Below are 43,543 nucleotides of genomic sequence, written 5' to 3' on the forward strand. Positions count from 1 at the left end.
AAGCTTTTTTTTCGTAAAACGAGGTGGAAATGCCTGTGAATATAACATGAATCCGATCGCTATATTGAAGAAAATAATTAAAATAAAAATATTCTTGTCACTTTTTTTGTTGTGTGTTAGGATTGTTCACATGAACAACAACCGAATACAAAATGTTTTCTAGGGTTCCGAACGGTGGCTCACACTGTTGCCTGGTCCGAGAGAAAACGCATGGAAGCAGCTGATCTGGCTCACTTCCATGTACACGGCGGGAAAAAAGCCCGGGAGAATGTACCAAATTCATTTTTGGTATTTCTCCCGGGCTTTTTTATATTTTTTTCTACTACACAGGAGGTACTGATATGACTTCAATTCGCATCCAAGCAGGTGGCAAGTGGTCAAGTTACATTAGTCGGGGCAAGAACATTCGAATGACAGCGCTGGGGGATCGCGCTAACCTGACAACACTTCTGTTTCAGGCTTCCGATCCTTCCGAACGTTACAACATGCCGGATTCACTCAAAGCGCAACACACCGCATACCTGACATCAGGTCATGTGTTGATGAGTGATCAGGGCCGTGTCCTTGCATCCATTATCGATGACACGACGGGTTGGCATGATACGTTGTCGGGATACACAACACGTCGAAGTACGGATCGCAAATATGGAGTTACGACCTATCAGCAGGAGCGAAATGACTGGTACCGCAGCGGATATGAGAATCTGGTGGTAGAGATGTATCGACATCGGCTGACGCCTCGTGATCTCGGTACGCCGGTTAACTTTTTTTCCAAAGTGGTCTGTGAGCTGGATGGCACGATGCGATACGAATCGCAACCGACTGCAGGTACTTCGGTAACGCTCCGCACGGAAATGGAACTTCTTCTCGTCGTATCCAATACACCGAATCCGCTGGACCCGGAAGGGTGTTATCCAGATTCAGTTATTGAGCTGACGTTCAGTGATGCCGAACCTGTGAAGGAAGATGATCGCTGCCTTGTTCATTGTGAGGAGAATCGGAGAGCATTTGAAAATACCTGGCAAGCACAATCGTTACTGAAAGGGGCCTATTAATATGAGCACATCAACATTTGTAGCGACCACTAGCACACGGGAACCCGTCAAAGCGATCTATGACCACATCATCCCGGCAGGGGATGGATGGATCCATGATCTGGCCGCAGGCCAGGTACTCCGCATTGTCGATCTGGAAGGGAATCAGGCGGTGGATACACTCTTTTATGCTACGGAAGATCCGGGGGATCACTATAGCGCTATTCAAACGATTACCGGACAGCAGAACCTGTATCTGACGACCGGATCAGTGCTGGTTGCGGAGTCGGGTCGGGAGCTGCTTCAGATTACCGCGGATACCTGTGGCAGACACGATACGATTGGTGGAGCTTGCTCGGCACAGAGCAATACCGTTCGGTACTCCCATGATACGCTGCCGATGCATAACTGCCGGGATACATTCATGCTGATGCTGTCCAGTCGCCCGGAGTTCTCCAAACGGGATCTGGCTCCCAACGTCAATTTCTTCATGAATGTGCCGGTTACACCCGAAGGCAAGCTCACATTTGCAGATGGGGTATCGGGGCCAGGCCGGTATGTGGAACTGGTGGCTCTCGCTCCTGTCACGGTGTTGATCAGCAACTGCCCACAGCTTAACAATCCATGCAATGCATACAATCCGACACCTGCTCAGGTGCTGATCTGGGAAGCTGAAGGGAGCGATTCTCATGTTTAAAAAAGTACTCATTGCCAATCGCGGAGCGATTGCCGTCAGAATCATTCGTACGTTGCGTCAGATGGGCATTGCTTCTGTGGCCGTCTACACCCAAGCAGATCGCGATAGTCTGCATGTTGAACTGGCAGATGAATCCATCCTGATCGGTGATGGCCCGGCGAAGGAGAGTTATGTGAATGCCGAGCTTATCCTGAACACGGCCTTGGCGGCTGGTGCTGATGCAATTCATCCGGGGTACGGATTTTTAAGTGAGAATGCGACCTTTGCGAGAGCGTGCGGAGAGCAGGGAATTACGTTTATTGGACCAACTGCGGAGCATATTGAACTGTTTGGCCTGAAACATACGGCGCGTTCCATTGCGGAACAGGCGTCTGTACCGTTACTTCCGGGTACAGGGCTGGTACCATCGCTGGATGTGGCGATGGAACAGGCCGCTGCGATTGGTTATCCGGTTATGCTCAAGAGCACCGCAGGTGGCGGCGGGATCGGGATGCGCATCTGCACGGATGAACAAGCGTTGCAAGAGGCATACGATTCGGTAACCCGACTGGCTGTTGCGAATTTTAACGATGGCGGCGTGTTTCTGGAGAAATATATCGCAAGAGCAAGACATGTCGAGGTGCAAGTTTTCGGTAATGCTTTTGGAGAAGCGGTGGCACTGGGTGAACGGGACTGTTCCGTACAACGTCGGAATCAGAAGATTATTGAAGAGACCCCGGCACCGAACCTGCCGGAAGCAACGCGAAGCGCCATGCATGAAAGCTCCAGAAGGCTTGCTGCGACAGCGGGATATCGTAGTGCGGGTACGGTCGAATTCCTGTATGACCCGGAGACAACACAGTTTTATTTCCTGGAGGTCAACACTCGGTTACAGGTGGAGCATGGGGTAACGGAAGAGGTGCTTGGCGTCGATCTGGTTGAATGGATGGTTCGGGAAGCAGCCGGAGAGATGGAAAATCTGGCGGCTCTGGTTCATCAGCCGCAAGGCCACAGCTTGCAGGTGCGACTGTATGCCGAGGATTGTTTGCATGATTTTCGCCCGAGTGATGGCCGGATCGATGCTGTCGTGTGGCCAGAACATGTTCGGGTGGAAACGTGGATTCGCAGCGGTGTACAGGTGACCACCCTGTATGATCCGATGCTGGCCAAAGTAATCGTGCATGCCGAATCCAGACAGGTCGCCATAGAGAGCATGATTGAAGCACTCGCTGCATTGCGAGTATACGGTATAACGACCAACCAGACTTACATTCAGGCGTTTCTGGATACGGAGCCTTTTCGGGAAGGGTTGGTATATACGAACATGCTCGCTGGATTCAGTCCGGCAGAGCATGCCATTGAAGTGCTGGACGGTGGGATTCAGACTACGGTACAGGATTATCCGGGCCGCAAAGGGTATTGGGATATCGGTGTACCGCCTTCGGGTCCGATGGATTCGCTTGCGTTTCGAATCGGCAATCGTCTGCTAGGTAATGATGAAGGTGTGGCGGGGCTGGAAATGACTTTGCGCGGAGGCTCGTACCGCTTCCGTGATGAAATGACATTCTGTCTGACAGGTGCGGATATGTCTGCAACGCTGGATGGAATACCGATTCCGCTCTACACACCCACACTTGCGGCTCAGGGTTCTACTTTAGTTCTGGGTGAAGCTGTGGTCGGCATGCGGGGTTACCTGCTTGTCTCCGGGGGACTGGATATGCCGCTGACGCTGGGCAGTGCGTCAACCTTTACTCTGGGGGAGTTCGGCGGGCATACGGGCAGTGCACTGCGAACGGGTGCGGTATTGCGAGTTCATCCAAAGCGGCAGCAGGAGAAACAGGTAAGTCAGCAGTGGAATCAGGAACAAGAGCAAGTGCAGCAGTCTAAGCAAGAGGGAATGCAGCAACAAGTGCGGCAAGACCAGCAACGGATTTTGCAGCCGCTCTCTCTTCATCAACAACCGGAATTAACCCATAACTGGATGATTGGTGTTATTCCGGGGCCTCACTGCACGCAGGAATATCTTTTACAGGAATATTTGGAGCAGTTGACGGAGACGGAGTGGGAAGTTCATTTTAACAGCTCACGTACAGGCGTGCGATTGATTGGACCTAAGCCGCTGTGGGCAAGAGAAGATGGCGGAGACGCCGGGCTTCATCCATCCAACATTCATGATAATGCCTATGCGGTTGGGGCACTTGATCTGACCGGAGATATGCCAATTCTTTTGGGGCCGGATGGACCGAGTCTGGGAGGATTTGTATGTCCGGTGACAACGGCGTCAGCGGAATTCTGGAAAGTCGGACAGCTGTCTCCGGGCGACAAAATAAAGTTTAAGCTGATCACAGTGGAGGAAGCCGAGCAACTCCGGGATGCACAGCATACCTATCTCGATTCATTGATCGAGGGGGGCGAACGTCTTTCTTTGCCGAAACTGTTGGATATTTCTTCTGGCGCCTATATGCCAATTCTCGCTTATGAGGAGCAGGGACGTCGGTTTAAGATCGGTATTCGTTGCTCTGGTGACGAGAATATTCTGATTGAATATGGAGATCGGGAACTGGATCTTCTGTATCGCTTCCAGGTCTATGTGTTAATGCAAACGGTGCGTGACAGTGGACTGATACCGTTCATCGAGATGACACCGGGCATTCGCTCCTTGCAGATTCATCTGGACAGCACCCGAATGACGGTGAAGGAAGCCGCGGCAATCATTATGGAACTGGATCTGCAATTGCCGTCGCTGGATTCGATTGAAGTGCCATCCCGGATTGTCAAGCTGCCGCTGTCCTGGGATGATCCGGCCACCCAACTGGCGATTGAACGTTACCAGCAGAATGTACGCCCTGATGCGCCTTGGTGCCCCAGTAATCTGGAATTCATTCGCCGCATGAACGGACTCGGCTCGCTGGAAGAAGTCGCTGAGGTGGTATTTAACGCATCCTATCTGGTGATGGGACTGGGTGACGTATATCTCGGAGCACCAGTAGCTGTACCGCTTGATCCGCGTCATCGTCTGGTGACGACCAAATATAATCCTGCACGCACATGGACACCGGAGAATGCGGTTGGCATTGGCGGCGCGTACCTGTGCATTTATGGCATGGAGGGGCCGGGTGGATATCAATTTGTCGGTCGTACGATCCAGATGTGGAACAAATTCAGAGAGACAGCCAACTTCCAGCAGGGCAAACCGTGGTTGCTGCGTTTCTTTGATCAGATTCAGTTCTATCCGGTATCCAAGGAGGAGCTGTTGCAGATGAGAGAGGACTTCCCGCGCGGGCAGATGGTGGTTGACGTGGAAGAGACAACGTTCAATCTGGGTGAATATCTCAGCTGGCTGGAAGAGATTCAGGAGCCTTCCGCACGTTTCCGGGATTCACAGCAGGCTGCATTCCAGCAGGAGCGGGAGTATTGGAAGGAGCTTGGCATCGCAGAACATGTGTCCGAACCGGAAGTTGCGAGTGCGGCGGAGCATGAGGCTTTGCCCGAAGGCAGTCTGGAAGTGAACAGTTCGATGTCCGGCAGTGTATGGAAGGTGCTTGTGGAAGTGGGTCAGAAGGTACTCCAAGGCGAAGACATTATAATAGAAGAAAGTATGAAAATGGAGTTCCCGCAAAAGGCACCGTATGACGGAATTGTCGCTTCCATCTATGTCTCATCGGGGGATCAGGTTCGTGCCGGGGACTGCATTGCAGCTATATATCCTGTAGAAGAGGTGAACGCGTCATGAGCCAATCATCTGTACCAGGGCAATTCACCGTAGCTAACTTGCAAAAAGCTTATCGCCATCGCCACTTCACCCCTCAGGATGTGATCGAGGTTATTATCCAGCGGGCAGAGCATGCCCGGGATCGTAACATCTGGATTCAGCCGCCGACCCTTGAACGGATTCAGCCGTTCCTGGATCGACTTGCGCTGATGAAACCGGAGGATTGCCCGCTTTGGGGCATTCCGTTTGCCATCAAAGACAATATTGAGGTAGCCGCGTGGACGGTTACGGCGGCTTGTCCTGACTACGCTTATGTCCCGGATCGCCATGCGACCGTGGTAGAAAGACTTATTGCTGCAGGTGCCATTCCGGTGGGGAAATGCAATCTGGATCAGTTCGCCACCGGACTTGTGGGCACACGAAGTCCGTATGGCGATACACATAATGCGCTTCGTCCCGAGCTGATCAGCGGAGGCTCCAGTTCGGGATCGGCCATAGCGGTAGCATCTGGTCAGGCGGCGTTTGCTCTCGGAACGGATACCGCCGGATCAGGACGTGTGCCAGCAGCGCTGAATAATCTTGTTGGATATAAGCCGGCGGTGGGTGCATGGCCTTCGGCTGGAGTCATTCCCGCTTGTCGCAGCATCGATTGCGTCACTGTATTCGCTCATGAGCTGGTCGATACACAGCGCGTGGACGAGGTGGTGCGGGGTGTAGATGTGCAAGACCCGTATTCTGTGCATCGCCCGTTGAGTCGAGGGGAGATGCCGCGTACCTTTTTGCTGCCGTCCAATGCACTGGAATTCTATGGTCCTTATGCTATAGCGTATGAAGAGGCATGGTGCCGGAAGAAGGAAGCCATTCTAGCATCCGGCGTAGCTGTGAAAGAGATCGATATTGCCATGCTACAGGAAGCGGCGGCGCTTCTGTACGAAGGTCCTTTGGTTGCGGAGCGCTGGTCTGATCTGGATGAATATGTCGAGGCACATGGGGAAGCGGTCTTTCCGGTTACGAAGACGGTACTGGAGTCTGGGAAAAAAGAAGCCTTTACCGCTTCAACCTTGTTCAAGGCCCAGCATCGCTTGGCAGAGATCCGAAGGCACACCGCAACTTTGCTGGAGAATGCCGTGCTGATTCTGCCGACATGCGGGGGAACCTGGACCCGCGAGCAGGTGATCACGAATCCGATCGAAACAAATAGCAAGATGGGGTTGTACACCAACCATTGCAATCTGCTTGATCTGAGTGCTGTGGCGATTCCCGCAGGCTGGGCAGAGGAAGGGCTTCCTTTTGGCATAACACTGTTTGCCCGTCCGGAAGAAGAAGCAAATATCATCTTGGCATCTGAACTTCTGCTTCAGCAGGAAGATGTCATTACGGTTGCCGTGTGTGGACTTCACCTGCGCGGAATGCCACTGGAACCCCAGATGACTGGACTCGGTGCCGTATTCCGGGAAGAGTCGCTGACGGCGCCTGTGTATGAGATGTATGCACTGTCCACCACGCCAGCCAAGCCTGGTCTTGTGCGCACAGTAACCGGCGGCTCATCCATTGAAGTCGAGCTGTGGGATATGCCGCGCGCTTCGTTTGGAGCCTTCACCGCGTCGATCCCCGCCCCGCTTGGCATCGGTCAAGTCGAGATGATCGATGGCAGAAGTGTGAGCGGATTTGTCTGTGAGGCCTATGCTGCGGAAGGTGCCGAGAACATCAGTGACTCGGGCGGATGGAGAAAGTGGATTGAGGCAGCGGTTAGATCTTGAGTGGGATTAGCAATATAAATAAGGTTGCAAAAACAAGTCTTTCGGATATGAACTGAAAGACTTGTTGCTGTATGTTTAGATGGGGGAACCAAGCGGTAACTGATAGAAAAAGCGGTGCTTTACCTGAAGTTGTACGTTATGATAATAATTCAGTGATGAAAGGAACGTCTGCACGTATACGGATGGGGTTCAAGTGTGCAAGTCCCACAAACGCAATGTGAAGCGATTGAAGTGGAACAGGCTGGACTAAAAGTGAGAATGAAAAATACTGCAGAATATAGCGTTCCAGAGCAACTTCAGCAGCAGTTCGATGAAAAAAGCAATCCAAAACGAAAGTTTCACGAATAGAGAAGTACATGCAGCCGATCCTGGAGGGCAAAGGATTGAATGATTAAGGTTTGTGCTTGATAAAGGTATCTACCATCCAATCAAAGAATCTTTGCTTCTCTTCATAATGTGGGTAGTGAGCCGAGTTCTTATAGGCAATGAATTCCTTTTGATTTCCTTCAATCTGGTCAAAAAACACCTTGGCGGCATGGGATGAAGTCATTAAGTCGTAATCTCCCATGACAAAATAAAAGGGGAGGTCCAGCTTCGTAATCAAGGATGGCAAAGGACGGCTCAGGGCTTCACTTATCAGTATTTCTTGCGAATAAATGATCCCTTTATTAAAACGAATGGCATCCAGCATATTATATTCATGACTGAACGTCATTCCCAGGAAGCTGGTGTCAGGGCTGTCCATCAACCTTGATGTGCCTCCATAACGTTTAACGATATCTCGCGGCATGAATGCCTGTCCTTGTTTGATCGGTTCATAGATCTGCTCCAACTGGTTTATGTCTTCATGATTATCGGCCAGTTGGGCTTGCTCCATAACGTAATTCCATCCGTCCATTTCGCTCTGTTGTGTATCTGCCATCTGCCCAATCCCAATGTAGGCTTCATATTTATCGGGTGCTCGATGCGCAGCAAGAGTTCCTATGTATGTTCCGTACGAATGACCAATTAATATTACCTTTTTCTTCCCCAGACGTTGAGTAATATAATCCGTGACGGCCAGTGCATCCTCAACCAGCACATCAGCTGAGAGATTGGAATAGTCCTCCAAAAAATGATAGGATTTGCCGCTTGCTCTCTGATCATAGTTCACAATCGTAAACTGAGATTCTAATAAATCCTGGTACTTTTTGGCGTACGGAAGTTCAGATGCACCCGGTCCACCGTGTAAATAAAGGATAACTGGGTTGTCCAGATCCTGCCCTCTGATCATGATTTCATGTCCCGTACCATTGATTTTAACTTGTTCCAATACATGAATAGGGTTTGTGCCTTTTATTTTTGGCGTCCATGTTGGAAAGTAAAGAACTGCGAGTGATAGTGTTAGAGTCGTGATGCCGAGCCACAAACCTGTTTTTTTTATTTTGTTCATAGGATATGTCTCCTCTGGTTCAATGTCTTGAAGTAATTATTGTTCATAAACTCATAATTCTATCTTACGTGACTCTTCATTGATTCAAATCGTACGCCAGATTGACTTTGTTCTCCTTCTCAGGTTGGACATAAAAAGACCTCAGTCCTGATGAACAGGACCAAGGCCGCCGCTTAACTATCTTTTTATGTTTATGGAAAGACCTCAGTATGCTAAAGCTATAGCAAAAATATCGGAATAAATAAGGCAGGCAGCAGATTCAATACTTTGATCTTCGTGATCCTCAAGATGTTTAACCCCGTACAAAGCGCCAGGATGCCACCAATCAGAGTAATTTGGTTCATGATGTTTGTCGTCATGAAGATGGATAAGAAATCAGCGGAGAAGAAGACCAGAATTTCGATCACCAAAAGGATGAAAGCTGAAAAGATGATGCCGATCCCAAAGGTGGATGCCAGAATCAATGACGTAATGCCAGAGAAGATCGTATTGATTTGCAAAAAGGTGTTATCCCCCTGTAATGCACTCTGCAGTGGCCCCAGGATCGGGATCGATCCCACGCACAACAATGAGATGGCAACCGTTAACCCTTCATTTAAACCATTGGACGAGAATTTGGTCATAATGTTGGACAAGATATGCTCGAAATTAATCAGTTGCCCAATGATTCCGCCTAAGGTAAGGAAGATGATAAACATAATCTGATATTGACTGGTGGAGATGCTGCTAATGGTTGTACTTATGCCTATAATGAGCGCACTGATCCCAATCACTTGATTGAGTATGGACTTGTAACCGTCATTCATGAACCTTTTGGAGATGGCTCCAGGTACTTCCGCATATAATGGAAAAACAATTGATCAATATACCAAGCATGATTTCACTCCTGATCCTATTCTCAATTCTGAACTCACCAAACTGAGTTTAGAACATCGTCGACTTCTTTGATTCTTGTGACAGATGGTGTTTGAATTAGATTTCCTTTGACCATGACCATAGAGATGTCTGACAAGGCCTCGATATGTTCCAGCGGATTTTGCTCCATGACAATCAGATCAGCATGTTTCCCGATATCCACCGTTCCGGTTACATCGTCAACGCCTAAGATCTTTGCATTGGTTCGAGTCACCATGTCGATGACCTGTTTGTTGTTCAGGTTGGCCTGTCTCATGTAGTGGTCCATCTCTCTCCACATATCGTAGTGAGTCACGTAAGGCATGGCGGCATCAGTACCGATACCAATGATGATGTCGCTTTCGATCGCTTGTTTCACACCTTTGAGCATGGAGTCATAAACGAGTCTGGAGTTCTCTTTTACCGTAGCACTTACCTTTGTTACGTTGGTATCCAGTGAAGCGGATGGATAAGCAGCTTGCAGAGTAGGGATGAGTGCGGTGTAGCCATTCAGGGCATTGGGATTATTTTTGTACAAACGAATGATTTCGTCGTCCATCTCCGAACCATGCTCAATGGTATCGACGCCACCTTGTAACGCAACCCGTACGCCTTCCGTGCTCTCGACATGCGCTGCCACCCGCAAACCAATCTTATGCGCTTCATCGCAGATCGCCGCAACTTCGTCCACCGTCATCTGTAAACGTCCAGCTTCGCCCACCATTTTCGCATCTGTCACGCCACCCGTCACACAGATTTTGATCAGATCCACGCCGTGTTTCACATTAATGCGCACATTCTTTCGTGCTTCCCACGGAGAGTCGCCCACCAGAGCGAGGAATGGAGCACCATGTCCGCCCGTTACACTTAGGAAAAACCCGGAGACAAGCAGATTAGGGCCGACAAAGTCGCCGTTATTAATCTCATCCCGCAGCTGGACGTCCGTGTAAAAGAATTCCCCCACACTACGCATCGTCGTCACACCCGCATGGAGTGCGGTCAGTGCATTGCGTTTCATGCGTTTTTTCAAAACGTTCCGGCCAAACTTCGTGTTCAATATCCGATCATAGGCAAACTGCAACAATCCTTCACTGACCGAGAGACTGAACGGTTTACCATCTGCAAAGAGGTGTACGTGGGCGTTGATCAGTCCTGGCATTACGTATTTCCCTGAGAGGTCGATCGTTGTGTAGTGACCTGGGGTAAGCGGTTCGTTATCTTGACCGATATCCGTAATAAGTCCTTGTTCATTGATGAGAATCGTCATGTTTTTTTGCAGATTGCGGCTTGAGTCACCGTGGATCAGATGGACGTTTTTCAATGCGTAAGCGGTGTTCATGTTGTGTTCCTCCTTAGAATGTGGGTGAGGTGAGTGGTTAGGGGAATGCTAGATACTCTCTCAAAAATGAATAATTAATTCATTTTTAAATCAAAAAAATAGGCTGATCTGTGATGAAGTTTTTTTGCGTGCAAATCAAGTGGAGTTGATATGATCTGCACGCTTTGTCTACCCGGCATTAAGTGATGAGATGGAGCGTTATTCGTTGAGACTCTTCATACCGTACAGTCTGTATACATACAAAGCTTCGAATATTTGCTTCCGGCTGTCTTCACTCATATCCCGCTTCAATAGATCTAAATTCATGTCGATCACATTGTGTGCGAGAATATTCAGCAAGATCAAAGTCTCCTCGGTGCCAATTTCATACCGTTTATATTGGTTCTTGAGATAGGCCTTCTTGGTTTCGATCATCAGCTCAACAAGCTCGTTCTTGGCGTCGGTGTAGATAGTGCCTTTATTCTTTTCGAAGATGATGACAATCTGATTCCGGTATTTCCGTAATACGTCCACCTGTTCCTGCAACAGCGCAGACTTTCGCTCGCTATGCGTTTCCTCGAACAAGGTCTGGTTATCGAAGTGAATCGTCTCAACCAGCACATTTTTCAAATAATCCACCAGATCCGGCGGCACAACGGCGTAGAATAGTTCTTTCTTGTTCTTAAAATAAGTATAGATATTGCCCACGGAAATATTGATCTCATCCGCGATATCGCTCATCTTGGCATCCACATAGCCTTTTTCGAAAAAGACCTTGAGCGCCGCGTATTCAATCTCTTTCCTGACTTCGTCTTTCTTGGCTTGCACCATCGGAAACGTCTCCTTAATAGTGAATGGTTGGTTCGTTATTAGGATGGACTTATTTTGGGGATTTGTCAATGTGAGAGGAGAAATGAGTTAAAGGGAACTTTGAAAGAGTAGTTTTAATAAAAATGGGTATATAGGAGGAAATGTGGATATATTTGGCGAATGTTGTAAAATAGTTATTTGTAAAATAGGACTATTTAATCAAATTCCTACAGAGGCACTGTGGAGGTAAATATATTGCTTAATGAATTTAATCCTTATGTAGACGATAATTTCTTGGACTTGTTTTATCATGAAATTAAAAGTTTTGAGTTGGACGGTTTGAATACCAAGGTGAATCTTCATACTTTGAAAATTGAAAATAATGCTTTTGCTTATTCAGAATTAGTGGACAAATTGTTTGATTGTGTTGTGACATACTGCTTATCTAGAAAGGAACTAGAAGTATACAAGAATAATAAAGGAATATACGTTAAAGCAATTCAAAAATTGCGAAAATGGGAAAATAATGATGGAGAGCTAGGGGAAGTTTTGCTCTACTGTTTCTTGGAGTCCCATTTACGTGCCCCGAAAATATTCACAAAGATGGAACTAAAAACATCTCCTAATGACTATGTAAAAGGATCTGATGGAGTTCATATTCTACAGATAGACCAGAATAACTATCAATTGATATTTGGTGAATCTAAACTTGAGAAATCTCTACAAAAAGCATTGTATAGTGCATTTGTTTCCATAAGTGATTTTCTGAATAGAAATACAAATAATATTCATGATGAAATAAAATTACTAAATACTCATTTAGAAAGAGAGAGCATTTCACCAGCATTATATGAGGCTTTAAAGAAAATTATATTTCCGAGTGCCAGAGAAGAAGAAATATTTAAGGATAACGCTTTTGGCATTTTTGTGGGATTTGAGATTTCTGTTGATGATGAGTCTCGAAAATTAAGTAATTCAGAGTTTAGAAAGTTGATACGCTCAAAAATTAAAACAGAGGTTGAAGGCCAATATGGCTATATACAAAAGAAAATTAAGGAGTATAACCTACATGGGACAACATTTTATGTATATGCGTTCCCATTCGTTGAAATAAGCGATACTAGAAAGAGAATTATAAAAAACTTAATGGAGGCTAACAATGATTTTTGATGATCTCTCAAAAGATGTATTATCAGATGCCTATTTTAATCAACTTTATAAAATTTTACTTAAAAATATTGTATCAATTGAACTATTAATTGATAACCCATCTCCTATTAATGAAAAGCAATTGGTTCACTTATTAAGATTCAGTGATATATTATCTAACTCTACTTCTAATAGTAATAGAAATATCGCATACAGGATAGTTGCACTTTTAAGTCCAAATTATAAGGATAATCCTATTTTTAAAACATACTCGACTGCAATATTAACCAAGTTAGGAAATTTCCCTGCCATAAAAAATTTGCAACACAATGTAGAACTTCCTTTCGTAAGAGAGATAGAAAAGGTTGTGAAAAAAGAGATACAGAAGATTCCAGGCACAGAGGATCAATTCTTTACTGATTCACAATATGATTTGTTTGAAAGATTGAGAGACTCCAATTTCTATAGCTTTTCTGGCCCCACATCAATGGGGAAATCATTCATATTCAAAACCTTCATACGTGAAAAAATAAATGGAGGAGACCTCGGAAATTTCGTAGTAGTGGTACCTACTAGAGCATTAATAAATCAATTTTCGTTTGAAATTAAAGGTGAGCTGAAAAATCTTATAGAAGATTTTGATTACAAAGTGATAACTAACTCTACTGTTAACAATGATGATAAGGAAGAGATTTTAAAAAGATACATTTTTGTAATGACACCAGAAAGACTTTTAAGCTACATATCAAATAAAGATAATCCAGTGATAAATTACTTGTTTGTAGATGAAGCACATAAGTTAGCATCTGAAAAAGATTATAGAAGCATTACGATGTATCTATCAATAGAGAAAAGTTTGAAGAAATATAAAGAATTGAAAATTTACTTCGCTTCGCCAAATGTCTCGAATCCAGGAACGTTCCTAGAATTATTCCAAAAATCCAGTAGAAAAACTTTTAGCACCATTGAATCTCCTGTAACACAAAATCTTTTTTTTGTAGATCTTTTATTAGGAAGTGTTAGTTACTATAACGATGGAACAAAATATAATTTTGAAGATATCTCTGTTGATAAATATTCAACTTCAAACGAAATTATATATGGCATTGGTAATTCAACATCAAATGTCATATATTGCAATTCAGTTGAAAATACAATCAATAAAGCAAAAGATTTTATGGATTACTTAAAAAGAAGTGCCATAGGATCTCAAAAAATGAACTATCAAGTAGATGATTTAATTTTGGAAATCAGAAAAATGATTCATAGCGATTATTATTTAGCTGAGTGCTTAGAATTCGGAGTAGCGTTTCATTTTGGGAATTTGCCGCAAGTTATAAGGAATAAAGTTGAAAAACTTTTTAAAGAAGGTAAAATTAAGTATTTATTTTGCACTTCTACATTGTTAGAGGGAGTAAATTTGCCAGCTAAAAACATATTTATTCTAAGTAATAAAAAGCATAAATCAATTATGTCAAAAATCGATTTTTGGAATTTAGCTGGTAGAGCAGGAAGGTTGAATTATGAATTGTTTGGTAATGTATTTTGCATAAAGGAAGAAAGTAAAGATTGGAAAAACACGAAAGTTTTAGATGGTAAATCGACCACTGATTTGCAAGTCAATGTTACTCATCAATTAGATAAGAATCAAAAGAATATAGAACAATTACTGTCAGAAAAACAAATCGATTCCCCAGAGGCTGAAAAAGAAGTACTTAAATATATTGCCAACATTATAAGTATTGACTCATTTGAACAAAATGACGATTATACAAGCCCTGTTATAAATAAATTGTTTAAAGATGGGAAAATGGACGTGCTAGCTAAAGCTCAGGAGAGTGTCAAAGGTTTATCAGTCCCATTCGAAGTGCTTAACAATAATCAATCAATTATGGTAAGACAACAAAATAACGTCTATGAATTTATAGTTGGATCTCAGTCATATGAAGAAAAAATTCAGCTTCCAAGTGAGATTAATTACAATAATAGTCTTGCTGCCCTAGAACTTCTCCACGATAAATACAATTGGTCTATAAATGAGAGTAATAAAGATATTGCTAACAGAAATTCATTAAAATACTATGCTCTTCTGGTTAATCAATGGATTAATGGTCAAAGTTTAAGTGAAATGATTAATTCAGCATTGCATTTCCATGAGACGAATAATATAAAATTAATGTTTTATCAGAACGGTATTCGAGTTTTCGAGCCTTATAATAAAAGTAAACGTCATATAAATAAAATAATAAATAACCTTATCTCAGATGTTGAGAATGTAGTGAGGTACAAATTGGAGAAATATTTCAACAATTATCATGCACTTCTGGTAGCAGTGCTAGGTGAAAATAAAGCGGGTACCAACTGGAACATTTTCTTGGAGTATGGGACTAGAGATACGGTGGCAATATATTTGCAGAATATGGGGTTTTCTCGCCATGTTTCTTCAACATTACTTAAAAATTTTAAAGATGTATTTAATATTAAGGATGGAAAGTTAATCTCAATAGATAGAAAGAAGCTAATCAACCAAGTAATAAATGGATCTCCAGAATACGACGAAGTGATGATGTTACTTTAACCGTCAAAATATAAAAAGGTGGGGTGTTTTTTGGGAGAAGAAAAAGATGAATTGATAAATTTTGTGAAAGAATGTAAAAATGTATATTTAAGCAAAATGAATAATTCAACTTTCAAGATGAGTACGCTTGTATTTTTTCTTACTGGTTCTTTAATCTGGTTCATAAATACAATTCCGACCTCTAAACCAACATTTGACCAATATTATGTATTACTAATTTCGTGTACAGTTTTTTTAAATATTGTTGTACTAGGATTCGATTTAATCAATCGAGTTTTCAGAAGAGATCTGGTTGAAAAGAATATTTATGGTAATCTGAATAAACTAGAACGACAATATATGAAACCAATTTATATTACAACTTGTATTTTTAATATTCTATGGATCATATTACTTATATTTAGTATCGTAATTATGCTTTTTTTTAGTCACAAACTTTGGTTTCTGGCACTACCAAATATATTGGTAATCAAATTAGCATTTATGACCTTGATAAATTGTCTAATTCCGATTTTCAATAACTATACAAATCACAAGATACCTGTTCCAAATGAACCAAGGAAGAGTATTAACAGATACTCTTTTACCATAGTGTATTATAATTTACTTCCAACATCAGTGTTAATCTATTATTTATTTTGTTTTATGTTAAGTGACTTTTTCTTCGAATACAAGAAGACCGTTTTATTTGCTTTGTATTTAACAGGTGGATTAGTATCTCTATTACTAATTGCAAGAGAATGGTCAAATAAAATAATATATTCGTGGTTAGAGGACCTCTATATTGAAATTTATCTGAAGAATCTTTCCTACTCACAAATAAAAAAAATCCTTAAAGAAAATTTTAGCGCTGGAAGAAATATTGAAACAATGGTTTATACTGAAGACGATACAAGTTGATAATTTTTTAGCTACCTGGTTAACTAGATTTATGAGTAATAATTTTGGCTAGGAATGTATCTAATTGATTAAATTTAAAATTCCTTAATCTCAATAATCTCCCGTATATCATCAATATCCAACGCTTCAGCTATCCGCTCAATATGAGCAAAGTTGATATTCTCTCGTTTTCCTGACTGCAACTCACTTAACGCAGCGTGTCGGATATCAGACAATCTTGCCAGTTCGCGCAGCGAGATATTATGTTTTTCCGTGAGTTTATGAATATTGACGACGACTTTCTTAGCCATGAGTATCACTCCTAAATTTTCCATATGGTCTTGACGTTACGCATGAGCGTACCATATACTTTTTGTATATCTGGTACTCTTATGCGTACCAATTTTAGGAGTGGTGACATGACAAGTACCAACAGCGAAGACCTCGCTTTACAGTACGCACAACTTGTCCAACAGGAAGACGATTACGTTGATCAACTCGTTACATGCAACAAACTCATCCTGGATGCCATGGACATCATCGCGAAGCGAGGCGGGGTGCTGCATATGGACACGGTGAAACAAGCTGCATATCACCTTCATTCCATGGAACAGGATCTAAACCGAAAGTTATTTAAAGTCCGACTGGAGAAGAGCATCTTGGCAAATCAAATGAGCCAGTCTACATAAAACCACCTCAACTAAAGGACAGTGCAGGATCACACAAGATGATCTTGTACTGTCTTTTTGCCTTTCCATCCAAACGATTTTTGCTTCCAATTAAGCATTGACTTTCCTCCCAAATCCCCCTACACTTCAATTATTAAAACACTTTTAAAAACATTCATTGAATGGTTCGAAATGAACGAAAGGAGGCATACAACTAACCATGTTACCCACATCACACAACACCCAACAGGTGAAGCGCATTAACGTTGAGCTGGTGAAGAACACGCTCCGATCAATGGGCGTAGGTACGAAGGCTTCCATTGCAAACCTGACGAAACTCAGCGTAGCGACATGCGGCACAATCTTGAATGAATTACTCCAAACGGGTGAGATTATTGATCTGGGTCCGGATGAATCGAGTGGGGGAAGACCTGCCAGTCGTTATCAATTCAATGCGGACTATGCAAGTGTGCTGTGCCTCATTATTAGAACGGAGGGCGGCATTCACTCGATCACACATACATATGCCAATCTGAACGGAGAGATGGCGGACGAACAGACACTCTTTTTGGATGAGATTAATGTCCCGGTGGTAGAGGATCTAATTGCAAACCTGATCGAACATCGCCACAATGTGCAGGCGATTGGTATCGGGATACCTGGTGTGGCACACAACGGCGTAATTGGGATCTGTGATGTACCGGAGCTGATGTATCAGCCGCTCGGCCCAAGGCTCAAAGAGCAGTATGAAGACGTGGAAGTGGTCATTGGCAACGATATGAACCTGACAGTCTACGGACTGTACAACCAGCAGCAATTTGAGGAAGAGAAGAACTTTGCGGTGGTGACTTTTCCGGAGAATCATTTTCCGGGTGCGGGCTTTATTATTGACGGTCGTCCGCTCACAGGGAACACGCAATTTGGGGGCGAGGTATCTTTTCTGCCATTTGGCGTGTCACGGGAAGAACAGCTGAGAATGTTGAAAACTACTGAAGGGTTGCAGGAACTTGTGGTACAAACGCTGGTATCCATTATCGCGATCATTAACCCGGCTACGATTGTAGTCACAGGTGATACGATGGACCCGGCGATGAGGGATGGCCTGACGCAAGGCTGTCTGGATCGAATGATTCCACTGGAGCATATGCCGGAGTTGATTATTCAGAGAGACACTCGGCGCGAATATGTGACTGGGCTGGTCGCTGTTACACTGGAGAGCCTGACCTACCGCATCCAGGTGATTGAGAAGCAGTGGTAAACGAACAATGAAGTTTAAGATGGTTATTTTTATCCGAGTAGTGAAGTGTAACAATCCTTCTATATTCATTGAACTAATCAATTAAACAGTAACGGAGAGGACAGAAAAAACCTGAAAAAGCGAAGCGGTCGCCTAAAAGCTTTCTGAAAGAAAGCTACATCGGAAGCATACGCTTATCTCCGGATTTTCCCTTTGAGAAAAAGAAATCGAAGAAATCTGGGGATAACAGCGATTGGAAGGTTGTTCTGTCATCGTAGTGTCCGTGTTAATTACCTTTAAGTTCAACTTATATAGACACAATGGAGGAACTTATTTTGAATCAGCAAGCAGATACACAAGGAAACAAGAAAAAGTTCAACAAACTGTATGCCATGCAACTGGCAACGATTTTTCTGGGATTTATCGTGTTTGGCATATCGGAAAATATTAAGGGACCAGCCATCCCGCGCATTCAATTCGACTTCAATCTGGATGAGAAACAGCTCGGGACGTTGTTGTCCCTGAATGCACTGGGTTACCTGATCGCCTGCTCCTTCACGGCTATTCTGGTTCGCAAATGGGGCATCAAGGCGGTTAGCATCATTTCGTTTGCATCGATGATCCTCTCGGGTGTGTTCATTTATGTGTCTCATACATATCCGCTCTTTGCTTCATCATACTTCTTCATGTACATCGGAAACGGCATGCTGGAGATTGCGCTGGCGATTCTGGGTGCGCGGATCTTTGTGAAAAACACAGGTACGATGATGAACCTTTCCCATTTCTTCTATGGGCTGAGTTCAACGGTAGCGCCTTTGCTGGCGACAGGTGTGATGTCGTTGCACGTGTTTGGTCACGAACTAGACTGGCGCGGTATGTATCTGGTGATGTTGTCACTCTGTATGCTGCCGATTATTGCGGCGCTGCGCAGCAAGTTTCCGGGGGATGATCTTCCTCATGAAGATCGGACTTCACTGAAGACGTTAACACGTGATCCAGCCATCTGGCTGATGGTGCTCATTCTTTCTTTTGGCGTGGTATCTGAACTGGCGGTTGGGGGTTGGCTCGTTAACTTTCTGGAGAAAGCCTACACGTGGGACACGGTCAAAGCATCTGGCCTGCTGTCTGCGTTCTTCCTCAGCTTCTCGTTGGGACGCCTGCTGCTAGGGCCGCTTACGGACCGGATCGGATTCGTATTGTCGTTGATTCTATTCTCTGCTTTCTCGGCGGTATGTACGTTCGTGGCCATTGCAGGCGGAGAGGGGCTGGCATTTTTCTTTGCCGTATCCGGAGCGGGTATTGCGATGATCTATCCAACAGTCATGGCATTTATCGCACGCAGATATCCGAACGGCAGTGACACTGCGATTACGTTCACAGTTACCCTGATGGGGATTGGTAGTGTCATTGGTAACTATGTGATTGGTTGGGTGATTGAGGGCGTGAAGAATGCATATGGTCCAACCACTCAGCTTGGGTTGTTGCGCGGACTTCAAGCAGGGTACGGATTCATCGGCCTATGCGCTGTGATCTGTGCGGCATCTGGAATAGTGTTGTACGGGTATCTGAAGCGGAAGCAGGAACTGATTTAGATTATGTAGATATCATTTTATAGTTCAAAACATAAATCGATGTTTGATGTAGTAAGAAAATAAAGTGTTGATTGACGATGTTTCTTTAAGCTAACAGGAAACAATGACTCAATAAAAACAAGGAGGCAGCCGACCAACGTGATCGGCTGCCTTTGTTCAATTAACTCAGGTTAGTTCATAACTGCAAGTGCACTCGCATTTTAGAGATTAATACTTAAATTGGATTGTCAAACGCTCTAACTGCTGTGACATTTCCGACAAGGTTGTGGCTAAGCTCGTAATTTGCTCCATTGAAGCCAGTTGTTCTTCTGAAGATGCAGCTATATTTTGTGAGTTGTCTGCAGCTTGAAGCGCAAGATTGGAGACTTGCTCTTGACCCGCTGTTATTTCCTGGACACTTGCAGTTATCTGCTGTGTAACACTGGCGAGTTCTTCCGTTTGTTGCGCGATAAAGTTTGTGGACCCCACAATTTTGTTGAACTGTTGTTCTGTCTCACTAGCAATCTGTATACCGGAGTCAACGTCCTGTTTAACTCGTTCCAACGTTTTAAGAGATTGCTCTATGTCTGTACGCATATCATGAATCAACGTGGAAATCTGCCCGGATGACTGATTCGATTGTTCAGCAAGTTTTCTCACTTCAGCAGCAACTACGGAGAAACCGCGGCCTTCTTCTCCTGCACGGGCAGCCTCAATCGAAGCATTTAAAGCCAGAAGGTTAGTCTGCTTTGCGATATCCGTAATGGCATGTAGCATCGTACCGATCTGCTGGCTGCGTTCATCAAGCATCCTCATTACTACATCGGTTTCATTAACGGAATGGTTAATCAGGTTCATTTGCTTCGTCGTGTGCTCTATGGCAGTACTACCTATATTGGCTAATTCCATCGCATCAACAGAAGAATCAGCAATAGTTGATGAGCTTTCCGCTATTCGCTGGATACCAATTGATATTTCCTCGATTGAGTTGGTTGTCCTTTGAAGCATCATTTGTTGCTCTTGTGCGCCGACTGCGGATTCTTGGATCGAAATGGTGATATTCTCAGTTGCTTGACTGGTGTGCTCTGCCCCAAGGGTCAATTCTTTGGAGGATGAAGCTACCTGCTTTGTGGAGAGATCGACTTGTCTAATAAGATGTCTCATGTTTTTAATCATTTCATTAAAGTCTTTAGACAGCTCGCCTATTTCATCTTTGGACTTCATTTTGACTTCTTCAACGGTTAGATCACCGTCCGCAACTGACTTCAGTCGTTTGGCGATCTTAAGGATAGGCTTCGTTAGACGCCCTGAGACGATGCTGACGATAACTGATCCGAGAACTACTGCAACTGCCGTAACCATTATTACAAGATAAAGAACTTGCGTTGCACCGCTGTTGAACTCACTTAAATATGCACCTGAACCAATTATCCAGCCCCAATGTGGATCCATTTCAACATATGAAACTTTCGTTTCTATTTCACCTGTATCAGGTAGAGCCCACTTGTAGGTGACAAATCCCCCTCCGGCTGATCCAACCTTAACAAGCTCTTTCCCCAAATACACGCCATCTTCGGTTACGACATCTGTCAAATCCTGACCTTCATTTGAAGGATTCATCACGGAATGAGCAACCTTATCAACTGCCCATGGATATCCTGTTTCCCCTACAGTATATTCACTTTTTACAGGCCGCTTATTATCTGCATTTTTTTCACCGAGCAGTTCGACGCGGAGTTTTTCCTGTGCTTGCTCCAATGTTAAATCTCCGCTCTCTACTTGCTCATTGAGGATGCTAATCATGCCAATAACCATATTCACACTATTTTCAAGTGCTGCCTTGCCTGATTCATTCATTTCATTTTTCGAAACCGTATACGAAGTGAACCCTATCACGATCGTGGGCACAATTAGTATAGCCAAGCATAGAGTGACTAACTTTGTTCTCAAAGATCTCATTTTTAGTATGGATACAATCTTTGTTTTCACTGCATTTCCCCCTCAACACATCAATTTACAGCTCCCATAACTTTAATAGTTAAAATTTAAAATAAAAGTCTGTACATAATATATCGAAAAAATATACTGTAAAATGAAGTCCTTGATCTATGCCTTTCCTCTTATCTAAATCCACTTGACCTACTAATAACATTACGACTAGGATTTCGTGTTGGTTTATTGGTTTTTGTATAGAAATGCTGTTAATGGACTACGCTTAAGGTTAAATGTGATCTTATGAAGGAGGGCATCGATTCTTGAAATTTGAACTAGGACGTTGCTTACTGAATGAACGATTGATGGAATCCGGAAAATCAGCGGAATGGCTGGCAAAAGAATTGCTTTTTAAACCGGAACGAGTTTACGACTTTATTGAAAACAAAAGAGTGATGCCGCTCAAAATTGCCATATCGATCGCTGATTCCATTGGTTGTGATGTTCGTGCCTTGTATGAGTTAATTCCGAATGATTATGAAGTAATGGGAGATTAATGAAATAAGTGGTAGGTTCCATTAAGGCTACACATGTTGATTCATTAAACTAAAGGGAAGAATAGTTGAATTAAACAATGGCATAATATTACTAAAAAATATGGAGGGAATGCCCTTGCTTAAACGAATTGTTTCATTGATTTTTATCTTTACGCTTTCTGTTGGAATCAACAATGACCTACTCATCGCATCAGCTAAACCTACGCAAGCTTTTTCAAATGTAGATTTGGACAAGCTGCAAACTGCTGCGGATTTCAAACTCTTTTCGCCATCTTACTTGGTTGAAAACTATAAATTAGAAATTAAGGAACCATACCCGTCTGATCTTAGCCCATCTGTTTCAAAAGTTAGACTTCATTTTTTTGATGAATCAGGACAGACATATTTGTTTGGAATTGAAGAACATAAAGCTGGTGGATATAAAATAAACCGAGTTATCACTAACATCGATGTTCGTAATCGAACAAGTACAACAAGAACTATAGTCGAGGATTTTAAATTTAATGAACATGGAGAGAAAATTAACATAAATGGAATCCAAGGGCGATTTGAACCATGGGCTAATCATATACCAGGAGGATACCTACGATGGGTACAAAATGATACTTTCATTGAAATGGACAGCGGAGAATTAACTAGAGAGGAAATGATCGCGTTAGCAAAATCAATGAGATGATTCGGTAATTCAAACTAATGGAAAACGAAAGCAATTAAGGCTGCCAGCTTACATGGGAGCCTTTTTAATATTTGACTTTAAGTAGACTATGAAGCGGAATGACTTGTATCCTTGAAATTAAACAACAAATTCGATATAAATCCGTTGTAGTATGAGAGAGGTGATATGATGTGACAAAAATGAATAGTTGGATCTTAATGTTGGTATTAGTGGTATCCATGATATTTGCTGGGTGTTCATCAACAGAAAAAAATGAAGATACTGTGACTCAAAGTGTAGTAGCATCTGATTTTGTTCTCGAAGTAACAACGCCAACTATTATAGTTACTGGTGAAGCAATAAAAGTAAAAGGGACTCTTAAATATACGGGTATTAAATCCATTGAAGTTTCCCATGGAGAACTAATCATTCGTTTTTTCTTTTCGGGTAGCCATTTTGTGAATTACAGATGTAACTTTCATTGATTTGATAGCGTTATAAATAACGAGCAACGTATTATAGGTTTAGAATAACTAATAAAAGAATACGAGGGATAAAGTTGTGAAAAAAAAGGGGCTTTTTTTTGCTGTTTTATTATTATCTTTAACAACAGCGACCGTAACTGCCTGTGATTCAACAAGTTCAACTCAAGAGAATACCTCTACTCCAAAGTCTGGTGTATTATCAAGCAAGTCAACAAGTACAACCCTTACTAATACTTTAAGTGAAGAAGAGGATAAACCCTCGCACTATATTGCTTCTGGGGGCGCAACGGTACAGCAACCCTTTTCAATAAATCCGGAATTTGTACATATAAAACTTCTAATGAAGAACAATAGTAGCCATGAAGTCAATGTTAGTTTAACACACTTAGATACTAGTGAAGTGTATTTCGCTAGAACGATTGCTGCTGGGGAATCTCTGGATTGGATAAATATTAATCAAGGTTTCACGCAAGGCATGCGTACTGGAGGCTACTTGCTTCAATGGAGCGGTGGCGGTTATAACGTTGATGGGGAAGTATGGGGAGCAGCTGGTTCAGACCCGGACGATACTGCTCCTCTATCTTATTGAACTAACGGGCAGATTAGTTTTAATTTGTGGTGTCACTGCGCTAAATCACTAGAACAAGCTGTATGGTAAAATATAGGGGTGTTATTCAAAAAAAATGAGGAGGCAACAAAGATATAATGGTCAATGACCTATACCGAAAAATTGGTCCCTTGTTTTTAAAGAAAAATCTAGTTCAGTTAGCATTTCAGTTTTTTATTTCAGCGTTAATCGGAGTTATATATACATTTATGATCATTGATGAAACAATAGGTGGCTATATTAATAAAGTATTACCCAGTAAGGATGGACCGGATCTTTATCATTATCTGCCCATTGTGATCACTGTGTTAATTTACTCGTGTTTCATTCAAAAAAAAGAAAGAATTTTTCTAGAAAAAATCTCATTCAGTTGTCTTCATATTTTGATTGCAATACTAAGCTGTATTTCTTCTCTTATCGTTATAATGATGGTTCAATTCCGAATGATGTAACTAATAAATTATTACTCCGATGGGAAAGTTTGGTTAAATAAACCAAGAAGACAGCCGACCAACATGATCGGCTGTTTTGTTTAATTAACGTGAGATCAGAAACGTTTGGCAAATTCCTTTGCTTTTGCAATTGCTTTTTCCTTAATAATTGGTGCTTGCTCTAATGATGCCGTTCCCTCCACAAAAATTGCCTCAATAGATTGAATACCATAGAAATGTAATATCTTTTGTAGATAGCTGTATCCCATTTCAATCGGAGCAAGTGGACCTTCCGAATAAACGGATCCGGAAGCTTGAATGTGTAATGCTTTTTTGCCGGACAACAGACCCACAGGTCCATCCTTGGTATATTTGAAAGTCTTACCCGGAACTGAAGTCACATCCGTGTATGCTTTCAGAACCGGTGGGATCGAGAAATTCCACATAGGTGAAACATACACATACTTATCGGCAGCCACGAATTGGTCTATAATCGTCTCATGACGAGCCACTTTTGATTTCTCAGCATCAGTCAGTTGATCGAAAGACGAACCTGATCGCATCTTTCCCCAACCGCGTAAGACATCAGCATCGATTTGCGGAATGTTCTCTTGGTACAGGTCTAAATAAGCAACTTCATCTGTTGGATTTGCCTCACGGTATGCTTCAATAAATTCATTTCCAACTGCGAGGCTATAAGATGACTGAGGATCAAGAGGATGTGCGGTGATGTATAGTAAGGTTGACATGATTTAAAACTTCCCTTCTGTAATTAAATTAAATACACTTTCTGGATTAATCATATCGCATATGTACTATTTGTGAAGTACGCACAATCATGTGGTATAGTATTAAAAAAGGTACTGTAACGGAGGAGAACACATGCAAAAGGACCCTGTCCAATGTCAATTCGTTGTTGCGCTGGATTCAATTGTCGGCAAATGGAAGCCGATGATTCTTTATCATTTGTTTCAAGGTGAACCTTTGAGGTTCAATGAATTAAAAAGATTGCTGCCTGATATCACGCAAAGGATGCTTACGCTCCATCTGCGCGAGTTGGAGGAGGAAGAGATCGTGAAGCGAGTCATTTATCCTCAAGTCCCTCCGAAAGTGGAGTACTCGATCACGGAATACGGCATGAGCCTTTCTCCGATTTTGGAAACTTTACATCAATGGGGGAAGGCCCATATCGAGAGAAAGCAGCTCAAAAAAGCGGAAAATGAAGATACAAAATCGGAATAGCGTTCACTTTGTCATTATTCTTCAATAGACGTTGAAGTCGCTAATTTAGCGGCTTTTATTGTTTTATTGGTACAAGAGCTTGTCTTGAGTCAAGGAAAGGAAAGGAAAGGAAAGAACTTGTACTGTTGCCGAAATGGACAAAAACATAGTTCCATTAACGATTAGTCACTAAGCTAACGGGCAGGATAGTTTAATGATTGGGGCTATAAGGCTGTACTAGATAGAACAATGTATAGTGTACTGTTGAGCTATGGGAGACCATAAGAAAACCACCTTTTCGAAGGTGGTTTTCTTATGGTCAAATACTAGTATTAAAATTATCATAGCCTAGATTTTAAATGTTGCACCCACATCCCGTGCAGCTCTGCTTCCGATACTTGAAATGCGCCTTGAAAATCAGTGGCATCGCGTATGAATTTGTTGAGCGCATCCAAACTGTAAGAATGGTTGAGATATTCTACGATAAGATGTGAGAATGCATATCCCCCTATCTTCTCGAAATGCCAGGTGTCATCCGTTAATGCTTGAAAGCTAGGAACAGCGTTATTTCGAATCGCTTCGGAGGTGCTGTACTGGATATATTCTTGTGACATTTGTCCGGCTTCATGCCCGCCGAGCCCGTGTGTAAGCCATTTCGGTGCCAACGGGTTAATGTCCTTCAATAACCACATCGTAAATAAGCTTATCGTGTTCCGTAGTACCGATTGATACGTATGTTCAGGGCCTGGGTTGAGCGGGGATACGATTTTGATTTTGTTGTCCTCATAGGTTCCCATGAACCAATCGGGCGCATCCGGTTCGTTTATTGCTTGATGAAAAGTGGACAGATCCGGATAGATCTCAATAGCGATTTTCTGAGAAGGTCGATGACGATAGGTTGTAATAATTCGTTCTACATTGCTTTTCAACTCTTCAAATAAGTCATGGTATACCTTGTTCATACCATCATTTTTGGAGGGAGCCTCGCTTTTATCCACAATCGATATCAATTCTTTAATAGACATGATTGTAATGTCACCCCATTCTTTTAATTCTTTTTTCAGTTTGTTTAAGGCACGGTAGAGTCTGTTCTTAACTGCGCTTTCAGGCATCCCGATGATTTTGGATATTTCCAATAACGTGCAGTCGACGAAAAAACGCAATGATATGATCTGCTGATCTAATTCATTTAATCGGGCTAATGCAGCACTAATATCAAGACGGATGTCGACATCTCTTGCAATATCGAGGGATATCGATTGGGACTGAAAATCGATTACTTCGTGCACCGTTTCTTTTTTTCGTGATCTCGTACGATACTCGTTTTTCACAATATTTTGCGCGATTTTGAATAGCCAAGTAAATATACTGGAGTTACACTTAAACAAGTGAAAGTTTTCCATTGCTTTTAAAAAAGCTTGTTGCGTTAAGTCATCGGCAGTTGCCGAATTCGTCTTTACTGCAATATAATTTCGAATTCTATCTCGATATTGATTATAAATGGCTTCGAAATGTTGGATGTGCTCCTGTTCCTCCGGAAGAACAGGGATATTCTTTTTGTCTTGAGCTCGTGACACCAGTAGTACCTCCTCCTGAACTTACAATTCATTAGACACCGAAGGGAGGTAAAAAGCCACATCATTTTAAAATAATTTTACACGACGCCACTCCACTTTTTTTAAACCCCGAAAAAGCAAAGCGTAAAGTGATTACTTATGACAGAAAATAAATTAACGACCAATTGTAAACATTCGAAAAAACAAGGTGGAGCTCGCCCTGGCGCTGGCCGAAAGCCAATAGTCATCACGCGTAAAATCTCGCTAACCTTGCCAGAGGAATGCTGGGATGAAATAGACCGTTGTTGCGGCAAAGGCAATTACTCTGTCTCCGAGGTACTACGATCCATTAATGAAGACAACTTGCATAAGGCAGACTTGCTATAAAGGGAGTGATGTTATTTTCAATCAAGGTTACATAGATGTTCGGGGCGGAGTTCTATTTTATGAAAGCAAAGGTAGTGGAGAGTCGATTGGGTTTATTCATGGCAACTTTAATGATCATCGGATTTGGGAAGAGCAAATGCGGATGTTTTCCGCCCATAATTTCGTTATAGGTTATGATTTGCTAGGCTATGGACATTCTGACACTCCACGGACTTTCTTTTGGTTTGACTCTAATAACAACGCATTGTCATGCTGGTGATTTTCAGTGTGCAAATCTTATGTGGATGATAATAAGTAGTTTAACACGATTTTGATTACGCTAATGGGCAGTTCTTATGCCGCAAATGATGATTATGATGCATATGGCGGAGTAAACGGTTTGCTTTCTGAGGGTAGATTATATGCCCCTCTCCGTAGTATGGCGACGAATGATCTATTCAGATACGATGAACAACTTGATAAATATTTTGATGTAAAAATAACTTGGAATCAGAAGACAAAAACTGCTTCACTAACTAAAGGCGGGAAGACTTTTAATGCTACTGTTGGTAATGGAGTATTGTTGAAAAATGGCTCGGTGTATGTACAATTTAAAGCTTTAAGTAACTTCTTCTATCCGAACGATTATATCAAATGGGATACATCTACTTTGACAGGAAATTCTGAGCACATTACGGTATATGCTCGTCCATTGACAGATAATCAAGCATTGACTCTTGCAACAAATGCGATGTCCAAAAAGAAATACTGGATTCAATTTCATAAAAATAACGTAGAAATAGGTCTTCCTGAGTCAGAGTATATTCAATGGAATAAAAGTCTTACTAAATTTAAAGCAGTCTTTCATTCAGATGGGATTGTTGGCGACTATAACTATAGCTACAGTATTGAAGCTGAGATGACTAAGAAGGTTAATGATTGGACTATTACTTCATTTAATTATTTTGATGGTACAAGGATATATTATCCTTAATCATTACCTGGTCAACTGCTAGCCTGGTCATTAGTGGATAGGCATTAAACTCATTGATGGTGATGTCCTAAAGATAGGCAACTTACTCGATTACGTGATAAGATTTGGTTAAATCGTGAAGCGCGCGTACAAGAGAGCCGTATGGGAAAGCATCCCTACGGCTCTTTTAATTTTTGATGAGCGTTGGAATTATAAAGAAGGTTTTGATGTTGCAAAAGAAAACGATAGAATACTGGTTGTTCGCGGCAGGGCTGATATCGAATCGCCACTAAGCGAAATATTGAATGATGAAATGCCCAACGCAATCTGGCTTACTGTGAAGAAATCTTATTATGACGCAACTACGGTAGGTGACAGAATAAGCATAGTATCGGAATTCGAGGTACTGAAATTATTGAAACGTACTTTCTATTAAAGGAAAAATGAGAAAAAAAAGACTAAGCTAACGGGAAACGTTAGTTGCTAATGAGCAATCTAAAGATTTCTAGACTGCTTATTTTCCGTTGAGTTATCTATTTGTTTGTGAAGATACCAAGATCATACTGAAGTCCATCACATATTGGAAACATAAGTTAACCAAATGGCAAACTTATGGGTTAAGTCGCAGATACATGAGACTTAACCCATAAAGGGATCAGATATTTACCCATATGTATGTCAGAAAATGCTTAAAATTTTGGTGTTTTCGTAATATTTTAAATGTATTTGGAAGCATAAGTTTGCCATAAGTCGAAATTGTAAGCATAAAGTTGCCGTGAGTTCCCATTAGGACGACTTATAATAATTAAATTTAGACAGCCGGCAAGTAATCGGCTGTCTTTTTCCATTAAACTAACGGCAGGTTAGTTTAACAACATCTCGAGGTTCTAATGTGATCTAAAGTGAAAATTTATTGTTATTTATTTTATCCTTTAATATGATTGAATTAAATTAAACAAAGAAAGGTCTAAAGTAATATGTATGATTTTATCGCAAGTAAAAAAAATATTAATGACTATGAAAGCTCGAAGATACTTACCCCAGAGATTGGAGATAGGGAAGAACTTGCTCAATTTAGAGGATCTCTGTTGACTCTGTTTGGAGAACCCGATTATAAAACATCCGATGCAGAGAATGCCTTTCAATACACCATCACAGCAACAGACAATGTTCAAAATTCTTATGAAATTACAGTTTATCAGGGACCTAGCGGACTTGCGATAGAAGGCAATGGAAATGAAGCTTCTGTTCTTAATGCAGCTCAATTTTTTGTTGAATATGTAAAGAAAGCAAGGCCTGCTGACTTCGATGAGAAATTAGTCTATGGAGACACCGGATACATAATAGAATATGGGTGTAAGAATGGTGTTTGCTATTATAAAGAGTCACCTCAAACTACAACTACTTTAAAAAGAAATAAAATTAGGCTCGCTGATTTAACACCAGGCCAATTGAATGAAATAAATGAAATTGATTTCACAAAGATAAAAGACCCTGATGACCCATGGTTCTGGAAAGAGGATCTGTTAAACTTCTCAACAATTGACTTTCCGTTGATTCGTGACTTAATGCGTAAGGACCTAAGTTTGATTTTAGGAAAACCGATAGGTCTTGATGAAGTGATGCAGATGGGGAGCAATGAAGGCTTTGATCCGGAATTCAGTTCAGAAACTCCTGAGATGGCATTAAACGCGTTAGCAGAAATCTGGGCATGGAAAACAACTGTGGGTAAAGCGACACAAAAGAGACGCCTTGATTGTTCTTCATTTGCTTGGACAATTTCACGAGCAGTTTATGGATTTTATGGAGGGAATTTAAATAGAAATCACGCATTAGCTAATGCATTGTATGAGGAGTATGAAGATAGAATCACATCTCAGGAAGATACACTTCGATTCTTCCATGCATTACTCGAGCTCTTCAAATTTAAACGACTAAATGAATAATATGTCATTAAACTAACGGGAAACGTTAGCACAATAAAACCAAAGGAGGCAGCCGGTCAACATGATCGGCTGCCTCTATTCAATTAACGGGCAGGTTCGCGTAAATAGGGCGACTTGAAACAATATATATAATCACAGATAACGTTCCTTTTAAAACAACCTCAAATTCTACAACCCAATTAATGATCTCTCATCATATATATAGTAGCCACCAGCAGTGCTTGTCATTGAATAGGGACAACCTTTGAATTTTTTCTTCTATAATAATTTTACTCTCATTTTGTTCGTTGATGCATTTCAACATGCATTGCTTTGATCTGGTCAGCTAACTCAAGTACAGGACCATCAACTTTCGCGTTGCGAATAATCTCCTGAATGGACAAGTTATAGATAGGCGCCGGGGGGACGTTTAGTTCATTCATCCATTGAACCAGTTGAGCAGAAGAACTCGCATATACAATACGGCCTAATCCAACCCATGCATGAGCAGCTGCACACATCGGACAATGTTCCCCAGAAGTATATACCGTTGCTTTTGCTCGTTCCTCTGGTGTCATATGATTAGCAGCCCATCGTGCTAAAGCAAATTCTGGATGTTGGGTATGATCACCGCCAGAAACATGATTATAGTCTTCTTCCAACACATTACCTTGTTGGTCGACTAGAAGGGAACCAAACGGTTCATCTCCGTTTACTAATGCAACTCGCGCAAGTTCCACACAGCGTTGTAAATGCTTCAAGTCTTGGTCTGAGATCATTATTCATCAGTCTCCTTCATACCTTGTTTAGAAACTAAAGCGATGTATATTCCTTCATTGCAGATTGCTGGCTTGATCCCCCTTGTATTATGTTACTAAATGCGATGCCACATAAAATAATAACAACACCGGTCCACTGAGACCAACCTACTACTTCTTCTAATACAAGTGAAGACATAACAACTGCCATAGGTAGTTCAGATGCAGTCATAATTGTACCCATTCCTGAACCAATATGTGGCATACCTATAGAGTACAAAAGTGGAGGCAATACAACTCCAAAAACGCCTAGAACTAATCCGTATGAACTCAATCCTGTCAGCACATCCAGGTTAAATAAGAAGGTTGGAGGGAACACCACAAAAACAGTAATAACAGCTCCGGTTGAAAGAAGGGCGCTTTTCAATACGGGCGAAGTATCTTTCGCAACAGAACCACTGAGAAAAACAAATAAAGCGAAGGTTGAAGCAGCCAATAGCCCCCAAATTGTTCCTTGCAACGATAACGAGAGATCTCCTTGAGAGAAGACATTCGCCGCCAGTACCGAACCGAAGAGCAGTACTCCAATCGAGATAAGTTTGCCTCGGGTTGGTTTTTTCTTCTGGAGAAGCCATTCGTAGAACGTCCCAATCCAAACGAACTGAAAAAGGAGGACGATAGCTAAGGAAGCATTTATGGTCTGTAGCGATTGATAATAAAACATACCTGTGAGTCCAAAGGGAATTCCGGACAAAAGAAGCTTCGTAATTTGCTTAAGAGTGAGGCTTTTCTTCTTGACGAAAATCACAGACACCCAACTTAAAACCGCCCCAAAGAAATACTGCACACCAGTTACCTCTGGTGTAGAAAAACCTGCACTATATGCCAGTTTCACAAATGTCGAAAGTACGCCGTAACAACAACCTCCCAAGAAAACGATAAGTGCATAATGCCACAGTTTCATAAAAAAACCTCCTTTTTTGAATACAAAAAAGCCACACAAATGCGCAGAGGCATTCGTGTGGCGAAAATAGAGATGACTCTCTAGAAAAATCCACATCCATCGGGTTTTAGTATTTCGTTCATTTCGGTATCAGTATAAAAGCAATGGTTTGTTCTTGTCAATAATCTTTGTCGGAGAGAATGATAATAAAATCTAAGGTAACCAGATCCACAGTAGCAGTGGTTACAAAGAAGATTGTGTTTATAATGCAATCATGCTTCATTTTCCTTGGGCTAATTGAACTAAAATTACTTCATATATGAAATGCTAGAATGTTCAATTGAATTCCTCTCTAAAAGTCAAGTTGCAGTGAAAAAACACTTGCATTTTTAAAAAAAAGTGTTTTATTATTGTCCGCGAAGAGAGCTCGTACATCAACTGGGTTGTGACTGTTAAATCAGGCAATACCATTTCTGGCCAGAAAAGACGTACTTTCTGCTAACTTTTCTCAATATACAAAGCCTGTTGACAAATTGAAAATTACTAAAATAGCCTTGCAGAATTGAGCGTCGTTGTGCAAAAATCTCAGAACGCTGAACGTCAGCATGGAAAAGATGGCTAGAGTCTATTCGCTGGGCAGCCATTCAGTTTTTTTAACGCAAAGTCACAGCCAGAGAGGAAGAACACTCATGAATTATGACCAGTTAGCCAAGGAGATTTTGTCTCGAGTTGGCGGTGTTGAAAACGTTAACAGCGTTGTTCATTGTATAACACGATTGCGCTTTCAATTGAGGGACGAAAGATTGGCACAAACAGAAGAATTAAAGAAACTGTCTGGAGTCATTACGGTTATGCAAAGTGGGGGTCAATACCAAGTTGTGATCGGAAACGAAGTTCCGGATGTGTATAAAGCTATCTCTAAACTAGGAAATTGGCCTTCAGATGATGAAGATACATTAAATTCCAATGAAGAAAAAACAGCCAAAGGAAATATTTTCAATCGCTTTATTGATATGATTTCAGGCGTTTTTCAGCCATTGCTTGGTCTGTTGGCCGCAACAGGAATGATCAAAGGATTCAACGAATTGTTTTTGTCTTTTGGTTGGATTACGGAAACATCTGGGACGTATCAATTATTAAAAGCAACTGGAGACTGCCTGTTTTACTTCTTCCCTGTATTTTTAGGATACACTGCAATGAAAAAATTCGGTGGGTCATCCTTTATAGGAATGGCTATAGGAGCATCTCTCGTATACCCGACGTTGTCTGGTTTAAGTGAAGGAAAGCCTCAATACGTATTGTTTGGAGGGACTATTTTTGAATCTCCAATTCATATCACGTTTCTGGGTCTACCTGTCATTTTAATGACGTATTCCTCCTCGGTCATACCCATCATTTTAGCTTCATTTTCTGCATCAAAATTAGAAAAGCGTCTAAAAAGAGTTATACCACAAGTGGTACGAACGTTCTTGGTCCCTTTTTTTACGATGCTTATAATCGTCCCTGCTACTTTTTTGGTCATAGGGCCGATCTCTACATGGGCAGGAAATTTAATTGGGGCAGGCGCTACTGAAATTTACGGATTCAGCCCTATTTTAACAGGTATAATTATAGGCTCCATGTGGCAGGTTTTGGTTCTTTTTGGACTTCATTGGGGAATCATTCCCATTGCGCTGCTGAACATTGGAACAATAGGATCAGATCCAATTATGGCGCTTTCTTTTGGGGCTTCATTTGCACAAATTGGTGCGGTTCTAGCGGTTCTGATCAAAACCAAAAATCGAAAAACAAAAGCATTGAGTGTACCGGCATTCATTTCTGGGATTTTTGGTGTCACAGAGCCTGCGATATATGGTCTGACCTTACCTTTAAAGAGACCGTTCATAATGAGTTGTATTGCCGGAGGAATCGGGGGAGGTCTTTTAGGATTTGCCGGGTCAAAATTTTACATTCTTGGAGGTCTCGGTGTGTTTGGCTATCCCAACTTTGTAAATAAGGCCGCTGGTATTGATTTTAGTTTTTATATGTCACTCATTGCAACTGCCGTCGCCTTTATTTTTGGGTTTGTCTTGACCTACTTCATTGGTTTTAAAGATCCAACAGAAACGATATCAACCCATATTGCTGAAAAACAAGAATTCATTCCCAATACAAGTCAATTAAATGACCAACCTTTTGAAATCGTTAGCCCGATGACCGGTACTGTTGTTAGACTCCAAGATATCAAGGACGAAACTTTCGCAGGAGAGTATATGGGCAAAGGAATAGCCATCCGCCCTACAAATGGACGTGTTGTATCTCCAGTAAATGGTATTGTACAAACGATTTACCGCACGAAACATGCCATTGGTTTTATCAGTGATGACGGGGTAGAGTTACTTATTCATATTGGACAAGATACCGTTCAGTTAAAAGGCCAGTATTTCAATGCCTTCGTGAAGGATGGGGATCGGGTACAGGTCGGGGATCTCATTGTAGAGTTCGACTTTCAGGCCATCCAGGATGCCGGTTATGAGACAGTAACCCCCATTGTTATTACGAATACATCCACGTACCACGATATTGTAGGAATTACTAATGACATAATAAATGAAAAAGAACCGTTACTCAAAGTATACGCACAAAAATAAGGAGGTAATTGGAAATGTTTAATAAAATCACTAAATTTCCGGATGGTTTTCTGTGGGGTGGCGCTACGGCTGCCAATCAAATTGAGGGGGCATACCTCGCTGATGGCAAGGGACTAACGACCATTGATCTGATGCCGAAGGGGCCTAAGCGTAATGAGGTTTCGATGGGTATTTTAAATTCATTTTTACCCGAGGAAGGCGAGATTTATCCTTCGCACGAAGCTATCGATTTTTATCATCGTTATAAAGAGGATATCGCACTTTTTGCGGAAATGGGTTTCAAATCATTTCGAATGTCGATTTCATGGGCCCGTATTTTTCCCAATGGTGACGATGTAACCCCAAATGAAGCTGGATTGCAATTTTATGATGACGTGCTTGATGAACTTCTGAAGTATAATATTGAGCCCGTTGTTACCATTAGTCATTTTGATTTACCTGTGAACCTAGCAAAAACCTATGGCGGCTGGAAAAACAGAATCATGATTGAGCTATTTGAAAAATACTCCAAAACACTGTTTGAGCGGTATAAAACTAAAGTGAAATACTGGATGACATTCAACGAGATTAATATGTTGTTGCATCTTCCTTATACAGGTGCGGGCATTATTTTTGAAGAAGGTGAGAACAAACAACAAGTTCTGTATCAAGCAGCGCATCATGAACTGGTTGCAAGTGCACTGGCGGTTAAGGCTTGTCATGAAATCATACCTAACGCCATGATCGGGTGTATGTTGGCAGCTGGAAATGTGTATCCATATAGCAGCAATCCTGAAGATTACTGGGAAGTGATGAAAATGGAACGCGAATCTTATTTCTTGATTGATGTCCAGTCCAAAGGAGAATATCCTGGTTATGCAAAACGCTTTTTTATCGAGAATGAAATTCAGATACAGTTTGAGCCTGAAGATTTGGAAATTTTGAAGACTTATACGGTGGATTACATCGGTTTCAGCTATTATTCCAGCCGTTGTACCAGTGCTGATCCTGAAATATTGAAGAATTCCACGGATGGGAATGTGTTTGGTTCCGTAATCAACCCTTATTTGGAAACCTCGGAATGGGGATGGACAATCGATCCAAAAGGTATGCGGATTACTTGTAACCAGTTGCATGAAAGGTACAATAAACCGTTATTTATCGTAGAGAACGGACTTGGAGCGCAAGATACTCTTTTGGACAATGATACCGTTGAAGATGATTACCGTATTAAGTATTTAGATCTTCACTTTGCAGAGATTGCTGAAGCAATAAAAGACGGGGTTGATATTATAGGGTATACAAGTTGGGGACCAATCGATCTTGTGAGTAACGGTACAGGCGAGATGAAAAAAAGGTATGGCTTCATCTATGTAGACAAAAACAATGATGGCTCTGGCACGCTTAGAAGAATCAGAAAGAAAAGTTTTCAGTGGTACAAAGAGATTATTGCTAATAATGGGGCAAAGTATTTTCATGAATAATTGCTTGATCAGTATTGGCATATTAATTTTCTATAATTACTAAGCACAATAATCATATCCCCTTAAAGTAGACTATGTTGTAAAGAACATATGGCACTCTTTAAGGGGATCTTTATGATTGGATATTAAATTTTTTGTAGGGGGAGATCATTTATATGATCCTAGATTCGGAGTTTCTACATGAGTTGGAAAAATTAAAGGGCTTGGAGCACAGCTTTAGTGATACGGAAGTCAAGCAAGTTGATGGTGTGTTGAAAGGCATCACTGAGCTCATTCTGTTATGCGGTGATGATCCGGTTAGAAATGGATTGAAAGAGACTCCTTATCATGTTGTTAAAGCGTTTATGGAATATACAAAAGGATATAGTCAAGATCCTGAGGCCTTCCTAGAAAAGATATTTGATGTATCTTGTGAAGAATTGATTCTTATGAAAGACCTCTCCTTCCATTCTCTGTGTGAGCATCACTTCGCTCCGTTTTATGGAAAGGCTCATATTGCCTATATTCCACAAGGAAATATCATCACGAGATTATCCAAAATGGCTAGAGTGGTTGACGCATATGCGCACAGATTTCAAGTGCAGGAGAGACTGACAGGCCAAATAGCAGATACCTTAGATAAAGCACTTCAACCACAAGGAGTCGCGGTATTTATTGAAGCTGAGCATTACTGCAAGTGTGGGAGGGGGATAAGAAAAAGTGGAGCTTTAACGAGAACATCATCATTTCGTGGTGTGTTTAAAGACGATGCGTCTGCTCGGTCTGAATTGATAGCCATGATCAAAGGATAAGAATTGTTGTTCATGAAATAATCCGCATTATTAGACTAACGGGACACGTTAGCCCAATAACAACAAGAAAGCAGTCGATCACAATGTGATCGGCTGCTTTTGTTCAGCTAACGGGCAGTTGAGTTTAATTCTTACGTCGAACAAACTATTTGAGCGGGGGCTAAGTTATACTAAAGGGCAGAATACCAAGAAGCTTAGGAGGAGTAGGAAGATGATTCGGGGTGTAATTATCGAAGGGATGTCTACTGTAGGGAAAACATCATTATTTTCTGCAATAAAGAGATTACATAGTCAAACACAGAATAGTGAAAAAACTATAATTGCAATAAGTGAACACTATTCACAAGTATTGCATTCATACCAAGGTGTTTTAAGATCCATGGATAAGGATGAACATATTTCACTTCTAAAGCGACATGTTGATTATCTGGAACAACAATACGATTGGATTAACTCTCTTGGTCATTCAAAACCATCAAAAGGTATATTTTTTCTTTTAGAGAGGTTTCATGTAAATCATAGAGCCGCATTTAAAGCCTCTCCTGAGATTGAGTTGCTTGAGAAACGTCTATTCATGATGAATGCACATTGTGTACTCTTAACCTTGACCCCGGATGCAGTTGAGCCAAGGTATATTGAAAGTCGCGGTGAAGCTTGGAAGTCATATGTGATGGGAAAGTCTACTACTCCCCAAGTATGTGAAACGTTTTTAGATAATCAAGAAAATCTTCGAATGGCTACGAAACAATCATTGATTCCAACTTTAGAGATTAACACAGATGAAGCAGACTGGGATGCTTATGCAAAACAAGTCCTTACGGATTTAAGTTAAACGTTGGCGCTCACAGTGGGAAATAGACTATTTCTCTGTGAGGATATCTGGGTTCGCAGAATCTAGTATTCTTACAATCGATATTACGGAGTATTAAATAGCCCCGTCAAGTAGACAATAAAAAAGAGATTTTATTAAGGTGACTCTCTCCCGGAATCAATCGGGGAAAGGTCGCCCAGTTTGTTTTGGAAACGTTCCATGTTGTAAAACGAAATACAGTTCCCATGCCAAGTAACCTGTCCTCTTTTTCACTGTCTACCATGAGGGGATAATACCACCGGCCTATCCCTTCTATAGACAGGGATAAACGTGTGATGAGTTTAAGATTCGATCATGGTTACAGATCGAATTTCCAGTTGCCCATTCTCTCGGCGACTTCGGGATCGTGGTAGGATAAGAAGAGACTTTCCCGCGTATCGAGAGCTGAGATTTGTTCGATATCAGCCGTACTCAGCTCAAAATCGAAAATGTCAAAGTTTTCGATGATCCGTTCTTTTTTCGTCGATTTTGGAATGACAACGATTTGACGCTGAACAAGCCAACGCAACACGACCTGAGCGACGGATTTGTTGTGTTTTTCTGCGATGGAGACTAGCACTTCGTTGCTGAACATGTTATTAAGTCCCTCAGCGAACGGGGCCCACGACTGATGCTGCACTCCCTGCTCTTTCATAAAAGCGGCGCTCTCTGTCTGCTGGTAGAACGGATGCGTTTCAATCTGGTTAACAGCTGGAACGATGTCATTATGCATGATGAGGTCCATCAGACGGTCAGGCAGGAAGTTGCTGACACCGATCGCCTTGATCTTACCCTCGCGGTATAATTCTTCCATTGCACGCCAAGCACCGTAGTAATCGCCGAACGGCTGGTGTATAAGGTATAGATCGAGATAGTCCAGCTCTAACTTTTTCAAGGATTTAGCAAAAGACAGCTTGGCTCTCTCGTAGTTGGCATCTTGAACCCAGAGTTTGGTCGTGATGAACAGTTCCTCACGTGGTACGCCACTGCGCTTAATCGCACGACCGACCGCTTCCTCGTTCAGATAACCTGAAGCGGTGTCGATCAGGCGGTAACCAGCCATCAGTGCTTCATATACGGCGTTCTCGCATTCTTCAGCATCTGGAACTTGGTAGACACCAAAGCCAATGATCGGCATTTTCACTCCATTGTTTAATGTTACGGTTTGCATTGTAATTCCTCCCAGTGTTTAAATGTAAGATGCAAATGGCCTCGATACTCGGAAAATCAGGCTCCTCAGAGCAGCGCTTCCGCATACGGTAGATTTGCATTACAATAAGCCTATCACCTTCGTGTTACACGAAGGCAAGCCGTCATCCAACATTTATTTTTCAAGGAGGGTTTTATATGCATACGGTCAAAGAAGCGGCGCTGATCACGGGACTTACCGAGCATGCTGTACGCTTCTATACGGATAAAGGACTGGTGCCAAGTGTACAGCGCAATCAAAACAATATTCGGATGTTCGACGAAGAATCGATCAACTGGCTGCATGGCATCAAATGCCTCAAGCAATCCGGGATGTCTATTGAAGTCATTAAAATGTACGTTGATTTCTGTCTTGAAGGGGATTCGACCATTCCGCAACGCTACAAACTTATGATGGAGCATAAAGAAGCGGCACTTAATAAGCTCGAAGAAGCCAAACAGCACATCGCTCATTTGGAACAAAAGACTGCTTTATATCAAGCAATCATGGAGCACCGCTCTCCAGACACAACCAATCCCGGTAACTGGGATAAAATCAAACATATGCATAGTGACGTATTTTACGCGTCCTCTGTTCAGAAGGCCTAACGGATGGATAGATTCATGTACTCGCGATTCTTAATCTATACAGTTAGTTGTTTAATATGAATAGAACTCCCCCCTCTATAGAGAGTGGGAGTTCTTCATGTATCAAAATCAGAAAATGTTGACCTATTTTTATGAATACGGGGATATTCACAGATAGAAAAAGAGCCTGAGGAGGACGAAGAAATTTCGTCCCTGCAGGCTCTTCTCTGTTATTATTGTCATAATTATATTAATAGGGATTATTTATGGAGGACATCCGCGTATTCGGAGATCCGTTCGAATCGTCCCTTGGCAAACGGGCATAAGGGTAAAATCTTAATACCATTTTCCCGCGCGTATTCCACCATAGCTTGGATAAGCTTATCGCCAAGCCCTTGTCCCCGGTAAGCATTTTCCACAAAGGTGTGATCAATGATGTAGAGCTCCGGGTTTGAGATTACATAGGTCATCACCGCAGCAATTCCGCCATCATCTTGAATAAGAAATCTTTTGTTGTCGGTATCATGTTCTGCAATATGCATGTTTATCCCTCTTTCTCTGTTGAATATTCACCGTCCAGACGTTTATACGTCAGTGCTCCGCTTGGACATGTGTCAATATGTCGGGAAATTGCTTCCGTAGTGTCAGCATCGGGATTAACCCAAGGACGCTTGCTTAAATCAAAAACTTCAGGGAGGCCCTTTACGCAAATACCGGAATGAATGCATACCTCTGAATTAAACATTACCTCGATATTTTTACCGTAGTATACTTTCTCTTTACTCATAACTTCTTCACATCTTTCACTTTTGAGTTTGTAAAAAGACCAAAGATCCATTCTTCGAAAACTGCAGAAATCTTTTCTACTGTTTTTCTTTAGTTTCAAACAAACGACTAGGGATCGTCTTGGCTCTAGATGTCCGAATTATAAAGAGGAATCGTTGGTAAGTCAACGTGATGAATAATTCCGAACGATAATGAAGTAAAGGGGGATTGACACAGATGGAACAGACTGGGATGCTTATGCAAAACAACTCCTTATCGATCTGCGCTAAAAGATGGCAATCAACCAAGACGCTATGGCATCCAGATAGAGATCAGTTAAATCGAATGAAAAGCTTCATTGATGAAACGAGCGAAAGACAACAGGTTTAAGTAATCGATGAGACCAGGAGGGGAATTCGAAATGAAGACGATCAAGTGTATGATGGACCACCTGTACTGGGCAGACGGACGTATCCTGGACGCGCTCGAAGAGAGTGGGACGAAGAACAAGGACCTTCTGAAACTGGTTCGGCATGTTGCGGTCGCAGAACGAGTCTGGCTGTCCCGATTGCAGGGTAAGGGCAGCGCGCAATATTCGTTATGGGAAGAAGCGGAAGACCTGACGGCGATCCGGACGATGTTCGAAGAAAATGCTGAGCAATATCGCGTCTATATCGAAGGGCTTGAGGAATCTGAGTTGGACGAAATGATCGACTACGCGAATCAGAGTGGGGTTTCATTCCGAACATCCGTCCGGGACATCCTGCTGCAGGTTCTCTTACATGGGCAATATCACCGGGGACAGATCAACCGGGCACTTCGGATCGAATCGGCAGAGCCTGTCCAAGTCGACTACATCACGTTCGCGAGGCTCTAACGGGGGGATAGCGTGGTGTACGGAGGACCGGATATTCATAGATAGGTTTCTTAATAAGGGAAAAGAAACCTATCCCGATGATAACCGAAAGAAAATTAAGAAAATATAGATTTCATTCAATCATTAAACTGAACATTTACGTGCATATACTTATCTAATCCTGGCAAACCGGCTGTACCTTTAATATCCAAGAAATTCAGTTTTTCTTTCCAGTCCACTCTTTCTTGATCGGAGTCATCTGTAGATACTTCAAAAATATATGCTAAGACAAATGCATCAATACTCGAGACTCCATTTTTTAATTGCACCCACTCTCGAGGGAGAACAACTTGATTCTTACTTCCTGTGATTTCTTTGCCAGAGAAATTAAGAATCAGTTCTTGGCCTTGATTTTTAACCGTAGTAATTTTTTTCTTTCCGTCCCAATTAAACGTTGCTCCAGATTGTTTAAAAACATCCTTCACAGGAACATAAATGGAGTTATGTTGGGTTGTCGTTAACTTGTTGTCCTTTGAGATATCTAACAGGACCTTTTTTAGTGAAGGATTATACACATTCGCCGCACGTTCCTTAAAAGGTAGATCCAATAAGGATTGATCCAAAGCAGATGCAACGGATCCTACACCTACAACTAAACTTAACATCAACAATAGAGAAACTAATCGCTTCATCTTGAGTCCTCCTTAAGTATTGTTATTCACGTAGCATAAACGCTACAAGACAGGAAATGGTTTCCTTTAAAATCTATTTGTATGAAAAGAGAGGTTAGGCATGGAAATTAAGATACGAGAAATTGTAGCGAATGATTATACTGAAGTTGTTTTTTTATGGAACGATGTCCTTGAGATTCGCAATGTTAATGAGGAAAACTTCCGGGTTACTAAAGAAAAAATGAAAGAGGACGGGAATTACAAAACATTTGTTGCATTATTTGAAAATGATGTGGTTGGTTTTGTAACTATAGTTCAGGCATTATCCATAGGGATTACGATTGGTTATTTACATATACAAGCTCTGGCCGTAAAAAAGGAATTTCAGTATCGTGGGGTAGGTACAAAACTATTAAGGCACACTGAAAATTATGCTAAAGAACTCGGAATATCTAGTATTATTTTATGCAGCGGATTCAAGCGAACTGACGCTCATGCTTTCTATGAGCATAATGGCTATGACAAAGATTCATACTGCTTTGATAAGATTATTAACCTTGACTAATAAGTAATAATTAAATCAAACCAATCAATTATTTCCTTTACTTGAGAGGGGATTGAGACGTATAATCCGTTCAGACATCAGAGCAAGAAGAGGGGAAAAATGATTATGAATAACGGGTTGGTCAACGCTATTATTGCGTATATCATGTGGGGGGTTCTCCCGCTTTATTGGAAGTTGTTTAGCGGAGTTCCGGCAGGCGAGATTTTGTCGCATCGGGTTGTATGGTCGTTTGTTTTTATGGGTATTCTGGTCGCCGCCCAGCGGCGCTGGGGTGACATAAAGCGGATTGCAACTAACCGCTCGCTTCTTCTGTCCCTCACCGCCAGCGGAATGCTGATTGCAGTTAATTGGCTTATCTTCATCTGGGCGGTCAACAACGGCCATGTCGTAGAGACAAGCCTTGGCTATTATTTGAATCCGTTGCTGAACGTCTTGTTAGCGGTTCTCTTCCTTCGTGAGAAGCCAAACCGCGGTCAATGGCTCGCGATTGCCATCGCTGGCGCAGCGGTGCTTATCATCGCGATTGACTATGGACGGTTTCCGTGGGTCGCGATCTCTCTGGCTGCGTCATTTGGTTTGTACGGCCTGGCGAAGAAGAAGATCAAGCAAGACGCTTCTATAGGTTTATTCTCGGAGACGGCTGTAGTCCTGCCTGTCGCGCTCGGCTACTGGATCTATTTGGCCGTTGTGGGGAAAACGACGGCATGGACGCTGCCTGCGCCGACGTTCATCGAATTGCTCCTTTCCGGCGTAGTCACGGCGCTGCCGCTGCTCTTTTTTGCGCGAGCAGCCGCCCGGATGTCGTTGTCTACACTCGGCTTCGTTCAATACATCGGGCCGACGATCATGCTGTTACTGAGCATATTCGTATTCAAGGAATCGGTCTCGCCGGTTCTGCTCGTTGGCTTTGCGCTTATCTGGACAGCGCTCGTCGTATACGCTACAGCATCGATTCGCGGCACGAAACTCGCGAAGGCGAGCTGATGGCACAGGACCCCGGTATTATCAAAATGGCTCTTTCCGTCCAATAAGGCGGAAAGAGCCATTTT

General features: G+C 42.1%; 40 protein-coding genes and 1 riboswitch. Of the genes, 26 read left to right on the plus strand and 14 right to left on the minus strand.

What is annotated here, in order from left to right; all coding sequences use genetic code 11:
• The first annotated feature begins 148 nt into the window (after nt 1–148).
• A riboswitch (guanidine-I (ykkC/yxkD leader) is annotated at nt 149–269 on the plus strand.
• Nucleotides 270–341: 72 nt separating this feature from the next.
• The 5 genes from G3352_RS15620 to G3352_RS15640 all read left to right on the plus strand — a co-directional run bounded on the left by G3352_RS15620 (nt 342) and on the right by G3352_RS15640 (nt 7,530).
• A complete protein-coding gene (locus G3352_RS15620; protein WP_163757774.1) occupies nt 342–1,055 on the plus strand; it encodes an urea amidolyase associated protein UAAP1 in 714 nt (237 codons plus the stop codon).
• Between the two features lies 1 nt (nt 1,056).
• The gene (locus G3352_RS15625) at nt 1,057–1,731 is read left to right on the plus strand and encodes an urea amidolyase associated protein UAAP2 (RefSeq protein ID WP_163757776.1); all 675 of its coding nucleotides are present in this window, start codon (nt 1,057–1,059) and stop codon (nt 1,729–1,731) included.
• Nucleotides 1,724–5,443 carry an urea carboxylase gene (uca, locus tag G3352_RS15630; RefSeq protein ID WP_163757777.1) on the plus strand — a complete coding sequence of 1,240 codons (3,720 nt, stop codon included), beginning with the start codon at nt 1,724–1,726 and terminating at the stop codon, nt 5,441–5,443. Before G3352_RS15625 ends, uca begins: the two co-directional genes overlap by 8 nt.
• Nucleotides 5,440–7,182: an allophanate hydrolase gene (locus G3352_RS15635; protein ID WP_163757779.1), complete on the plus strand. Its 1,743-nt coding sequence runs from the start codon at nt 5,440–5,442 to the stop codon at nt 7,180–7,182. Before uca ends, G3352_RS15635 begins: the two co-directional genes overlap by 4 nt.
• 195 nt (nt 7,183–7,377) lie before the next feature.
• Complete coding sequence (locus G3352_RS15640) at nt 7,378–7,530, plus strand: hypothetical protein (protein ID WP_163757484.1); 153 nt, start codon at nt 7,378–7,380, stop codon at nt 7,528–7,530.
• A 43-nt stretch (nt 7,531–7,573) separates the two neighbouring features.
• On the opposite strand, the gene G3352_RS15645 is transcribed toward G3352_RS15640, so the two are convergent.
• The 4 genes from G3352_RS15645 to G3352_RS15660 all read right to left on the minus strand — a co-directional run bounded on the left by G3352_RS15645 (nt 7,574) and on the right by G3352_RS15660 (nt 11,657).
• Nucleotides 7,574–8,614 carry an alpha/beta hydrolase gene (locus G3352_RS15645; protein WP_163757781.1) on the minus strand — a complete coding sequence of 347 codons (1,041 nt, stop codon included), beginning with the start codon at nt 8,612–8,614 and terminating at the stop codon, nt 7,574–7,576.
• 218 nt (nt 8,615–8,832) lie between these two features.
• Entirely contained in the window at nt 8,833–9,471 is a 639-nt protein-coding gene (locus tag G3352_RS15650) for a DUF554 family protein (RefSeq protein WP_345940766.1), read from the minus strand.
• 53 nt (nt 9,472–9,524) lie between these two features.
• A complete protein-coding gene (locus tag G3352_RS15655; protein WP_163757785.1) occupies nt 9,525–10,847 on the minus strand; it encodes an amidohydrolase family protein in 1,323 nt (440 codons plus the stop codon).
• Between the two features lie 198 nt (nt 10,848–11,045).
• Complete coding sequence (locus G3352_RS15660) at nt 11,046–11,657, minus strand: TetR/AcrR family transcriptional regulator (protein WP_163757787.1); 612 nt, start codon at nt 11,655–11,657, stop codon at nt 11,046–11,048.
• 234 nt (nt 11,658–11,891) lie between these two features.
• Between G3352_RS15660 and G3352_RS15665 the strand changes: the two genes are divergently transcribed.
• Together G3352_RS15665 and G3352_RS15670 are read left to right on the plus strand one after the other, a co-directional pair.
• Nucleotides 11,892–12,806, plus strand: coding sequence for a HamA C-terminal domain-containing protein (locus tag G3352_RS15665; protein WP_163757789.1), 915 nt, complete (start codon nt 11,892–11,894; stop codon nt 12,804–12,806).
• Nucleotides 12,796–15,363 (plus strand): DEAD/DEAH box helicase, encoded by a 2,568-nt coding sequence (locus G3352_RS15670; RefSeq protein ID WP_163757790.1) that lies wholly within the window; start codon nt 12,796–12,798, stop codon nt 15,361–15,363. Before G3352_RS15665 ends, G3352_RS15670 begins: the two co-directional genes overlap by 11 nt.
• Nucleotides 15,364–16,337: 974 nt before the next feature.
• Here G3352_RS15670 and G3352_RS15675 read toward each other — a convergent pair.
• Nucleotides 16,338–16,553 carry a helix-turn-helix domain-containing protein gene (locus G3352_RS15675; RefSeq protein ID WP_163757792.1) on the minus strand — a complete coding sequence of 72 codons (216 nt, stop codon included), beginning with the start codon at nt 16,551–16,553 and terminating at the stop codon, nt 16,338–16,340.
• A 108-nt stretch (nt 16,554–16,661) separates the two neighbouring features.
• Here G3352_RS15675 and G3352_RS15680 point away from each other — a divergent pair, with 108 nt between their 5' ends.
• The 3 genes from G3352_RS15680 (at nt 16,662) to G3352_RS15690 (ending at nt 19,739) form a co-directional block, all read left to right on the plus strand.
• Nucleotides 16,662–16,931 (plus strand): hypothetical protein, encoded by a 270-nt coding sequence (locus tag G3352_RS15680; protein ID WP_163757794.1) that lies wholly within the window; start codon nt 16,662–16,664, stop codon nt 16,929–16,931.
• Nucleotides 16,932–17,130: 199 nt separating this feature from the next.
• Nucleotides 17,131–18,168, plus strand: coding sequence for an ROK family protein (locus G3352_RS15685; protein ID WP_163757796.1), 1,038 nt, complete (start codon nt 17,131–17,133; stop codon nt 18,166–18,168).
• Nucleotides 18,169–18,539: 371 nt separating this feature from the next.
• Nucleotides 18,540–19,739: an MFS transporter gene (locus G3352_RS15690; RefSeq protein WP_163757878.1), complete on the plus strand. Its 1,200-nt coding sequence runs from the start codon at nt 18,540–18,542 to the stop codon at nt 19,737–19,739.
• 207 nt (nt 19,740–19,946) lie between these two features.
• Here the strand turns inward: G3352_RS15690 and G3352_RS15695 are convergent, their stop codons facing one another.
• Nucleotides 19,947–21,707, minus strand: coding sequence for a methyl-accepting chemotaxis protein (locus G3352_RS15695; RefSeq protein ID WP_163757798.1), 1,761 nt, complete (start codon nt 21,705–21,707; stop codon nt 19,947–19,949).
• A 266-nt stretch (nt 21,708–21,973) separates the two neighbouring features.
• Between G3352_RS15695 and G3352_RS15700 the strand changes: the two genes are divergently transcribed.
• The 4 genes from G3352_RS15700 to G3352_RS15715 all read left to right on the plus strand — a co-directional run bounded on the left by G3352_RS15700 (nt 21,974) and on the right by G3352_RS15715 (nt 23,936).
• Complete coding sequence (locus G3352_RS15700; RefSeq protein WP_099857029.1) at nt 21,974–22,207, plus strand: transcriptional regulator; 234 nt, start codon at nt 21,974–21,976, stop codon at nt 22,205–22,207.
• A gap of 115 nt (nt 22,208–22,322) precedes the next feature.
• Entirely contained in the window at nt 22,323–22,883 is a 561-nt protein-coding gene (locus tag G3352_RS15705; protein WP_163757801.1) for a DUF4367 domain-containing protein, read from the plus strand.
• Nucleotides 22,884–23,053: 170 nt separating this feature from the next.
• Complete coding sequence (locus tag G3352_RS15710) at nt 23,054–23,347, plus strand: hypothetical protein (RefSeq protein ID WP_163757803.1); 294 nt, start codon at nt 23,054–23,056, stop codon at nt 23,345–23,347.
• Nucleotides 23,348–23,423: 76 nt separating this feature from the next.
• A complete protein-coding gene (locus G3352_RS15715) occupies nt 23,424–23,936 on the plus strand; it encodes a pilus assembly protein (protein WP_163757805.1) in 513 nt (170 codons plus the stop codon).
• Nucleotides 23,937–24,501: 565 nt separating this feature from the next.
• Here the strand turns inward: G3352_RS15715 and G3352_RS15720 are convergent.
• Nucleotides 24,502–25,134 carry an FMN-dependent NADH-azoreductase gene (locus G3352_RS15720; protein ID WP_163757808.1) on the minus strand — a complete coding sequence of 211 codons (633 nt, stop codon included), beginning with the start codon at nt 25,132–25,134 and terminating at the stop codon, nt 24,502–24,504.
• Between the two features lie 133 nt (nt 25,135–25,267).
• Between G3352_RS15720 and G3352_RS15725 the strand changes: the two genes are divergently transcribed.
• Nucleotides 25,268–25,627 carry a winged helix-turn-helix transcriptional regulator gene (locus G3352_RS15725; RefSeq protein WP_163757810.1) on the plus strand — a complete coding sequence of 120 codons (360 nt, stop codon included), beginning with the start codon at nt 25,268–25,270 and terminating at the stop codon, nt 25,625–25,627.
• Between the two features lie 320 nt (nt 25,628–25,947).
• Here the strand turns inward: G3352_RS15725 and G3352_RS15730 are convergent, their stop codons facing one another.
• On the minus strand, nt 25,948–27,183 hold the full coding sequence (locus G3352_RS15730) for a sigma-70 family RNA polymerase sigma factor (protein ID WP_163757812.1): 1,236 nt from the start codon (nt 27,181–27,183) through the stop codon (nt 25,948–25,950).
• Nucleotides 27,184–27,871: 688 nt separating this feature from the next.
• On the opposite strand from G3352_RS15730, the gene G3352_RS15735 reads away from it, so the two are divergent.
• The 3 genes from G3352_RS15735 to G3352_RS15745 all read left to right on the plus strand — a co-directional run bounded on the left by G3352_RS15735 (nt 27,872) and on the right by G3352_RS15745 (nt 30,447).
• A complete protein-coding gene (locus G3352_RS15735; RefSeq protein WP_163757814.1) occupies nt 27,872–28,522 on the plus strand; it encodes a stalk domain-containing protein in 651 nt (216 codons plus the stop codon).
• A 115-nt stretch (nt 28,523–28,637) separates the two neighbouring features.
• The gene (locus tag G3352_RS15740; RefSeq protein ID WP_163757816.1) at nt 28,638–28,937 is read left to right on the plus strand and encodes a hypothetical protein; all 300 of its coding nucleotides are present in this window, start codon (nt 28,638–28,640) and stop codon (nt 28,935–28,937) included.
• Between the two features lie 541 nt (nt 28,938–29,478).
• Nucleotides 29,479–30,447, plus strand: coding sequence for a hypothetical protein (locus G3352_RS15745; protein WP_163757818.1), 969 nt, complete (start codon nt 29,479–29,481; stop codon nt 30,445–30,447).
• A gap of 275 nt (nt 30,448–30,722) precedes the next feature.
• On the opposite strand, the gene G3352_RS15750 is transcribed toward G3352_RS15745, so the two are convergent.
• Nucleotides 30,723–31,205: a nucleoside deaminase gene (locus G3352_RS15750; protein ID WP_163757820.1), complete on the minus strand. Its 483-nt coding sequence runs from the start codon at nt 31,203–31,205 to the stop codon at nt 30,723–30,725.
• Nucleotides 31,206–31,239: 34 nt separating this feature from the next.
• Nucleotides 31,240–32,148 (minus strand): EamA family transporter, encoded by a 909-nt coding sequence (locus G3352_RS15755; RefSeq protein ID WP_163757821.1) that lies wholly within the window; start codon nt 32,146–32,148, stop codon nt 31,240–31,242.
• A gap of 668 nt (nt 32,149–32,816) precedes the next feature.
• Here G3352_RS15755 and G3352_RS15760 point away from each other — a divergent pair.
• From G3352_RS15760 to G3352_RS15775, 4 genes are all read left to right on the plus strand, one after another.
• On the plus strand, nt 32,817–34,757 hold the full coding sequence (locus G3352_RS15760) for a beta-glucoside-specific PTS transporter subunit IIABC (protein WP_163757823.1): 1,941 nt from the start codon (nt 32,817–32,819) through the stop codon (nt 34,755–34,757).
• A 14-nt stretch (nt 34,758–34,771) separates the two neighbouring features.
• Nucleotides 34,772–36,220, plus strand: a complete 1,449-nt coding sequence (locus G3352_RS15765) for a 6-phospho-beta-glucosidase (RefSeq protein WP_163757825.1) — start codon at nt 34,772–34,774, stop codon at nt 36,218–36,220.
• Nucleotides 36,221–36,375: 155 nt separating this feature from the next.
• Complete coding sequence (gene folE, locus G3352_RS15770) at nt 36,376–37,011, plus strand: GTP cyclohydrolase I FolE (protein WP_163757828.1); 636 nt, start codon at nt 36,376–36,378, stop codon at nt 37,009–37,011.
• 211 nt (nt 37,012–37,222) lie between these two features.
• A complete protein-coding gene (locus G3352_RS15775; protein ID WP_163757831.1) occupies nt 37,223–37,843 on the plus strand; it encodes a hypothetical protein in 621 nt (206 codons plus the stop codon).
• A gap of 337 nt (nt 37,844–38,180) precedes the next feature.
• Here the strand turns inward: G3352_RS15775 and G3352_RS15780 are convergent, their stop codons facing one another.
• Nucleotides 38,181–39,032, minus strand: coding sequence for an aldo/keto reductase (locus G3352_RS15780; RefSeq protein ID WP_163757833.1), 852 nt, complete (start codon nt 39,030–39,032; stop codon nt 38,181–38,183).
• A 176-nt stretch (nt 39,033–39,208) separates the two neighbouring features.
• Between G3352_RS15780 and G3352_RS15785 the strand changes: the two genes are divergently transcribed.
• The gene (locus tag G3352_RS15785) at nt 39,209–39,658 is read left to right on the plus strand and encodes a MerR family transcriptional regulator (protein WP_163757835.1); all 450 of its coding nucleotides are present in this window, start codon (nt 39,209–39,211) and stop codon (nt 39,656–39,658) included.
• 239 nt (nt 39,659–39,897) lie between these two features.
• On the opposite strand, the gene G3352_RS15790 is transcribed toward G3352_RS15785, so the two are convergent.
• Together G3352_RS15790 and G3352_RS15795 are read right to left on the minus strand one after the other, a co-directional pair.
• A complete protein-coding gene (locus G3352_RS15790; protein ID WP_163757837.1) occupies nt 39,898–40,179 on the minus strand; it encodes a GNAT family N-acetyltransferase in 282 nt (93 codons plus the stop codon).
• A 2-nt stretch (nt 40,180–40,181) separates the two neighbouring features.
• Nucleotides 40,182–40,424 (minus strand): (4Fe-4S)-binding protein, encoded by a 243-nt coding sequence (locus G3352_RS15795; RefSeq protein WP_163757880.1) that lies wholly within the window; start codon nt 40,422–40,424, stop codon nt 40,182–40,184.
• Nucleotides 40,425–40,823: 399 nt separating this feature from the next.
• Here G3352_RS15795 and G3352_RS15800 point away from each other — a divergent pair, with 399 nt between their 5' ends.
• Entirely contained in the window at nt 40,824–41,279 is a 456-nt protein-coding gene (locus tag G3352_RS15800) for a DinB family protein (RefSeq protein ID WP_163757839.1), read from the plus strand.
• A gap of 116 nt (nt 41,280–41,395) precedes the next feature.
• Here the strand turns inward: G3352_RS15800 and G3352_RS15805 are convergent, their stop codons facing one another.
• Nucleotides 41,396–41,950 (minus strand): stalk domain-containing protein, encoded by a 555-nt coding sequence (locus tag G3352_RS15805; RefSeq protein ID WP_163757841.1) that lies wholly within the window; start codon nt 41,948–41,950, stop codon nt 41,396–41,398.
• Between the two features lie 100 nt (nt 41,951–42,050).
• On the opposite strand from G3352_RS15805, the gene G3352_RS15810 reads away from it, so the two are divergent.
• A complete protein-coding gene (locus tag G3352_RS15810; protein ID WP_163757843.1) occupies nt 42,051–42,494 on the plus strand; it encodes a GNAT family N-acetyltransferase in 444 nt (147 codons plus the stop codon).
• Nucleotides 42,495–42,599: 105 nt separating this feature from the next.
• Entirely contained in the window at nt 42,600–43,478 is an 879-nt protein-coding gene (rarD, locus tag G3352_RS15815; RefSeq protein ID WP_163757845.1) for an EamA family transporter RarD, read from the plus strand.
• The last annotated feature ends 65 nt before the right edge of the window (nt 43,479–43,543 follow it).

This window comes from Paenibacillus sp. ALJ109b, assembly GCF_010747435.1.
Lineage (GTDB): Bacteria > Bacillota > Bacilli > Paenibacillales > Paenibacillaceae > Paenibacillus > Paenibacillus taichungensis.

What these genes read in the sequence shown, in the direction of transcription:
- G3352_RS15620 (WP_163757774.1), top strand. Translation starts at nt 342, where the DNA reads ATGACTTCAATTCGCATCCAAGCAGGTGGCAAGTGGTCAAGTTACATT.
- G3352_RS15625 (WP_163757776.1), top strand. Translation starts at nt 1,057, where the DNA reads ATGAGCACATCAACATTTGTAGCGACCACTAGCACACGGGAACCCGTC.
- uca (WP_163757777.1), top strand. Translation starts at nt 1,724, where the DNA reads ATGTTTAAAAAAGTACTCATTGCCAATCGCGGAGCGATTGCCGTCAGA.
- G3352_RS15635 (WP_163757779.1), top strand. Translation starts at nt 5,440, where the DNA reads ATGAGCCAATCATCTGTACCAGGGCAATTCACCGTAGCTAACTTGCAA.
- G3352_RS15645 (WP_163757781.1), bottom strand. Translation starts at nt 8,614, where the DNA reads ATGAACAAAATAAAAAAAACAGGTTTGTGGCTCGGCATCACGACTCTA.
- G3352_RS15655 (WP_163757785.1), bottom strand. Translation starts at nt 10,847, where the DNA reads ATGAACACCGCTTACGCATTGAAAAACGTCCATCTGATCCACGGTGAC.
- G3352_RS15660 (WP_163757787.1), bottom strand. Translation starts at nt 11,657, where the DNA reads ATGGTGCAAGCCAAGAAAGACGAAGTCAGGAAAGAGATTGAATACGCG.
- G3352_RS15670 (WP_163757790.1), top strand. Translation starts at nt 12,796, where the DNA reads ATGATTTTTGATGATCTCTCAAAAGATGTATTATCAGATGCCTATTTT.
- G3352_RS15675 (WP_163757792.1), bottom strand. Translation starts at nt 16,553, where the DNA reads ATGGCTAAGAAAGTCGTCGTCAATATTCATAAACTCACGGAAAAACAT.
- G3352_RS15680 (WP_163757794.1), top strand. Translation starts at nt 16,662, where the DNA reads ATGACAAGTACCAACAGCGAAGACCTCGCTTTACAGTACGCACAACTT.
- G3352_RS15685 (WP_163757796.1), top strand. Translation starts at nt 17,131, where the DNA reads ATGTTACCCACATCACACAACACCCAACAGGTGAAGCGCATTAACGTT.
- G3352_RS15690 (WP_163757878.1), top strand. Translation starts at nt 18,540, where the DNA reads ATGCAACTGGCAACGATTTTTCTGGGATTTATCGTGTTTGGCATATCG.
- G3352_RS15720 (WP_163757808.1), bottom strand. Translation starts at nt 25,134, where the DNA reads ATGTCAACCTTACTATACATCACCGCACATCCTCTTGATCCTCAGTCA.
- G3352_RS15725 (WP_163757810.1), top strand. Translation starts at nt 25,268, where the DNA reads ATGCAAAAGGACCCTGTCCAATGTCAATTCGTTGTTGCGCTGGATTCA.
- G3352_RS15735 (WP_163757814.1), top strand. Translation starts at nt 27,872, where the DNA reads ATGGGCAGTTCTTATGCCGCAAATGATGATTATGATGCATATGGCGGA.
- G3352_RS15745 (WP_163757818.1), top strand. Translation starts at nt 29,479, where the DNA reads ATGTATGATTTTATCGCAAGTAAAAAAAATATTAATGACTATGAAAGC.
- G3352_RS15750 (WP_163757820.1), bottom strand. Translation starts at nt 31,205, where the DNA reads ATGATCTCAGACCAAGACTTGAAGCATTTACAACGCTGTGTGGAACTT.
- G3352_RS15755 (WP_163757821.1), bottom strand. Translation starts at nt 32,148, where the DNA reads ATGAAACTGTGGCATTATGCACTTATCGTTTTCTTGGGAGGTTGTTGT.
- G3352_RS15760 (WP_163757823.1), top strand. Translation starts at nt 32,817, where the DNA reads ATGAATTATGACCAGTTAGCCAAGGAGATTTTGTCTCGAGTTGGCGGT.
- G3352_RS15765 (WP_163757825.1), top strand. Translation starts at nt 34,772, where the DNA reads ATGTTTAATAAAATCACTAAATTTCCGGATGGTTTTCTGTGGGGTGGC.
- folE (WP_163757828.1), top strand. Translation starts at nt 36,376, where the DNA reads ATGATCCTAGATTCGGAGTTTCTACATGAGTTGGAAAAATTAAAGGGC.
- G3352_RS15775 (WP_163757831.1), top strand. Translation starts at nt 37,223, where the DNA reads ATGATTCGGGGTGTAATTATCGAAGGGATGTCTACTGTAGGGAAAACA.
- G3352_RS15780 (WP_163757833.1), bottom strand. Translation starts at nt 39,032, where the DNA reads ATGCAAACCGTAACATTAAACAATGGAGTGAAAATGCCGATCATTGGC.
- G3352_RS15785 (WP_163757835.1), top strand. Translation starts at nt 39,209, where the DNA reads ATGCATACGGTCAAAGAAGCGGCGCTGATCACGGGACTTACCGAGCAT.
- G3352_RS15790 (WP_163757837.1), bottom strand. Translation starts at nt 40,179, where the DNA reads ATGCATATTGCAGAACATGATACCGACAACAAAAGATTTCTTATTCAA.
- G3352_RS15795 (WP_163757880.1), bottom strand. Translation starts at nt 40,424, where the DNA reads ATGAGTAAAGAGAAAGTATACTACGGTAAAAATATCGAGGTAATGTTT.
- G3352_RS15800 (WP_163757839.1), top strand. Translation starts at nt 40,824, where the DNA reads ATGAAGACGATCAAGTGTATGATGGACCACCTGTACTGGGCAGACGGA.
- G3352_RS15805 (WP_163757841.1), bottom strand. Translation starts at nt 41,950, where the DNA reads ATGAAGCGATTAGTTTCTCTATTGTTGATGTTAAGTTTAGTTGTAGGT.
- G3352_RS15810 (WP_163757843.1), top strand. Translation starts at nt 42,051, where the DNA reads ATGGAAATTAAGATACGAGAAATTGTAGCGAATGATTATACTGAAGTT.
- rarD (WP_163757845.1), top strand. Translation starts at nt 42,600, where the DNA reads ATGAATAACGGGTTGGTCAACGCTATTATTGCGTATATCATGTGGGGG.